We start from the raw sequence: 57671 nt of genomic DNA, 5'->3' as shown, positions 1-57671 counted from the left end.
GTACTTGCTGTTGCAATTACTGTGGAGTTGGGCCTATGGTTGCTGGGGACACCTTGAGTCAGCCTTGAATCCGCGCCGGGAATTGCTTAGGTGTTTTCCTAGTACAGATGTCGCGACAGCAGTCGCCGATATCGTCCACAACTTGAGGAGAAGCAATGGAAGTTAAGAAATCGAGGGTTATCGCGGCATTGGTAACCGTGATGACAATGTTGATCGGAGCGTTGCTCGTTCCGAACGTGGCGAATGCTGCTCCTGGGCAATATCGGGGCGTAACCGTCAACGAGATTGCTGTTCAACCACCTTACGGTGACGGTACGAATCAGACCAGCCACCCGGCTCCGCTGGCTGTATACCCTGATGGCGGAACACTGTCGGCTGATTCTCAGGTCGTTTACTGCTTCAATATGAACCGTACTATCCCCACGGAGGGCGATGCGAACCCCGACGGCACTAACCTGCTGTACGATAAAAGGTACGGTAATCTCGCTGGTTACGCCGATAATGCACGGGACGGCGCAGAGCAGGGCGTACTAGACGCAGTTTATAATGGTTATCCAACCAACGCATCTGGATTGCAGGAAGCTCTTGAGTTGACCGACAATGAAATGCGATACGCAACCCAGCTAGCAGTGTGGTATTGGACCGACTCTGACAACGGAAAATACCTCTATGACGCGACCTCGAACTTCTCTGGAATCGACGAGGCGTTTAAGATTCTCACTGGACAGCAGCCCGCGCCGGCAGGGGTCACTCTCGAATCTGTCGATTCAACTGTTGCGACTCTAGAAATTTACGAGGAGTCTACTGGGCGAGCGGATATGAATTACCAGGACCTTCTCGGTATTTCATTTGTTAACCCAGAGGATGGAACCCCCGTCGAGCTCCCCGAGGTTCCAGTCGTTACGACCACCCCTGTCACGACCACCGAGCAGACTACCGTCGATGTCACCACTCCTGTCGTAACAACCACGGAGACGGCTCCGGTTGTAACAGTAACCGTCACCGAAACTCCAACTACCACGGTAACCGACACCGAAGTTATTGAAACTCGTGTAACTGAGACCACCACCTCGACTCTCCCTGCTGAGACCGAGACCGTAGTTACCACCGCTCCAGTCGTAACCGTGACCGAGACTTCCGAGGTCACCCCAGTTACCGAAACCACCATCATCGATGGCGGAACCGTGACCGAGTCCACCACCCTTCCAGAGGTTACCGAGACCACTGAGGTTGACGGCGGCACCACCGTAGTGACCACTACCCGTGAGCCAGTAGTGGAGACCACTGAGGTTGACGGCGGCACCACCGTGGTTACCACCACCCGTGAGCCAGTAGTGGAGACCACTGAGGTTGATGGCGGCACCACCGTAGTGACCACTACCCGTGAGCCTGTTATCGAGACCGAGTGGGAGAACCCAACCACCACGGTTACCGAGACTGCTGAAACCGTTACTGTCACCGAAACCCCAGGTATCGTGACCGAAACCGTGACCCCAGAGCCAGTTACCACCACCGTTACCACCGCTCCTGAGCAGGTAACCGAGGTTGTTCCAGCTCCTTGGATTGGCACCAATGCACACGACAAGGACGGCGGCAAGGACGACAAGGTCCTCGACGCTGATGGCGGCACTGTTGTTGACACTGTTATCTACGTAGGCCTGACTCCTGGCAAGGAGTACACCATGAAGGGCGAGCTCGTAGACAAGGATGCAGAGGGCGCAAGCACCGGCATCACCGCCGAGAAGACCTTCACCCCTGAGAAGGCTGAAGGCTCCGTCAAGCTTGAGTTCAAGGTTCCTGCAGAGCACGAGGGTAAGACCCTGGTTGTGTTTGAAGAACTGAGCCTGGACGGCGAAGTTGTTGCTGAGCACAAGAACCTGGACTCCGTGAACCAGACCATTGTTGTTGGCGAGAACACCCCGCTGATCAAGACCAACGCGAAGGACAAAGCAGACAACGACCGCTTCATGGATGCCGAAGGTGGCACTGTGGTTGACACCGTCGACTACGTTGGTCTCAAGTCCGGCGACAGCTACACCATGAAGGGTGAGCTGATGGACGTTCAGACCGGCGAAGGCACTGGCATCACAGCAGACAAGGAATTTACCGCAGACAAGTCCAAGGGCTCCGTTGATCTAGAGTTCACGGTTCCTGCGGGTTACGAGGGCAAGACCCTGGTTGTATTCGAGCGCCTCTACGATGCAAACGGCGAGCTCGTCGCTGAGCACGTTGATCGCGAGGACATCAAGCAGACCGTACTTGTTAAGAAGACTGGCACCTGCGAGGACAAGGGCGATGAGTCCGAGGATTGCGTTCCAGCTCCTACTTGCGACACTGACGGCTCCAGCGATGGTTCCTCCAACTGTGGCGTGATCGGTAGCTCCGTTTCACCATGGTGGCTGCTGGTTCCAGTTGCACTGCTTGGCCTGATCGGCGTCGGTGGCCTCGGCTCCTCTGACGGTTCTTCCGACGGCAGCTCCGATGCTGATAACGGTGCTGGCAACGGCAACGAGAACGGCAACGACAAGGGCGGCAACGCTGACAACGGCGAAGGCAACGGTACCGCTCCTGGTAACGATGCAAAGCCTGGCGACAACTCCAAGCCTGGACAGCCTGGCCAGCCTGGACAGCCTGGACAGCCTGGTGGCTCCAAGGACGCTCCTGCAGGCGATGCAGCGAAGTCCGAGGGCGCAACCCGCGGCCTCCTGGCTAACACCGGTGCAGATGTCTGGATGCTCGGCATCGCAGCGCTGCTGATGATCGCTGCTGGTGGCGCACTGATGATCCGCCGCCGCAACGAAGCATAAACCAATGCACTAGCTCACTGAGCTAAACCACTAAAGGGTGGCATCTCCGGGAAACCGGGGTTGCCACCCTTTAGCATTTGGGTGAAACGGGCGAGGTAATCGTCGTTAAGCGGTAGTCTCAAAAAGCTGATAGTTCGCCTCGCACGGGAACCTTTTTCGTGGTTACGTGTATTAAACAGTCAAAGCGAAAAGTTGTGGTTTACAAGGCACTCGTCACGGGAGAATCTCATGGGCAAATTTAAAGTCGGCGTCGCGGCGGTATTAAGCATGGTCATGCTTTCTGCATGTAGCACCGACGGTGGCGACGAAGGCGGCGAATCGGGTTCGCAGGTCTCGGATCAGCAAGGTGTGGGCAGTGGCAACGACGGCTCTGACTGGCGTGCGCTGGACATTATCCCCGAAAATGGGCTTCTGCGTCTCCCGCCGGCCAGTGAGATTCCGGTGCAGTTCCAATACATCTTCCAATCTGGTGACATCGCTAGCCAGATGGCGCTTCCGTTTGAGGGCGACGAGTCGATCAATCAAGGTCTTGGCCGAATCGATGTTGAACAGGCGACGATGGTGACTAGCTTCATGTCGCCAAACCAGGCGCAGATTGTGCAAGACACCGGCTTGGTTGTCGGACATTATTTCGTCGGTGCGAGCGAGCACAACCTAAGTGATCCGCAGCGGAAAGAAGCCAAGCACGCGTTGCTGCGTTTCAACACAGAGGAAGACGCGAAGAGCGTAGTCGAGCAGATCGCAGGAGAAATGGCGACCAACGGCGAGCAGCCGATTGCCCAGCTGCCTGTCCCGTGGGCGGAGACACCTGCCGAGAATCTGGGAGAGACACGGGCGTTCTCCGCTCAACCTGGACCAACCCGCATGGGCGTGCCGGATGATGTCAACGCGGGCCATCGAACGCACCGCACGTTGACACCAATCGGGGAGTACGTCTTCTGGACGGAGACGATAGCGCTGAGCGACGATCCTGCGTGGGCTGAGGGTTACGCGACCAAGGTCATCGAGAAGCAGCGCGCATTGGTGCCGGAGATCGAGTCGTTGAAGACAGAGGGTGGCGTTGGTATGTATGACGAGCTGCCCGACAAAGAATATGCGGCGTTGGAGCTCTACAACTCGCAGCCGCTAAGCCACGAATCGCAAAATGAGCCGCAAAACTTCTCGCCACGTGGTTATGCGATGAACTACGAAAACGCCAAGGCGGTGTATGAAGTCCTTCTAGACACCAAAACGGAGCACATCGTACAAGACGGTTCCGTGGTGTTTGCCTCCGCCGATGAGCAAGGGGCGCAGAAACTGCAGGATTTCTTCGTTGAGGAGTTGAAGGCGAAAGGTGGCACCGAGTACGACGAGCCACAGGGGATCGAGAACACGGTCTGCCTTGAATCCCAAGGCGTCGATGGCGACGAAAACACCTGCGTGATGCGCTATGGCAGTGCGGTGGTGATGACTAAGCAGGACAATTCGGTATACAGCGAAGTAAATAACATCAATCCGAAGAAGACTCTGTCCGAGTTGCTCGCGACAAGCTACGCAAGCTTTAGGCTTGCCGACGAGCTGGGGATCCCACTCAACAGCAACCGAGGCGACGCGCGCGAAATCTTTAAAGCGAACTTCGACGAAGATGAACACCCGCTGGAGAGCTGACGAAACTTCACGCGGTGGCCATGGTGCGACGGAATACTCGCTACGATAGAGCAATGATGTCTTTCGATTCCACGACGACGATTGTGACACGAGTTCCTTTGCCCGGTGTGGAAAACGAAGAGTTAGCTGCCCATGATTTGGGTGGCGGACACTTTGTTGTCGCGAGTGTCCCGTTTGTGGATACGACTTTGGCAGTAGGCGACATTGTGGAATGTGTGCGCGTTGGTGGTAAATACCACGTTAATCAGGTGATCGTGCGCGGTGGGGCGTCGACGGTGCGGATTCTTCCCCAAGAACCAGAAGACCTTGCGAGTACCTTGTTGGCTTTCGGGTGCCGCGTCGAAGTTGGCCCAGGCGGCATGCTGGCAGCCTCAATTGGGCCGGAATGCCCGCGCGAAGGAATCCAGGAATGGCTGGACTCACTTGAAGACGACGGGGTAATCCAAGTCGCACCTGGGTACACGGCGGGATCTGACTAAACCACTTAGACTGATCCCTATGACGGTCTTTATTAGCGCTGAACAGCTCGCAGATGAAATTCGCCACGGTAAGAAGCTCACTGTTTTGTCCACCAACTGGGAAGCACAAGAAGGCCTTGCTTGGCGCCGTTTCCAGTCGGAGCACGTGCCAACTGCACTGTTTTGTGACCCATCGGTATCGCTTGCGGGTATGCCGGGTTCCAAGCGCGGTCGCAACCCGATGCCTCCCATTGCACGCCTGCAGGAGGCGTTTCAGAAGTGGGGCATGCAGCACGATCGTCCGGTAGTTGTCTATGACTCCCGTTCCGGAGTATTCGCAGCTCGGGCGTGGTGGATCCTGCGCTGGGCTGGTGTCGAAGATGTCAAGATTCTCGACGGCGGCCTGCGTGAGTGGGAGCGAAAGGGCTTGCCGGTGCTCGGCGGTCCGGGAAATATCACCGTCTCCTCTGATGTCGAGGTGCAGCCTGATTCTTTGCCTACCGCGACGATGGACGAGGTTCGTGAATTCCATGGCCTGCTTGTAGACGCGCGCAACGAAAACCGCTGGGCTGGTCGTCGTGAAGTTCTTGACCTCAAGGCCGGACACATCCCAGGAGCTTTGAACGTGCCGGTGGATGAACTTTTCGACGAGAACAAGATGGTTGGCTCCGTCGACCTGATCCGTGACCGTCTCGCGCAGGTGGGCGTTACCCAAAACACTGATCCTGACTCCGCGATTGTTTACTCGGGTTCTGGCAACCACTCCGCGCTGTTGCTCGCAGCTATGGCACATGCTGGGCTTCCGATCATTTCTCACTACGTTGGCGGTTGGTCGCAGTGGAGCGCTAACCAAGAAAATCAGGTAGCCCGCGCCATCTAACCCATGCGGAGACGCTAAAGTCTTCAAGTGATGGCATACGTAGCAATTATTCTCGCAGTCCTCGCCTTGATCGGGGCGGGTGTTTTGTGGTACCTCGGCTCAAAAGCTGAGGCGCCGGCCAACGCAGGCTTAACGACGACCCCTGCGCCCGAAACAGAGCAGCCTCCGGTGGAAGAACCGGCCCTAGATGACACTCCGGAACTCATGCTGGAGCTGCCTCCGGAGGAAACGGTCGAAGAACCGGAGGAATTGGTCGTTGAAGAACCGTTCGAGCCAGTAGATGACTCGCCTGAACCTGCACCCGAGCTAGAGGCTGAGCCTGAGCCTGAGCCTGAGCCCGAGCTAGTGGCCGAACCCGAAGCGCAATCTGAGGCTGAGGCTGAACCTGCGCCGCTGATTGCTCCTGCACCTCGACCACACCGCAAGTCTGGCCTTCAACTGCCTGGATCAACCCGCCGCGAAAAGCGCGCTTGGGCGGAAGAAAACGGCTACGAGTTCGTTCGCACCGATGAATACCTGGTGGACGAGTGGTCGCGCGGTGCCGCCGCCACAGGTGCCGCGGCTCGCGACATCGTGTCGGGCTCAATCTATGGACACGAAATGCTGCTGATGGACCTTGGCGGAACCAACGTCATGGCCATGCGAACAGGAACTGTGAGCGACGTCGTCGTTGACATGCGTCGCACGGGCTTTTCTGCAGTTTCATCCGATGATCTGCTTGAGGTATTTACCATCGCCGGTTTCACGGTGTTTGCCACCGAGGTAGGCCCTGCAGATCGCATGATCGATGAGCGAGTGGTGACCGCGCTGCAAAACCTGCCCAAGGTTGTCTCTGCCGTGTGGTTTGAAAGCGACTGGGTACTGGCGCAGACTGAGCGTGGCAGCGTTCCAGCGGATTGGGACGACATGTTGGCACCTTTGGGTTTGCTTGCCGACGCAGCCCGCGTTCTACCTCCACAGACATGGCAGACGCTTGAATTCACTGAGCCCACACGTGAGATGGGCGAGCCAATTTCCCTTCCGGCCCCCGAAGTAGAGATCGAGGAAGAGGCGACGGGCGTGCAGGTTGTGCGTCCGGAAGAGCCACTGGAAATGCCGACTCGCATCACTGGTGCACTGCGGGGCGTGATGGATCATCATCAGATCGGCGGCGACGAGGTGGATGCCATCGCAGATGGTGCCGATGAGCCCGCGCCGAACGACGGCACACGTGTGACTCGCGAAAAGAAACCACCGTCCATCTTCGGCGACTAGGTTTCGACGACTAGGATATGACCCATGGCTAACACACAGGTAGACTCCGCTGCCCTCAAAGAACTGGCGGAACTGGTCAAGGAACTCGCAGTAGTACACGGCAAGGTCACTTTGTCCTCCGGCAAAGAGGCTGATTACTACGTTGACCTGCGCCGCGCGACCCTGCACCACCAAGCATCCCAGCTGATTGGCACCCTGCTGCGCCAGCTCACCGCTGATCTGGACTATGTCGCTGTCGGCGGTTTGACCTTGGGCGCGGACCCAGTTGCTACCGCCGTGATGCACGCTGCTGGCGAGCCGGTCGACGCCTTTGTCGTGCGCAAGGAAGCGAAAAAGCATGGCATGCAGCGTCGTGTTGAAGGCCCATCGATCGTCGGCAAGCGAGTGCTTGTTGTGGAAGACACCACCACCACCGGAAACTCCCCGCTCACCGCGGTGGAAGCGTGTCGCGCCGAGGGCGCCGAGGTTGTGGCAGTTGCTACTGTCGTTGATCGCGCGACCGGCGCTGACCAGGTGCTCACGGACGCAGGCCTGGAATACCGTTACTTGCTTGGTCTGGATGATCTTGGCCTTGCTTAGCGACGACGCCGATGCCAAAGGCCCTACCGAGTGGGGCGAAGGCCGGCACGGGGTTGGTCCGTGGGAGGGCGAGTGGCCAACTGATGAGAAGTACGACCGTGAGATGTTGGAGCATGGCGACACTCGAAACGTTGTTGATGCGTATCGCTACTGGACTCGCGAAGCGATCGTGGCAGACATCGACACCCGGCGGCATCCTTTTCATGTGGCGATTGAGAATTTTGAAAACGACGCCAACATTGGCACCGTCGTACGCACGGCCAATGCTTTTGCGGCGGACACCGTGCATATCGTGGGCAGGCGGCGCTGGAATCGCCGCGGCGCGATGGTGACGGATCGCTACCAGCACCTTGAACACCACGCCGACGTGGAAACACTTGTCGATTGGTGCGTCCAGCGTGACCTGCCGATCGTGGCGATAGACAATACCCCAGGGTCTATTCCGCTTGAAACCGCCGAGTTGCCAGAAAAATGTATGCTGTTGTTTGGACAAGAGGGCCCGGGTGTCACCGCGCAAGCTCGTGGGGCAGCGGTGATGACTTGCTCGATCGCTCAATTTGGTTCGACCCGCTCGATTAACGCCGGCGTTGCGGCTGGAATCGCAATGCATGCGTGGATTAGGCAACATGCTGACTTGAAACATTCGTGGCCCTAATTCGATATACACTTCAATGAAACTTTCGTGACACGAGGAGACACGTGCCAGAGACTTGGGCGCACCGCGCCGATCTTGCTGAAGCCGCCATCACTGAGCGGCATGCATCCCGTTTGTGGGGGATTCCGCGCACAAACATGGGCGTGGTGAGCTGGCCACCCACCACCAAGGAAAAACTCTTTGTCCGCTGGCACTACTGGTGGCAGGCACACTACTTGGACTGTCAGGTAGACGCTGCTTTGCGACGAGACACGAAAGCTCGCCGCAACCGTATCCAGGATACGATTCGTGGTGTCCAACTTCGCAACTTGGGCAAGCTGACGAAGAACCGGTACTACGACGATAAAGCGTGGATGACTCTGGCCATGAACCGCGCGGCCGAGCTGGATCGAGTCAAACGGGCGAAGCAGCTCGACGATCTCGAATTCAACCTCATCGCAGGCATCGACTCGCTCACTGGTGTTTTGCCATGGCGTCTTGGAGAGACCTTTTACAATGTGCCATCCAACGGCCCTTCTGCGATCATGATGGCGCGAACTGGCCGTCTCGATCAGGCTCGCGAGGTGGTCGACTGGATGTATGACAACCTCATCAACGACAAGGGCCTTGTCATGGACGGTGTGCGCATGCGCATGCACGGCCCCGAAATTGTGACCAAGGTGTACACCTATAATCAGGGCGTGCTTATGGGAGCCTCGCTGGAAATCGCATTAGCGCTGCGCGAGCGTGCAGGGCTTGCCGACGACGAGGCCATCGATTCCTATGATGATGCTTCCCGCGCCGACGAATCCATGCAGTACATCACGCATATTCGTTCGCTAGTGCAGGCGATTGCGCTGCACCTGGCGACTCCGCAGGGCGTGATCGAGGAAGTCGGCGACGGCGATGGTGGGCTGTTTAAGGGAATCCTTGTCCGGTATCTCGCTGATGTTGCGATGCGTCTTCCGGAAGATACTCCGGCCAATGTGGCGACGAAGAAGGTAGCCAAGCGCATCGTGCTTGCCAGCGCCGAGAGCGCATGGAGCCACCGTCTTGAGGTCGATGGTTTACCGATCTTCTCTTCTGATTGGACGGCGGACGCTCGCCTGCCGCATAACTACGGATTGGGGCCTTCGAGCGTTCCGGAGGCGATCGGAATCATCAGAATCGCCGAACGGGACTTATCTGTACAACTGTCGGGTTGGATGCTGCTAGAAGCAGCCGCGCGGCTTACTCTCGACGACTAAATTTCCACTTTCTCGGGTGGGGGTAAGGCAAGCGTTCATTTGTTTTGGGTTTTACACACGGGGGCAGCGCGAAACAGTTTTTGCGGGCATACTGGATGTTGTATTCAACCCGCGACAATGGAGGAAAAACGCTTATGCCTATCGCAACGCCTGAGGTTTACAACGCAATGCTCGACAAGGCAAAGGAAGGCGGCTACGCTTTCCCAGCCATCAACTGCACTTCGTCCGAGACCATTAACGCAGCTCTGAAGGGCTTCGCTGAGGCTGAGTCCGACGGCATCATCCAGTTCTCCACTGGTGGTGCAGAGTTCGGTTCCGGCTTGGCTGTGAAGAACAAGGTTGCTGGCGCGACCGCCTTGGCTGCTTTCGCTCACGAGGCTGCGAAGCACTACGGCATCAACGTTGCCCTGCACACCGACCACTGCCAAAAGGAAGTTCTGGACGAGTACGTCCGCCCACTGATCGCTATCTCCCAGGAGCGCGTCGACCGCGGCGAGCTTCCACTGTTCCAGTCCCACATGTGGGATGGCTCCGCTGTCCCAATCGATGAGAACCTTGAGATCGCTCAGGAACTCCTAGAGAAGGCACGCAACGCAAACATCATCCTCGAAATCGAGATCGGTGTTGTTGGTGGCGAGGAAGACGGCGTTGAGGCAAAGGCTGGAGCGAACCTCTACACCACCAAGGAAGACTTCGAGAAGACCATCGACGCAATCGGCACCGGCGAAAACGGCCGCTACCTGCTGGCTGCAACCTTCGGCAACGTCCACGGTGTGTACAAGCCGGGCAACGTGAAGCTGAAGCCAGAGATTCTGAAGATGGGCCAGGACGCAGCAATCGAGAAGCTCGGCCTTGCAGCTGACGCGCAGCCTTTCGACTTCGTATTCCACGGTGGTTCCGGCTCCGAGAAGGAAAAGATTGAGGAAGCGCTGACCTACGGCGTAATCAAGATGAACGTTGACACTGATACCCAGTACGCGTTCACCCGCCCAATCGTTTCCCACATGTTTGAGAACTACAACGGAGTTCTGAAGATTGACGGCGAAGTCGGCAACAAGAAGGTTTACGACCCACGTTCTTACATGAAGAAGGCAGAGCAGTCCATGTCTGAGCGCGTCATCGAGGCATGCCAGGACCTGCACTCTGTTGGCAAGTCCGTGTCTAAGTAAGACATTTTCTGACGCAGAGCTTGACGACGAGCCCCCGCCGACAGGTGGGGGCTCGTTTCCTTGACTATCCACTTTCCTTGTCTACCGATATACACTGCTTCTATGAACACTCGTAAGCGTGGCGCCCGCCGGATCAACGCCGTCGTGGCGACTGTGTGCGCCTTCTTCGTCACAAGCTTCGTCGCTGGCGTTCCCGGTGCGAACGCCCAAGAAGGGGAAGATGCCCCGAAGCCCGGCTGGAACATCCTTGGTGAAGAGTCCTTTCCCAAGATGAAGCCGCGCGCAGAGGCTAACATTACGACGGAGACGCTGAAAGCTGGTGATCGGACGTCGTATGGTTTTTCCTTCTACCCAGGTATGCCTTCGCCAGCAGACGACGAAGGCAACTGGACCGCACAGACGTGGACCACTCTGATCATGTGTGAGGACGAAGACGTGCCGTTTGATCGCCCGCCAACCGAGGCGGATGTCACGGTCCAAGGTGGTCAGGTTGGGCAGGTCAAGGTCATTCCTGGGCGAACACCGGGCTGTTGGGTCTTTTTGATGGGTGAGGCCTGGTCCTTGGAAGACGGAATGACCTTTAACAATCCACGTAACCGCTCGTTTAAGGATTTCGGATTTCCGTTTACTCCAGTTGCTTTCGACCCGCCCTCGAAGGTGAGCGTTTCGGTTCCTGCGACGGTTCAACCAGGGGCCAAATCCTTCGACGCAGAAGCATCCGTAGAAGTCGGACGCATCGTGGACCGTGGTATCGAAAGTACCGATAGTAGCGAAGGCAACTTCGTTGTGGAAGCCGAAAACGAAGATGGCCTATGTACTTATCAAACGCATGAAAAAGTTTGGCTTGAATCGCCCGGCTCAACTGGAGTCTGGGTCGCACGAGCTGACCTGACTAGTAAACAGGTTGAACCTTCTGCGACTTGGGCTGCAGAAGGCAAGACTTGGGAGGATCTCGGGCGGGCGCTCAAATCAACGATCACGGTGCACCGTGAAGACGGTACGACTGAGACGCGAGAGGCAACTCCTGAGCAGTTGATGCCGCGGCTTGAGAATCCATCTGGTGGCCACGTGCCGACTCAGCGCGTTCTTGTTGAGCATGTTTTGACGCCTACCAGCGCCTTTTCATCGGACCTCTGGATGGGGCCAAATGACATGGCGGAAGTGACCATTGTCTACACCAATCTCTGCTGGCCCGGTGCCAAACCCGGTGAGCCGTTGCTTAATACCGTAGAGGCCACGGAACCCGCGGTAACATTTGCTTCAACGGTTTCTCGTCCGGCAGAAATCGCGATGGCAAAGGCGAACATCAGTGTAGAGGTGAGTTAATGGCTAAGCAGCGAATGGGCACACTAGCCCGATTGGAAATAGTTGACCGTTCGTTGCAGTCGCGCCTCTCGCGGGTAAAGAAGCGCCTTTTCTCGATCTTCCAGGCAGCCCTCGCAGCCGGGTTAGCCTACTGGGTCGCCTCCCGGTTTGTCGGCCACGAGCTCCCATTTTTTGCACCCATCGCGGTGGTTATCATCCTTGGCCTTTCCGGCGGTGGCCGCATTAACCGAGCATTTGAGATGTCGCTGGGATGTGTCCTCGGGGTGCTCCTCGGCGATTTGCTTTTCGTGCGCCTTGGTTCAGGAGCCTGGCAAATAGCTATCGCAGTTGCCGGCAGTTTGCTGGTTGCATCGTTTTTCTCCAAATCCCAATTGGTCAGCAATCAAGTGGCAATCGGCTCGATCTTAATTGCGACAATCATGCCGCCAGGCGCGGAAACGACAGGTATCGATCGCACTGTCGATGCGATCATTGGCTCGGTCATCGCGCTTTCTGTGATCGCAGTGCTTCCCGCATCGCCACTGGTCTCGGGCCGGTACGAGATTTCAAACGTGCTCGGCCTGTCGTCGTCAGTGCTCGACGATGTTGCCAAAGGCTTGCGCACGAAGGATTCAGTGCTTATCGACGAAGCGATCCACGCGATCCAAGGATCGGATTCGCAGGTGGATGCGATGCTCGCTGCGACGAGGTCGGGTGCCGAGTCCACGAAGATTAGCCCACTACTGTGGGGTGCTCGTCGTTATGTCCGCAGCCTTGAGCGAGTGGTCGGGCCGGTAGATAGTGCGGTGCGCAACGTGCGGGTGTTGGCAAGGCGCGCGATGGTGCTGGTCCGAGACAATGACACGGTGAGCGAGCAACAGGTGGAGATCATCGACGATCTAGCCAAGATTTCGCTTGAGCTGTCGGAGATTTACGACGTAAAAACGGAGCTCAATCAAGCCCAGGAAATTCCGATCCTGGTGAATGAGCTCCGTGTGTTGGGGGCGAAAGCTTCCCTCGACGTCCTCGATGAGGACAGTGTTTTAAGTGCTTACGCCATTTTGGCGCAGAGTCGGTCCATCATCGTGGACCTGTTGGAGATCTGCGGAATGTCCCGTGAATCTGCCAACGCGGTACTTGCGCCAACCTCGGAAACTCCGGCGTTTCCGCCGGAGCTTCACGAGGAATAGCTAGTTTGCTTATCGACGATCGCGCAGGTCGCGGTCACCGTCGAGATCCTTGACGCCGTCGACGCCCTCGGTCTCGATGCGCTCCTTGGCAACATCTTCGGTGACGGTCTCGGTGTCACGGACGGTCTCCTTGTCCAGGGAGACCTTCTCTACTGGAACGGATTCCTTGGTAACGTTGACGCGCTCCTCGTGCAGGGTGACGGAAGCCTCGTCGTCGCCGAGGTTTGCGCCACGCAGGCGATCAGCCTCGTTGCCGGAGATTGGCTCGCGCTCGATGCGAACCTCTTCGCGCTCGACAGGAACCTCGACGGTCTCGGTGTCGTGGACAACGTGCTTGCGCAGGCGAACGTGGCCGGTTTCCTCGCGCTCCTTGTCAACGTTTAGACGCTCCTCGGAACGAACCAGGGTTGCGTCATCGCCGTCGCGAAGGTCGGTGCGGTCGCGGTCGAACTCGCGGTCGTTGTCGCGGATCTCGCCGTCACGCAGGTCGCCATCGCGCAAGTTGGTGCGGTCGCGGTCGAAGTCGCGGTCGTTGGCGCGTGGGTCTACGTCGTAGTGGGTGGTGTTCTCGACGCTGTCTACGCCGTAGTGGCGGTAGAAGGCTGCCTGGTCCTCCTGGGAAAGGTGGCCCTCGGTGCCCCAGTTTGGTGCGTCCTTGATGCGGTCCTTGTCAAACGCAAGGTGGAGCTCGCCGTCACGTAGGGAGTGGCCGCGCAGTGGGACGATAGAGCTAGACATGTTGAACAGGCCGTGGTTAACATCCACGAAGTCTGGCTGGCCAGATGCGTCGTTGACATAAACATCGCGGACGGAACCGAGCTTGTCTCCGTTGCGGTCGTAAGCGGTTGCACGTGCAAGGTCGTCGATCGAGTAGTTCTTATTCATGATGTAGCTCCTTCACTAAAGGTGACGATTTCTATATCTAACTTCTGCAGCGTCTTGCTCCTGCAGTCCCCGTTCTGTGGGGTGCGTTACCCAGAGTAAGAGCGCTTAAACCCATTAGCAACGACGCATGCCGAATTTGAGGTGCTGTCTGACGAAGTGCGAATTTTTCGCTACCATTGCGCGCTTGTGCAGGTGACGCCCCTGTGAGCTGGCCTTATGCGAAGACGACGATGGATCGTGCAGAATCTTCCAAGCGCGAAAAAGCCGTATGTGATGTATGTCACATACGGTGGTTCTTATGTAGCTGGGTTAGGATTTTGATCCCGTGATGTAGTTTGTGGGGAGCTCTTCGGAAGGTGCTTCCGCGTCCAGCGAGGGATTGATTACCGGAGCGTCAAAGGCGTCGGGGCCCAACGGTTGGTAAACCATTACATCGGGCGTTTCATTGAGACCGTAATAATCGATGAGTCCGTCGCGGATTTCGTCGGTAAGCTCGCCTTCATTGACGTACGGAGGAGCGTCCTTCATCTGTTCCTTGGTAAAAGCGACGTGGAGGTTGTCATCGATGAGTCGGTGGCCACGGAGCGGAACGATAGTGAAGAAGTTCTGGAAGATTCCGTAGTTGATCGTTGCGAAGTCTGGCTGATGCGAGCCCTTATTGATGAAGATTTCTTTGACAGTACCCAGAATGTCACCGCGTGAGTCGTATGCGGTGGAATCAATGAGGCCTTTAATGCGCTTCATGGTGTTGCTCATCCTAACCGGTGCAAACCCTGCTCAGCGAGTTCTGGCAGGACACTTCCATCTCTAAACATAAATGAAGAAAGACATTTCGATGAAATGGAACAGTTTGGGTGGTCTAAACCCATTCGAATCATAGTTCCTTTTACCCTGTCGTGGCCTGACAAAGGTTGGTTAGTCTGGTCGAACGGCCTGCATGTCACGCAAATGACGGTAGAAGGTCACGCGTTTGACCGGTCGGGGATGGTCAATTCCGTCGATCGTGATCTGAATATCTAGGCCCCCCGACTGCACAGCTCGTCCGGTCAACAAGTGTGAACCATCGACGCGGTTCGTCGGCACGGCTTTACCCCGCGTGCGCCACCGCAAGATCGGCATATCAAACCACGCTTGCATTTGACGAGGATCGTGTTGAGTAAGTTTGCCCTCGCTGATGCGAGGGGTCACCAGCGGAGCAGCGACGATTCCCGGAGCCTCGGTCATCGGAACTAGGCGTGCACCGAACTGACCAAAGAACCGCGCAGAATCACCTTGGTCGTCACGCAGGACCAAGACATCAGAATCGACAACGATCTCCCCGATGTACTCTTGCGCGTTGAGATGCGTCAGTGTCGCCGAGCCGGCCACTACCGTCGAGGTGTCCGTTCGGATCGTCGGGACTGGGCGGACTGAGCCATGAAGAGCGTTCTGCACGGCGTTATCTGCAGTGATTCCCCAATTGACCGAAGCAGGCGACGTAGGGTCGGTGGGAATATAGGCAACCTCCGCCCACATGTAGTCAGCGCGCATCATGCGCGTGAGTACAGCAGAGAGTGCGGCGTCGCTTCCGTGAACAATCACGCGGAGCGGTTGATTCGGAATTTGGGGCGCAAAACTGGGCGCGCCCAAATGCTCGACATCAGGCTGGGCTGCGATCTCATCCAAAGAAGGGGTGGGATCAACAGGCAATTCTTCAGCGGAGATCTGGTCTAGAAAGCGCAGTTCTTTTCTCGTCGGCACTGCACGGACTTTGTATTGCTCAACTGGGGCAGGAGAATCGTCGATAAGCGAGGAAAGAATTTCCGTGCCACAGGCAACATAGATGAACCGCATGTGGGGAAAGTCTACCCGGACGAGTACAATGACCCTGCGTATTGTTCACAAAAGGATCGGAAGTGATCGCATGGCAGCCATCGTTATCGTCGGCGCTCAATGGGGCGACGAGGGCAAGGGCAAAGCCACTGATATTCTCGGCGGGCAAGTTGACTTTGTGGTCAAGCCCAACGGCGGCAACAACGCTGGACACACCGTGGTTGTCGGCGGAGAGAAATACGAGCTCAAGCTGCTGCCTGCAGGCGTGCTGAGTGAAAACGCCACCCCGATTCTGGGCAACGGAGTAGTGATCAACCTGGAAGCCCTCTTCGAAGAGATCGATGGCCTTGAGGCACGCGGCGCTGACGCATCCCGCCTGCGAATTTCCGCCAACGCTCATCTAGTGGCTCCGTACCACCAGACCCTCGACCGCGTTCAGGAGCGTTTTTTGGGTAAGCGTGCGATCGGCACCACCGGCCGCGGCATCGGGCCTACCTATGCTGACAAAGTCGGTCGTGTGGGTATCCGCGTGCAAGACATTTTCGACGAGTCCATCCTGCGCCAGAAGATCGAGTCGGCGCTTGACGTGAAGAACCAGATGCTGGTCAAGATGTACAACCGCAAGGCCATCGATCCAGAAGAGATCGTGCAGTACTTCTTGGGCTACGCCGATCGCCTCAAGCCAATGGTGATCGATTCCGAGTACGTGTTGAACACCGCCCTCGACGAAGGCAAGCACGTCCTAATGGAGGGCGGCCAGGCAACCATGCTCGATGTTGATCACGGCACCTACCCGTTTGTCACTTCTTCGAACCCAACCGCCGGTGGTGCCTGCATCGGTGCGGGCATCGGACCAACCAAAATCACCGCGTCGCTGGGCATCATCAAGGCATACACCACTCGCGTTGGTGCAGGTCCTTTCCCTACCGAGCTGTTTGACAAGTGGGGCGAGTACCTCCAGGTCACCGGTGGTGAGGTCGGAGTGAACACCGGCCGCAAGCGCCGCTGTGGTTGGTACGACTCGGTGATTGCGCGTTACGCCTCCCGCGTCAACGGCTTTACCGATTACTTCCTTACCAAGCTCGACGTGCTGACCGGTATCGGCGAGATCCCCATCTGCGTGGCCTATGACGTGGACGGCGTGCGTTACGACGAAATGCCGCTCACCCAGACTGAATTCCACCATGCGGAGCCAATCTTCGAGACCATGCCAGCGTGGGACGAAGACATCACTGGCTGCCGCACCTTTGAGGAGCTCCCGCAGAAGGCGCAGGATTATGTTTTGCGTTTGGAAGAGCTCTCCGGCGCGCCAATGTCCTACATTGGTGTGGGACCAGGCCGCGATCAGACCATCGTGCGCAACGATGTCATGGAGCGCTAAAACACAGCCGCAATTGAAAGGATTGGGTCAGCACTAGATGAACTCCACTCGCCTCGGAACACCGATGACCGCCAACGCCACCAAGGTGTTGCTGCTGGGAAGCGGTGAAATCGGCAAGGAGCTGACCCTGTCTTTCCAGCGTTTGGGGCTGGAAGTCCACGCCGTGGACCGCTACTCCAACGCGCCAGCGCACCAAAGCGCCCACTTCTCCTATATCGCAGACGCGCGAGACCCACGCCAGATCAACGAGCTGATTGAGAAGATCCAGCCCGACTTCATCGTCCCTGAGATCGAGACGGTGGCCGCTGAATCGCTAGCGCGCGCCGAGGAAGAAGGCAGCGCAGTCGTTGTGCCGACCGCCCGCGCCTGCGAGCTTTCCCTGTCTCGCGAGGGTATTCGTCGCGTAGCAAGTGAAGAGCTTGGCTTGCCGACGACCGCCTACCGCTTCGCTTCCTCCGCCGCAGAAGTCGGCGCAGCCGGCGACGAATTGGGCTACCCATGTGTGGTCAAACCAGCTATGTCGACCTCGGGTCGGGGGCACACTTTGCTCAAAGGTCCCGAAGGGGTGGAGCAGGCGTGGCAGGAGGCATACCAGCCAGATTCGCCGAACCCACAGGTCACGGTGGAGCGCTTCGTTGATTTCGACTACGAGGTCACGATCCTAGCGGTGCGTTCCATCGACCCCGCAACAGGGGAGATGGCTACGTGGTTCTGCGAACCAATTGGTCGCAAACACTCGCATGGTCGTTTGGTGGAGTTCTGGCAGCCGGCACTGATGAGCGACGGCGCGATGGACAATGCCCGCTCGATGGCCGCGCGCATCACCAATGCCATGGGTGGGCTGGGTGTTTACGGTGTCGAGCTATTTGTCAGCGGTGATGAAGTCTATTTCTCCAGCGTGTCTCCGCGACCGCACGACACCGGTACCTTGACCACCTCGACGCAGCGCTTCTCCGAATTTGACCTACACGCCCGCGCGATTTTGGGTATGCCCATTGATGTCACGCTGGTAAGTCCGGGTGCATCGCGATTTGTGTACGCCTCGGATTTCACCGAGACCGTTTCGTTCGGCGGCATCGCGGAGGCTCTGGCGATCCCAGAGACGGATGTGCGCCTCTTCGGCAAGCCAAAGGCATACCCCGGTCGTCGCATGGGAATTGTCACCTGCACCGCGGACACCATCGCCGAAGCCCGTGCGCGGGCGGAAGAAGCGGCAGCGGCGATTACGGTGCAGGCTTGAGGATCAGCTGGGCCAGTTTTGCTGCCGAGAGGCGCATGTTTTGGTGGGGGACGCCGGTGTCGTCGAAAAGCTCTCCCTCTGGCATGAATCCGTACTTTTCGTAGTACTGCACAAGTGGCTGCTGGGCATCGAGAATCACATCGTCACCTGGGTGATTCTCAAAAACGTACCTGAGTGTATAGCGAAGCAATTTGTCTCCCAGACCCGTGCCACGGTAGTCGGGAGCCAAAACGAAACGGCCGATTTGCGTGATGTCTTCTCCCGGTACAACGCGGGTAGCGCCAATGACCTGTGAATGATCCTGGGAGGTCCGCCACGCCAAGATATGGCGGGTGTTCTTGTCCGCGTCGGCATCGTCGATCTCCTGGTACGGAGTTTTTTGCTCAGCGACGAACACATCGACGCGCAGCTTGTACAGGGAGTGCACCTCGAGTGGGGAGAGATCAATCAGGCGGAGGGAGGAAAACTGAATTGTCATAGCTTCGAGACTACTCATTGGTGCAAGGAAAACATGCAGGTGACACGGTACTGTGCACCTCGGCCATTGCCACTCCACAGGCTGTAGCGCAAGAAACCACAGTGCTCGAGCAAGCCTCGTCCACCCTGTTCCCTCATTCATCTGAAAATAGGGAACAGGGCTTCTTCTGGTTTGCCCTTTCGGCCCTGCCATTCATGCCAGTGCTGTTCCTGCAGAGTTGGATGAACCAACACCTTTCCTCCTAGAAGGATCAGCTCTCCGCTGCAGTGTTGGAGTGGGAAAGCATGTCATCCCACTCCACAATCTTCTTCCGTTCACGTCCTTCGGCCTGGCCAAGGGCGCGTTCTGCTGAGTCAAGTTGGTACCAGCCGTCCCAAGTGGTGATAGGGATCTGGCGTCCTTCCAAAAAGTCCAGGATGTCCTGCGGGTCCCGCTTGGACGCTTGGGTAAGCTTTCCGGCCTTGTAGTCGTCGATAAGCATGGCGGTGGTGTCTTTCGCGTCACTCTTGGTGTTGCCGATGAGTCCCACAGGGCCACGCTTGATCCAGCCGGTGGCGTAGAGCCCTGGGACGATGTCGCCGTCTGCAGCAGTGAGGACATGGCCGTCGTCGTTCGGGATGACCGATTTTACAGGGTCAAACGGCACACCTTCGACGGCCTCGGGGCGGTAGCCTACCGCGCGGTATACAGCCTCAACTGGCCAGGTAGTGAACTTGCCGGTGCGGCGAACGCCCCCGTTGCCGTCTAGCTCGGTGCGCTCGGTCTTAAAGCCAACAACCTTGCCGTCTTCGCCGAGGATTTCTACTGGAGCTTCGAAGAAGTGGATGTAGATCTTGTGTGGTGCGTCTTGCGGCTCGCGCATCGCATAGCCTTCGAGAACCTGGCAGACGAGGTCCACGGCCTTGGTGCTTCGTCGCGCGTTAACGGAGGCTTCGTCGTAGTCGATGTCTTCTGGGTCGACGATGACCTCGATGGTGTCGGAAAGATCGAGTTCTTTGAGCTCCTGCGGGGTGAACTTTGCTTGAGCTGGCCCGCGACGACCAAAGATATGAACTTCTTTGGCTGCATTGCTGGATAGGTTTTGGTAGACGTTGTCTGGGATTTCGGTGACGTGTAGCTCGTCGGCGGTTTTCGCTAGGATGCGTGCGATGTCCAACGCGACGTTACCCACGCCGACAACAGCAACTTTCTCTGCGGTGAGGTCCCAGTCGCGTGTGAAGTTCGGGTTGCCGTCGTAGAAACCAACAAACTCTCCGGCGCCGAAGTGACCTTCCAGCTCGTGTCCTGGGATCGGGAGATACTTGTCGGCGGTGGCACCGGTGGCGAAGATGATGGCGTCGTAATAATCACGCAGTTCGTCGACAGTGATGTCCTTGCCGATGTCCACGTTGCCAATCAAGCGAATCTCTGGCTTGTCCAAAACATTGTGCAAGCTTTTGATGATGCCCTTGATACGTGGGTGGTCGGGGGCAACGCCATAACGAATCAGGCCGAACGGAGCAGGCATACGTTCAAACAGGTCGATGGAAACCTCGACACCCGACTTAACTAGCAGGTCGGATGCGTAAATGCCGGCTGGTCCGGAGCCTACAACGGCAACGCGAAGCGGAGTGTTCATGAACATCCCTCAATTTGGTGTTATCTAAGTTGAATTGCTGCATCCTAGTGTATCTGTTTCCCCAGTTCTAGCGGAAAGCGGGCCAGTGCGATACCACTAGAAATTTGCCAATAATGCGAACTTGCAACATGGAATATGTGATTTAGGGCTAGAATGATCACGAAGTGCCGCGTGCGCCACACTTTTCGACGAAAAGTTGACCAAACTACCAGTACGGCGCAGTGCGGACCATCCCAGTACTCTGCGAAGTACACGGTAATTAGAGGACTTTATAACGAAAGGGCAGGCCGATGGCAGACCAGCGATCAGCACTGATCACAGCAGTAAACCGCAATTTTGATGGCGTTGACCTTGTCGCACTGGCGAATAATCTCGGACTTCGCGTCGTCTCTCTCGACGATCACGAATCCGCTTTGGGCGCTATCTACTCCGCGAACATTCTCTCTGGTGGCCCAGCGCTGGTCATTGGTACCGGTAATAACACCTTCGACGCTGAAGTGGCCGCAGCTCTTGGCGTCCCTTTGCTTATTCTGACCGATGGTGTTGGCCGTCACGGTGAGCTGGGCGAGCGCTCTGCAAAGCGAGTTGACGCGGCTGTTGCTGGCACAGTCACTGCTGATGACCTGGCAGATTCCGCGCGTATCGCAGGCATGCTCAAGGTTGACGCTAAGCCGGTCATTTCTGCCCCGGTATTTGAGGCACAGCTGCTGGAACGTGCGAAGACCGTTGGGGCACACATCGTTCTTCCCGAGGGCGAAGACGACCGCATCCTCCTCGCGGCAGGCCAGCTCCTGAAACAGGAGATTGCAAAGCTGACCATCTTGGGCGAGCCCGAAGAACTGAAGCGTCGCGCGGGTGAGCTAGGCGTTGACCTATCCGACGCTAACCTGCTCAACCACCTGACCTCCCCGCTGCTTGAAGAGTTCGCTAACGACTTCGTCGAAATCCGCAAGAAGAAGGGCGTCACCCTCGAAGAAGCGCGCGAAACGATGAAGGACATTTCCTACTTCGCAACGATGATGGTGCACAAGGGGCTTGCCGACGGCATGGTCTCCGGCGCAGCGAACACCACGGCCCACACCATCCGACCTGCACTGCAGATCATCCGCACTACCCCAGATACCTCGGTTGTCTCTTCCATCTTCCTGATGGTGATGCGCGGCCGCCTGTGGGCATTCGGCGACTGTGCAGTCAACCCGAACCCGACCGCAGACCAGCTCGGTGAGATCGCAGTTGTCTCTGCAAAGACCGCAGCGCAGTTTGGTATCGATCCAAAGGTTGCGATGCTGTCTTACTCCACAGGCACCTCCGGTGCAGGCCCAGACGTTGAACGCGCAATCCAGGCGCTGGAGAAGGCCCGCGAGCTCGACCCATCCCTCGCCGTGGACGGTCCGCTGCAGTTCGACGCTGCCTGCGACCCAGGCGTGGCAAAGAAGAAGATGCCAGAGTCCCCAGTTGCTGGTCAGGCAAATGTCTTCGTCTTCCCAGATCTTGAAGCAGGCAACATCGGCTACAAGACTGCACAGCGCACCGGCGGTGCCCTCGCAGTTGGCCCCATCCTGCAGGGCCTGAACAAGCCGGTCAATGACCTGTCCCGTGGCGCGACCGTTCCAGACATCGTGAACACCGTTGCAATCACCGCAATCCAGGCAGGAGGCGCCAAGTAATGACATACGCACTGGTTATCAACTCGGGCTCTTCGTCGATCAAGTTCCAGATCGTCGACCCCAACTCAGCTGCGTCGGATGATCCCTTCGTCTCCGGCTTGGTAGAGCAGATTGGCGAGCCAAATGGCCGCATCACCATCAAGCACGCAGGTGAGAAGCACGCCACGCAGCTGCCGATCGCAAACCACAAGGTCGGCCTTGAGACCTCCATGGCGATGCTCAATGAGCTTGGATGTGGCCCAACTCAGGTAGAGATCACCGCTGTAGGCCACCGCGTGGTGCACGGCGGCATGGTGTTCTCCGTGCCTGAATTGATTAACGACCAGGTCGTTGAGATGATCCGCGACTTGATCCCGCTGGCGCCTCTGCACAACCCTGCGAACATCGACGGCATCGAGGTCGCTCGTGAAATCCTGCCGAACATTCCGCACGTTGCAGTCTTCGATACCGGCTTCTTCCGCGATCTCCCACCAGCGGCGGCGCTTTATGCGATCAACGCTGAGGTAGCAGCGAAGAACCAGATTCGTCGCTACGGTTTCCACGGCACCTCGCACGAGTTTATTGCGGGACAAGTTCCTGCGATGTTGGACCGCCCTGCTTCCACCGTGAACCAGATCGTCCTTCACTTGGGCAACGGCGCTTCTGCATCCGCGATCAAGAACGGACACCCGATCGACACCTCGATGGGCATGACCCCGCTCGCGGGCTTGGTCATGGGTACGCGCTCTGGCGATATCGACCCGGGCATCATTTTCCACTTGGCGCGCAACGGCGGCATGAGCATCGACGAAATCGACAACCTGCTCAACCGCCAGTCGGGCGTCAAGGGCATTGCGGGTGTCAACGACTTCCGCGACCTGCACCGCATGATCTCCGAGGAAAACGAGAACGCGTGGCTGGCGTACAACGTCTATATTCACCAGTTGCGTCGCCTCATCGGCGCTTACATGATCGCGCTTGGTCGAGTGGATGCAATCACCTTCACCGCGGGTGTGGGTGAAAATGACGCTGCTACCCGCGCTGATGCGCTGGCAGGTCTGGCGCACTACGGAATCAAGATCGACAAGGAACGCAACGAGCTCCGTTCCGGCGAGCCACGTCAGATCTCCACGGATGACTCCACCGTTCGCGTCTTCGTGGTCCCCACCAACGAGGAACTCGCGATCGCGCAGAAGGCGACTGCACTGGCTGCCAAGCTGGGCTAATCTCTGGAGCTAGCCACACACAACTTGTCCTGCGGACCAGACAGAAGTCCGCAGGCAAAGGACATCGAAGGCCCCCTGCTACTGAACTGCTCCCCACTAGTTGGACTGAGAAATCAGTTTCCGACTAGTGGGGAGTTTTTCTTTTGAGAGCACGAAGTTCGTTGAGTCAGGCACAGCGGGAGCAGCTCGTTGAGTTATTTGAACAAGGGCTGGGCTATACGGCAGCAGCTCATCGTTTAGGGGTTAACCCCTATCCGGTGAAGAGGCTTGCCCGACGGTTCAAGCTTCATGGCAAGCTATGTCTTGTGGAGAAGCCAACGAAGCAGCAATATTCCTTTGAGGTAAAGAAAGACATCGTTGATCGGTTCAATGCTGGCGAGTCCAAGATGGAACTCGCCAGGGATTTTGGTTTATCTTCGGATCAACTTGTCTCTGGTTGGGTGCGTGCCTGGCGTGCCGGCGGTGATGAAGCTTTGCGGCCGAAACCGAAAGGGCGCCCGAAAGGCAGTTCACCTGCGAAACCGTTCACTGAGGAAGATCGGTTGCGTCGCGAGGTAGAGAAATTGCGGGCGGAAAACGCGTATTTAAAAAAATTGCGGGACGTGAGGAACCAACGACGAGGCTAAAAGCTGAGGTCATCGTCATCCTCAAGTCAACTCACCGCCTGGACGATCTGCTGGGTGCGGCAGGGCTTGCCCGGTCAACGTTTTTCTATCACCAACAACGCCTCACCATGGGCGATAAGCACGCCCAGCTCAAGCAAGCAATCATCGAGGTCTTCGAGCGTATGAACCGTCGTTATGGTTACCGGCGGGTGCACGCCCAGCTGCGCCGGGCAGGATGGGTCGTTAACCATAAGCTGGTCTATAAGCTCATGGACCAGCTCGGGTTGAAGTCAAAGGTCCGAGTGAAATAGAAGTACAACTCGTACAAAGGCACTGTCAGCCACATTGCGAAGAATGTGCTGGATCGACACTTCACACCTGATAGGCCCAACACGGTGTGGGTCAGTGACATCACGGAATTTCGCGTTGCTGGCACCAAGGCTTATTTGTCGCCGATCATGGATCTATATGACCGGTCAATCCTGTCGTACAGCGTATCTACCTCACCAAATACAGCCTTGACATCACAGTCTCTGCGTGACGCCATCGCACAACAATCACCAGGGCAAGGACTGCTTGTACATACAGATCAAGGGGTCCAGTACCAGCATTCCAGCTGGCGCGGGCTGATCACAAGCATCGGTGGAGTGCAGTCAATGTCAAGGAAAGGCAACTGCTATGACAATGCGGTGATGGAAAACTTCTTCGGGCACTTAAAGACTGAGATGTACCACGGTGAATCATTTACCAGCTTGCAGGAGTTCTACAAGGCAATCGATGACTACATCTACTGGTACAACCATGAACGCATACAGAAACGACTCAAGGGTCTGACTCCGATGCATTATCGGAACCAGACCCTTGAACCCCTAACCGCCTAGAATTAAACCAGTCCAACTTTCAGGGGCCAGTTCATACACAGGAGCAGGGGGCCTTCGTGCTGCGTCGCGCAGCACCAAAGCGTTAGAACCAGGTCGAGGGGCGCACTTTATTGGCCATGTCCACCAGCGCATAACGGTGCCGTGGATAAGGCGACAAGCGTGCCTGATCGCGCAAGGTGTTGGATAGTCCCAATCGTAGGCCGTGCTGCGTGAAGTCGTATTCGAAAAGCTGATTCGGTGAGGCCGCCGAGTCCACGCCAGCATCGCGCAAGAAAGTCAGACCGGCGTTGAGTACAGCGATCTTCATCTGCAAGAAGCGTGGCTCATTGGTCGGAATTTCCTCCAGACGGCGAGCAGCACGGCGAATCCGCGATTCTGTGAGGGTGTCCGAAATCAGGTCCAGGATCGTCGTCAACTGCGCCATGCGGTGGTGGCGGGATGACTGCGGCACTTTGTCCAAGGCGGCGACCGCAAGTTCCACCTGGCGTTCCGCCATCAGCTGGCGTGCAAGACCAAATGCCGACGACACCGTCGTTGGGTTGGTTAGCCACACCAAAGAGTACAAGCGCATGGCATTAAAGCGCAGGTCAGAAGGTGTGGTGGTGATGTGGGTCCAGTCGGCTGTGAGGTCTTCGAATACTTCAGGGTCCAGCATGCCCAAGTGCGCCGTGATGCTAGAGGTGGCGCGGGCAGTGGCGTCGTCGAGAAGCTCTTCGTGAGCCATGCCCTGCTCCTGCAGGATTAACTCGTCCACAGCTGCGATGGCGAGCTTCGGCGCTGCCTCGCCGGGCAGCACCTCCAGCACGCGGACGAAATGCAGCTGGGCTGGTTCGAGCTGATTGAGCAGCAGCTCGGTGATGCCGGAGTACCAGTTGAACCGCCAGTTTTGCGCAAGACGTTCCTCCAGTGATTGCAGCCAGTTGCGCGCCTGGTTGGTCAGCCCCAGCTCGAGCATCGCACGCACCACCGCGAACGGAATCTCGTCGGACTCCTCGTATTCCGGGGTGCGCATGGCTTGGCGCAGCGACTCCAGCGTTTCCTGGGGCTCTGCGTAGGAGGAACCGCTCAGCATCGGAGCGGCAACATCATCACGATCGATCAGCGGTGTGGGTACGGCAGAAACGACTTCCTGTGGCGTGATCTCCACGGTGCGGTTGATGCCGTCGAGCAGCTGGTCAGTGCGAAACACCAGGTGTTTGGTGCCAAAAGTTGTACGTTGCGGCGAGAACAGCGAGTGCTGCGCTGGGTAATTCTTGCCGTCACGCAGCGCGATCACCTCGCGCAGCACGCCGAAGAGCTGCGGCTCAAGCTCGCTTATCGACGAAAAACGGCGCTTCGGATCGGGATGGCAGCACCGCTGCAGCAGCCTGTAGAACGACAAGAACCTGCGGAAGGTCGGCTCGACGGTCGGTGAAGGCAGCCCCTGACGGTAGATCCCATTTTGCTTGGGCAGGGGGACAGTAAGCGCGGCGAGCGTGCGGCCAATCGTGTAGATATCGCTGGCGATCGATGGGCCTTCCGTTGCCACCTCCGGTGCTTGGAAACCCTTGGTGCCGTAGATGAAACCGAAAGCACCAATACCGGAGACGGCGCCCAGATCGATCAGTTTCACCTGGTCTTCGGTGACGATGATGTTGTCGGGCTTGAGGTCGTTGTAGACAACGCCACGGGAGTGGAGATAGTCCAGCGCGGGCAGCACTTCGAGGATGTAGGCGATGGCGATGTCTAGGGGAAGTAGGTGATTCTCCTGGTTGTTGCGCTGTTTGCGCAGACTCGGCCCGCCGACGAACTCCATGACGATAAACCCACCGGGGACGCGGATGTCGTCGATAAAGTTGAAAATCTTCACGATTCCCGGGTGCGTAATGTCTGCGAGAAACTCGCGCTCGGCGATCGCGGCAGCCGTCTCGTCGGCGGATTTCTCGGCTTGCATTCCCTTGAGCACCACGAGGCGCTCGGACACGAAGTGGTCCTCGGCAAGGTAGATCCAGCCCATACCGCCGTGTGCGACAACGCCGAGGATCTCGTACTGGCCGGCGACCATGTCTCCTGGTTTTAGCTGTGGTGGCGAAATCTTCTTCTCACGAATCGCCTCCGAGGGGTCTTTTAGCGCGTTCTCCGGCTTCGTGGGTGGCACCCACGGTAGCTCGACCATGCCGTCGGCCACTGCACGGTTGGTTCGTTTGGTGCCGTGGCGCTCGCGAAAGGTGTTAATCGCTAGACGACGAGCCCGCTCCGATGTGTCTTCCTGTGGCGAAGTCGCACGGGAATCACGCAGGTGGTCGAGGTCCTTCAGCAGATCGCCAAGGCCACCTAAATCGGAGTAGGCACTATCTTCTTCCTCTTCATCGTCGGCAAAGGGGTCAAAGGCGACGGCTTCGGTGCCGGTGTCGGCATCATCATCGTCGGCGAAGGGATCAAAGGCGACAGCCTCGGTGCCCCTGTCTTGAGGATCAAGGGTGCTGGTCATCGGGGAGCGCCTCCTCTTCTTCGCGGTAGTGCAATAGCGGTGGGCCGGCAGCGGACAAGTAATCACCGAACCACTTGTTGTACATCTCGATCCACGTGCCATCTTTTCGAATGCGCTCCATGGTGGAGTTCACTTGGCGGACCAACCCCTCGTTGCCCTTTTTCACTCCCACGGCATAGAACTGGTTTGCCAGTGGCAGGGACACAATATCGGTGGAGGGGTCTTGGGCAGCCATTCCAGAAAGGATGGTGTCGTCGGCAAGTACTGCGTCGGCTTGGAACTGCTGCACTGCCATGAGGCAATCTGCCCAGCGGTTTGTGATCAGAAGGTAGGAATCCGGCGCTTGGACGCGGGCCATGTCGACGGCGGTGGAACCGTCGGCGACGCAGATGGTGCCTTTGCCGATGGTGGAGATATCGACGATGTTGGAGCCGCGTGGGACCAACATGCGCATGTTGGACGACAAATACGGCGTGGAAAAGTCGACTACGTCTTGACGCGGTGGCGTGACGGTCATGGTGCGGATGACTAGGTCCACGCGCCCCTCTTGGAGGGACTTCGCGCGGTCGGATGAATCCACAAACCGGAAGTCCACTTTGGCGCCGGTGCCCAACATGTCGTGGGCGATCTCGCGGGCGAGTTCGACCTCAAAGCCGGTAAGCTCGCCGGTCACGGGGTCGCGAAAGCTCAGCAGGTACTGGGATTGGTCAACGCCGACGACGAGGCGGTCGCGGCGTACGATCCGTGGGACGCGCTCTTGCGGGGTGGCGTCGTCAGGTCTTAACGATCCCAGGATCTCGCGGTCGCTCGCGGGCTCGGGCGCGACCTTATTCGCCGGCTCAATGTGGGAACCCGACGGCAGCGGCTGCCCAGCGAAATTCAGCGGCAACGGTTCGGGCAGCGGCACGTAATCGGGGCGCGGGCTGCAGCCGGTCACTAGGAGGACGGAGGCGAGGAGGGCCACGGTGATCGTCGATAAGCGTCGCATTACAGATACTCCTGCAATCGTGGACGGATGCCCAACCATACGGACATGATCGAGAGCAGCGACAGGAACATCACCGACGCGGACACCAGGTGCGTGGCGGAGAGTCCATCATTGATGTATTCGCGCATCGTGCTGCGGGACTGCAAGATGAGCTTTTCCAGGGTGGCGTCCAGGCGCTTGTATGCCATTGCAGAGGTCGGGCGCCCGTTCGCATCCACATTGACGGCGGTAGACAGGCGCACGGCTTCGTCGTAGTTGCCGTCTTCGATGGCGATGTTGAGTTTTTGGTGAGCCTGGTTCCAATCGTCCAAGCTCGTGCGGGCAGCCTGGATCAGTTCTTGGTTATCTTCGTTCTCGGCGGCATCGAGCGCCCAGGAAACTTCGTAGAAAGTGGTGTCGAAAGAGTGGGTCGAGGCGACGGACTCGCGACGAACCAGCGCTAGGGTTTCGTCGGTGCGCGACTCCTGCGCAAGGATCCTGCTGGTGGTGAGCTCGTCCCATGGCCCAGATGCGTCCTCGAAGCCACGTGTGCCGGCGGACCAGGTTGCGAAGTTCGAGGCCAGCACCCACAGCACCGCCACGCCCATCAGTGCAGTGGCTGCGAGGAATCCGCGGTTGAACCGGCGACGGGTCAGGCGCCACAGCCACACTTGGGAGAGCATGAGGAACACAATCGCGGCGACCAAGCCCGAGATCGGCACAAGTTGTGGCAGTGAGAGGCGCTTCTGCTCGGTGGAGACCTGTTCACGAGTGATCTCAAACAGGCGGGAGGCCCGGGGCAGCAGGTCGTCGCGCATTACGGCGGAGGCGTCAGACATATAAGTCGCGCCGACCGGGTTGCCCATGCGGTTATTCGTTCGCGCGGTTTCCACCATGCCGGTGTACAGGGGAATCTGGCGCTGAATCTCGGTGACTAGCTCCTGGATCTCATGCATTTCCTCCGGGTCTGAATACACCGCATTGCCGACGACCATGTTCGCCGCCACCACCGCTCGGTCGATCGAGGCATGGTATTCGCGCCGGGCGGAGGCGGATTCGCTGCCGCCTTCGACGAAACCACTGGTTGCGACCGTTTCCGCCTGCGACAGGCTGGTGTAGAGGATGTGGGTGGAGTTGCTCATCGGCTCAGTCGCGGTGAGTAGTGCGTCGAGGCTGTCCTGGCGGTTGGCGGATGACTGGCTCATGGCGTAGCCCGCGGCGAAGATTGCCATGGTCAGGAGCACTCCAACGGCGACGAGTCGGCCCGGCGTAGTGCCGACGAACGACCACGTTCGCTTGAGCCAATTGATTGGAACGCTAAAGGAATCGGCCAGACGGGTGCGCCAGGTCTTTTCCTCGGGGTGTTCTTCGATGCGGTCGAGCCAGGCGTCTTCGACGTTTCCCTCGCGGAAATTGACGTGGTCGGGGACATCGGCAGCGTCCTCAAGCTGTGCCGAGCTTGACCCACCAGGAACGGTGCCGGGCATGGCGGGGCCCCGCGTGTTGTCCTGAGTGGTTCGCGTCATATTTTAACCTTAACGTGAAGCCGATAGTGATTACCAGAGCGGGGCATCCCGACCTACTTGTTCTAAGGCTACTCTGGGATGCATGATTGGTGACGGCAACGGATGGCTTGATGGTCCCAATGGTGCCCGCCTTTGGGGTAAGTACGGTGCTGCGGGCGTGTTTCTGCTGGCAGGATCACGTGTTCTCTTGCAGCACCGAGCTGAATGGACGGCCAACGGTGGTACCTGGGCGCTACCGGGCGGGGCGCGCGATAGCCATGAAACTGTGGAAGAGGCCGCGCTGCGCGAGGCGGTCGAAGAATGCTCGATCGATACCGATCGCGTCCACGTGTTCCACTCACTTGTCACGGCAGGCCCGTTTGAGTCTGGCTGGAGCTACACAACCGTGCTTGCCCGGACGGTTGACGGGGAACCTATCCCGACCGAAGCGGACGAGGAATCCTTGGAGCTCCGTTGGGTTGAACTGGAAAATATTAGAGAATTACCGTTGTTACCTGCATTTGAACGCTCACTTGAAACAATTCTGTGGCACTGTAGTAACCATGATTGAACTTAGTGGCCTGACAAAGCAATACGGTCAGGTTCGGGCAGTCGATGACCTCACCTTCAATGTTGAACCTGGTGTGGTGACCGGCTTCCTGGGCCCAAACGGCGCAGGCAAATCCACAACGATGCGGATGATCCTGGGCTTAGACAAACCAACCTCCGGCACCGCCACCATCAACGGCGAGGCGTACCGCAAGATGCGGAACCCGATGAACAAGGTGGGTGCGCTGCTCGACGCGAAGGCGACTCATCCGAATCGTTCCGCACGCGCGCACCTGCAGTGGATGGCACAGGCGTCCGGCATTGATAAGCACCGTGTTGACGAAGTCTTGGCACTGGTCGGCCTCACCGATGTAGCCAACAAGAAGGCCGGCGGGTTCTCGCTCGGTATGGGACAGCGCCTAGGTCTCGCCGGCGCCATGCTCGGCGACCCCGAGATCTTGCTTCTCGACGAGCCCGTCAACGGCCTCGACCCTGAAGGTATCCGTTGGGTGCGTAGCCTGCTCAAGTCGCTTGCCGACGAGGGTCGCACCATCTTGGTTTCCTCGCACCTGCTGAGCGAAATGGCGCTGACTGCCGACCACCTCGTCGTCATCGGCCGGGGCAAGTTGGTAGCGGATACCTCGGTACACGAGTTTATTAAGCAGCACTCCACAGTGACCACCGTTGTGCGTACCGATCACTTCGAAGAGTTCAAGAGCGCGCTGACCGCCGAGGGGATTTCGTTTAACCAGGCCCTCGACGCCGACGGCCGCCCAACGCTGGAGATCCCGGAGCGTCCCTCCGATGAGATTGGCGCGCTGGCGTACTCCACCGGCGTTATGCTCTCCGAGCTTGCGGAACGCCAGGCATCGCTTGAGGAAGCTTTCCTCCAGACCACAGAAGACGACGTGCAGTACCACGGCACGGGACATCAGAAAGGGGCAGCTGAGTAATGGTTGTTCGTAACATGCTTGCCGAATGGACCAAATTACGCTCCACCGCTTCCTTCTGGTGGACCTCCGCGTTGATCCTGGTCTTCACCATCGGTTGGACGATTCTGTTCGCATCCCTGGACTCTGCCGATGCACCGAGCTACGACCCAATGCTTGTCACATCCAGCTACTCCACCTTCTCCTTGGCTGTGGTGATGATCCAGGCGATTATGATCGTGACCACGGAGTACCGTTTCAAGGTGTCGGGCACCAACTACCAAGTCACCCCGCAGCGCTGGGAAGTGGCGGTAGCCAAGCTGCTGCTTTACGTCATCATCTCGGTGGTGCTGAGCTTTGTCACCTTGGTTATCGCTTACGTCGCCGGTGACCTGATCGCGGCAAACCCGATCGACTGGACCGAAAACGAGTTTGTCAAGCGCAGCCTGTGGGTTCTCCCGCTGTGTACTGCAGCTGTTGTCGTGTTCTGTCAGGGCATTAGCTGGCTGATCCGTCAGACCGCTGGCGCTGTGTCGCTGGTTCTTGTCTGGTGGCTCATCCTTGAAGGCATGCTGGCTATGATCCCGAAGGTCGGCGACAAGATTTTCAAGTACGCGCCGTTTAACAACTTCAACCAATTCCTCAACGACACCCCGAACCCTGATTGGGGTATCTGGACTTCGTTCGGAATCTTCGCCGCGTTTGCTTTTGGTTTCTGGATCATCGGCGTGATTGTCCTAGAACTCCGCGACGCTTAAACTGAGCTCTACATCCTGCAAAGCCACTCTCTCCGGGGAGTGGCTTTTTACATTTCCAAAAGCGAGTAAACACTGATCAACAGGGCCGGCACAATGAAGTAGCCCAGCGCCATTGCACCAAACGTCAACCACACGCTGCGCTCCGCGATACGCCCTGACATGCGTGCCAAACGGTAAATCAGCCGTCGCATCGGACCGATTAATGCGACAACCAGCGCACCAAACACGTTGAATGCCACGTGGACGATAGCCGCTTGGAAAGCAACCGTTGGATAGTCGCCCGGGGTAGCAAACGCGGTGATCACCGCTAGCATCGTCGTTCCCACGTTGGCCCCCAAGATCACTGCCATATAACCGCGGAGATCCGCGAGCTTGGCGGTGGCAAAAGGAAGAGTCGCAGAGACTACTGCCGACGACGCCTGGATCAACACCGTAAGCAGCATGCCCGCACCGAATCCAAAGGCGGCCGAGCCGCTAGAGGTGTGGCCAAGGAGTTTCCAGGCAAGGGGCGTGAGGAGGTGTTTGAGCTGGTCGTCGATAAGCCGAATGCTGGCAACCAGAACCACGATGCCAGCTACGATCGACCACATGCCATGGAAGGGCACCAGGCGGGCGAGTTCGATAAATGTTTCCACGCGCAGAGGCTCGCCGGGCAGGTCAATGTGCGGGGCAAGATGCCGCATCGGGCCGAAGAAATACTCGATCGGGAAGATCAACAACACAAATACGGTGTTGAACCACAAATGCAGCGCGGCGGTGGAGTGAGCGGTGCGGAAGTCCTGCTTGTCGTGCAGGTAAGAAAACGAGACGATCATCGGCGTGACGGTGGTGCCAATGTTGGCGCCCAAAATGATCGGGATGGCAGCGTCGAGTTCGAGGATGCCTGTGGCCACACTAGCGACGACGAGTGCAGTGACCGTTGAGGAAGACTGCACTGCCGCGGTGGCTAAGAGGCCGACCATGAGCGCGATGAGGGGATTGCGGGCGAGGTCTACCAGAGTTTCAACGCGGTGGAGGCTGATCTCGTTGACTCCGCCAGCGATGAGGTACACGCTGAACACCAGCGCGAGCACCGCCACGACAATGACAGCGATGCGTGCCGCTTTGCCCGCGGCGGATAGAGCGATCCGATCGGCGTCGTGTTCCAGCGGGAACACCGTAGAAACTGTGCCCGGTGCGGCCAAAAGGAGTCCCTTTCGCAGTTGGAAGCTATTGCAGTGCGGAGGTCAACTTCATTACGTTGTCGACGTAGCGTCGTGTCCAAGGGCGCTCGTTCCACTTAGTCAGAGTGAGCTCCTTGGAAACACTGAGATAATTATTCGCCAATTCATGCAGTTCGTCCAATAAGGTGCCTTCGGTGACAAACAGGGTGTTCTCGTAATTCAGTTGGAAAGAGCGCATGTCCATGTTGGATGACCCGAACACTGCAACTTGGTCGTGGGCTCCGGGATCGGTGATGGCAAACTTGGTGTGCAGAATATACGGTGCGGGGAACTCCCAGATGCGCACACCGGCCTGGAGCAGTTGCTGGTAGTAGGCAGACTGTGCATGCGTGACCATGAACTGATCGGCCTTTTCATTGACCAAAAGATCCACGCGGACTCCACGCAAACAAGCCGTGGTGATGGCATTGAGTAGCGACTCGTCAGGCACAAAGTAGGGCGAGCAGATAATCACGCGTTCATCGGCGTGATAGAGCATCGAGTTGAACAGGCGCAGCGACGGCTCCGTGATGTAGCCCGGGCCGGAGGGAATCAGCTGGAGGACGTTGAGGTCGGGGGAGGAGGGGTCGTCGTTAAGCGGGGGATTGATGTCGAGAGTTTCGCCCGATTCGGTGTACCAGTCGATGGCAAACATAGTCTCTAGTGAGGCGACGATCGGTCCTGTGACCTCGACTAAGGCATCGATCCACTGACGGCCGGCGCGGACGTGGTTGGCCATAAGGTAGGAGCGATCGATGATGTTGTAGGAGCCCATGAAGGCGGTGCGGCCGTCGATGATAATGGCTTTGCGGTGATTGCGCAGGTCGGGGCGGCGGAACCGGCCGCGCCACGGAATCAGCGGCATCATGAGGTACCAGTCGACGCCGATCTCGGTGAGGCGACGGCGGAACTTGTAGCGGTTGGGGTACTTCCAAGACCCAATGTGGTCGAACATCAGGCGAACTTTCACACCACGCTGGACCGCGCGCTCCAGAGCCTCGTAGAACTTTGCAGACGTGTCGTCCCAGGCCTGGATATAGACCTCGACGGAGACGTATTCTTCCGCTTCGTCGACCGCGTCGGCCAGCCGTTGCATAGTTTTCTCATAGTCGGTCCACAGAGCTTTGACGTGGCCTTGCAACGCGGGGTGTCCCGTGAGTGTGCGATTGAGGCTGATTAAGCCCTCGACGTCGGCGGTATACGAGTGGCCTGCGGGGATGTCGGGGACGTGGCGCTGGACATCTTCGATCATCACCTGCGCTTCCTGCTGGATGCGGTGCCTGCGGCGGTTGACCAGCGCCGACCCAAGAATTAAGTACAGAGGAACGCCCAGAAACGGCACGAAGATGATCAGTAACAGCCAAGCGTTGGCCGTGCCCGGTTTGCGCCCCTCTGGCACCACACCAATGGCCACCACTTTGACCACGAACTCAACGAGTACGCCCAGCCATTGCCACCACGCGAGCTCGGGGAAGAGAAAGCCTGACACCTACCGAACCTCGTCGAGGCTCACATCGTGCAGGTCGTAGTCCGCGATCACCGGCGCGTGGTCGGATGCTCCCTTGCCGTCGCGCTCAGCCACATCGACCCACGACTTTACTAATCGACGAGCCAGTGGGTCTGTAACCAACTGAAAATCGATCAACATGCCTTCGTTCTTCTGAAAACGCATGCCCTTGTAATCCCAGTAGGAATAGGGTTCGTCGTGGGTGACCTGGCTGAGGCCGGATTCCAGCAGCATGTCAAAGGCGGCTCGCTCAGGCTCTGTCACGTGCGTTTTGCCCTCGAAAGCGCGAATATCCCAAACGTTGTCGTCGCGCGGCGCGATGTTGTAGTCGCCCGCAAACACCTGCGGTGCAGCCGGATTGATCTCGTCTTGCAGCGCATAGAGGAACTTCAGTTTGTAGTCGTAGTGCGGGTCGCCGATTTCTCGGCCGTTGGGCACGTACAAACTCCACACGTCCACGCCGCCGCAGGTAGCGCCGACCGCGCGGGCCTCGATTTTCTGCGGCTCCAGCGGGTCTTTGTGAAAACCGGGCTGGCGTTGGAACTGCGTGCGCACGTTCTCCAGCCCCACGCGCGAGGCGATGGCCACGCCGTTCCACTGGTGGAAGCCCACGTGTGCGACCTCGTAGCCTGCGGCTTGGAATACGAAATACGGGAACTTGTCGTCGGCAGTCTTGGTTTCCTGCATGGCAAGGACGTCGATGTCGTTGCGCTCTAAGGCAGCGACAATCCGCTCAGCGCGCGTGCGTACCGAGTTCACGTTCCACGTTGCAATCCGCATGCCAGCTAGCCTAGTTGACCTCCACGAAAGGTGGCATACCGGTGGCGGTGATGTTCCATGAATCCGAGCTTGTTGTACAGTCCCAGCCCAGCGCGGTTGGTCGAGATCACCTGTAGGTATGCGCTGTCCGCGCCTTCCTCGCAGCCCCAGTGCAGCATCTGAACGCCCAGCTCAGTGCCCAAGCCTTGACGACGAAACTCTGGTGCCACTTCCACCGCCGAGTAACCCAGCCAGCGGGTTCCGTCCTCAGACTCGGTGAGCGTGCCACGGGTGATGGCAACGGTGGCGCGGTCGTCATTGAGCAGCCTGCCAAAGCCCAGCTCGCCATCGATCTTGGCCGATAACTCACGCAGAGCGGCGACAGGTAACTCTTGGCCACGGAAGTGGTACATAGCCAGCCAGTCGGCATCGGGCTCGTTGTCGATGCGAAAAGTAAGCCGACCAGTGGGGCTCGGAATACCGGTGAGCTCGCGCGTCATGACGACGATTTCAGGAGACAATTCCCAACCGGGTTCTGCCAGTACGTGCTTCTCGGCGGAGGCACCGATGCGCTCGGGGATGAGCAATTGCACGGGCATGTTGCGGTCGCTGTAGAACTCGTTCAGCTCTTTGAGCGGCAGCGGCTCGAATCCGACGGAACGCCCGAGCGGGGCCGCGGAGTTGGAACGCTCTGCGATCTCCTCGCCGGCGCGGGCGAGCCAGCCGCCAAACCACTGGGACTCGCGGCCCGGAAAAGCCTTGGCGGTGGCGACTTCCACGGCGCGGATATCTGAGTTGCGAATCATCCGCGGGGAAAGCCGCTTGATTACGTGCAGCTCTTCCGGGGTGATTTCCACAGTGGGCAGGAATGACGGGTAGCCGCCGACCTCTTGCGGGCGGATCACCAACGGGTCGATGGACTCGACGTGGCCGATGACATCGGAAAACTGATCGCCAATCTTGCGGCGGACAACAACGCGGTCGCCGACGCCGACCTCGTCGGAACGGAAAATCCTGGACATTAGTGTCCGAACGGGTCCTCGTCGACGCCCGGCATCCATGTCAGACCCGCTTCGGTCCATCCATTGGCCTTAACGGCCTTTTTCGCCTGACGCTTGAAGCGGCCGGTGAGCACGTCAAGGTAGGTAAAGCCATCGAGGTGACCGACCTCATGCTGCAGGCAGCGCGCGAAGAACCCGGTGCCTTCGACGGTAACCTCTTCGCCGTTTTCGTCCAGGCCGGTGACGCGGGCCCAATCGGCACGGGCGGTGGGGAAGCCCTCGCCGGGAACGGAGAGGCAGCCTTCGTCGTCGGAGCCGTCGTCCGCAGGCATTGTCTTCGGGATTTCGCTAGTTTCTAGGATGGGATTGATCACGGTACCGCGACGCATCTCGCCCTCGTCTGGGCAGTTGTACACGAAGATGCGCTTAGGCACACCGATCTGGTTGGCAGCGAGGCCGACACCGTTGGCCACATCCATGGTCTCGTGCATGTCGGCGATAAGTTCTTGCAAATCTGCGATCGGCTCGGTGACTTCCTGCGTTGGGGTGTGCAGGACTGGGTCGCCGTGGATCACAATTGGGCGAATGGTCATGGCATACAGTTTAAGCATGCTGTCCGACATCGACCTCACCCTCCTCGACTTCGAGGCCCGCGCGCCACGTTCCATCGGCGCAAAAGAGGAGGCTATCCGCAGTGAGCTCGGCCTTTCGCCGGTGCGTTACTACCAACGCCTCAACATGCTTATCGACGACCCCACCGCCCTGGCCGCCCGGCCCCAGTTAGTGCGTCGGCTGCAGCGTGTCCGAGACCAGGACGATAAATCAGCACGCTAGAGTAACGCGTGTGACTAACGTGAATTCTGATACTCAAGAAACTGGAGCCGCAGGCTCTTCCTCCGCAGCCGGCGCGGGCTCCTTCCCGTACCGCGGCCTTGCCATGATCCTCATCGCCGTCGCAGTCCTTTTCGGCCTGTGGGGCCTCTATACCCTGACTCAGGGCAACAACAACCCTGCCGCGACTGTCGCCACCCCAGACATGACGCAGAACAACACCGCCCCTGCCCAGCCTGGTCAGTCTGGCCAGACCTCGGGTCAGCCTGGTCAGCCTGGTCAGCCTGGTCAGCCTGTTACACAGCCGGCCGGGCAACCATCCGGGCAGGCCTCGGATGAGACTGGTCGAGCACCAGGTGCAACCAACGCACCTGCGCCCGGTCAGCCGAGCGGCCAGGCTGGGGCGGGGGAGTCGTCGACAAGCAAAAAGATCAACGTATATAACAACTCCACTGTCCCTAACCTTGCGGCGGACGTGTCGGACAAGCTGCGCGGCGAGGGCATGGACATCGGCGAGGTAGGCAACCTCCCCGAAGAATCCATGATCGTTCCCGAGACCACCGTCTATTTTGATCCACAGGCGGAAGGCGCTGAGCAGCGCGCACGCGAATTAGCTGACCGAATTGGTGGCGTCGCGCAAGAAAATGTTGATACCCTACCTGCTGAAGCAACGCGCGATGGTGCCCTCACCCTCGTCATGACAGGACAGGTAAACCTCTAGTGGATCCATACCGGGAATTTGCCCGCTCGCCCGAGCCCACACTGGGCATCGAATGGGAAATTGGCCTCATCGACCCCGAAACGCGCGACCTTGTGCCACGCGCCGTGGAAGTCATCGAGGAGGTGGAAGCGCGCAACCCCGGCCTGCACCTAGAGCGCGAGTTCCTCCAGAACACCATCGAGCTGGTCACCCCGGTTTGCCACACGGTTCCAGAGGCAGTCGCGTACCTCACCGAGACCCTGGGCAAGATCCGCTCAGTCGCCGATGAGAAAGGCCTTCGCTTGTGGGCCAGCGGCGGTCACCCGTTTTCCGACTTCCGCGAGCAGGCCGTCTCCGCAAAGATGACCTATGCGGAGATCATCAACCGCACCCAATACTGGGGACAGCAAATGCTGCTCTGGGGAGTTCACGTTCACGTTGGCGTGCGGCATGAGGACCGCGTCTGGCCGATCATCAACGCCCTGATGACCAAGTACGCCCACCTTTTGGCGCTGTCGGCATCATCACCCGGCTGGGACGGCCTAGACACCGGCTACGCCTCCAACCGCACCATGCTCTACCAGCAGCTGCCCACCGCAGGCATGCCGTACGAGTTTCGCTCATGGGCCGAATGGGTCCAATTCATGACAGACCAGCGCACCTCCGGCGTCATCAACCACACCGGCTCCATGCACTTCGACATCCGCCCCGCCGCAAAATGGGGCACCATCGAAGTCCGCATCTCCGACGCCACCTCCAACCTGCGCGAACTCGCCGGCATCGTCGCTCTGACTCACTGCCTCGTGGTGTACTACGACCAGCTTATCGACGAAGGCGCTGACCTACCCATCCTGCAGCCCTGGCACAACGCCGAGAACAAATGGCGTGGTGCCCGCTACGGACTCGAGGCGCTGGTGATCACCTCGCGCGACACCGACGAACGTTGGGTCACCGAGGAGCTTGTCGATCTGGTCGATGAGTTGCAGCCCGTTGCGCAGCAGCTGGGATGTGCTGCCGAACTTGCGATTGTCCTGGAAATCCTCGAGCGCGGGGCCGGCTACCACCGCCAACGTCGCGTTTACGAGGTCACCGGTGACTGGAAGGCCGTCGTTGACGCCACGTGCGACGAGATGGAGTCCATGACCTGGCCGTAGGTGGCCGGTTTTGGCGGACATTTCGGCAAATCCCGAATTGCACATGCCGAACGCCCTGGATGGTTTACGCGGTCGTCGCGAAGCATCTAGGGCGTTCGGGTTCTGCCGTTAGGGAAGTGGCTCGGGGTCATGCCGCGCGGGCCACTATTGAGCGCACAGTGGCAGCAAAACTGGCAGAATGACGATGCAAATCCGCAGGCGACACCCGCAACACCCGGTAGCCTAAGTTTTGCAGCCACTTTTCACGCTTGCGCTCGGCCACGATCACCGAATCAGTTGACTTTCCGAAGGTGGCCCCGTCGTATTTCGATTCGCCATCGACCTCAATGATGAGGAAACCCGCTACGCAAAGATCGACGCGGGTACGCGAACCGACGTGCTTCTGCACCTCAAGGTCACCGATGCCTGCCTCGATCAGCAATGCACGCGCGAAACTCTCGTACGGCGATTCCGACTTGGCCACCGCGTGAGCGATGCACCGCCGCGCAACCGCAACTCCTTTGACCCGGCCAAGGAGATTGAGCTGAGTGGTCAACGTTTGTTTGGTGAATCCGGTGGCGAGCAGCCAATCGGCGGCCACCAGCCCTTCGGCGAACCCGTGGTAGCGAGCGATGTCCAAGAACGCCCTCACGCGATGCACCGCACGGGCTCCGTTGATGATAGTGATGTCGTCGCTGGTCAGCGCCGCATAGCGGTAACGCGTGCCGGCCGCCTGGTTCTTCAGTGGCGGAACGTGGCCTGACGGAAGGGCGAATTCCGCGACCTCGTCGGTCAGTGGCACCACCCACATGCCATGCAATCTAGCGGCGGTCCTCCCGATAGCGACGGCTTCGTGACGGTCCCGGCCCTTTGCCACGATGTCGATCCAGTGTTGCAGGTGACGCGGGGCTTGCTCAAACACGTCGGAGTCGATGGCGTAATTGGGCGAGAGCCGCTTTAGCTTGCCAGAGTGCAGTTGTCGCAGCGTGCGTGTGTCGGTGTTGGACAGGTGGTGCAACGGGGCGAGGGATTGCAGCAGGAATTCAGGTGTCATAACCTATTGGACTGCAAAATCTGCCGAAAGGTTGCATGGGGAGGCCGACTTTTTACCAGATCCCGAATTGCACATGCCGAACGCCCTGGATGGCACACGCGGTCGTCGCGAAGCATCCAGGGCGTTCGGGTTCTGCCGTTAGGAAAATGGCAGCGCAGCTACTTCGCGCGACGGGGACGGTGGTCGGCAGGGGCGTCATTGCGCGACATATTCTTCTTCTGGCCGTACAGCGCTTCACGACGAGACACGCGGCCGAGGCGCTGCGCGGTAACCGGGTTGGTCATGAGGGCGAAGATCACCAGGAGCACGAGCATGCCCAGGTCACCCTTTTCAGCCACACCGAACTGCGGCGAGCCGGTGACGCGGATGATCGAGCCGACCACAACCAACACAAGCCCAGTGGTCTGCGGTTTTGTGATGGCGTGGACGCGACTCATGGTGTCGCGAAAGCGGATCACACCGACGGCGGCCGAAAACACCAAGAACGCACCCAGGATGATGAGTATCAAGGAGACGATGTCAGCGAAAAGTGCATAGGTCATGTTAGGAACCATCCCTCTTGCGGAAGCGGGCGACAGACAGCGTGGAGATGAAGCCGAGCAACGCAATGACGATCATGACATTGACCACGGTGGTGTCCAGCGTCCAACAGATGTAGGTAGCCAGGGCGCATTGGAGCATGGCGGTAATGCCATCCATGCCAAGGATTCGGTCCAATGAATCGGGGCCGATGATGATGCGCCAGGTCATGATCAGAAAGCCGGCGGTGAGCAGAAGCGCCGCGACGAGAAGGAACGCGTTGTACAGAGTGGGGTCCATGGCTAGCTCCTCTTCTCGAAGATGTTGATCATGCGTTTCTCTAGGTCGAGGACGTTTTGAATTTCGCGGTCGATGTCGGCCTGCGTGGTCGCGTCCAGCACGTGGATGGTCCAGGTGCGATTTGCAATGTCGATGTCAGACACCGAGCCGCCCGGTTGCAGGTTGTAGGCGCAGGTGGCCAGGTACAACACGAGCTCGTTGGCCACACGCATCGGCACCTGGAGGATCGCTGTCTTTGGCGGTGCCTGGGGGCGCAGCGCGAGCCAGGCCACCTTGGCGGAGGCGTGCGCGAGGTCCCAGAACCAGCGGAACACAAAGGCGATCAGGGCGCCCCAGTTGATGTGCAGGTTGGAAATAGGCATGGCCGGCAGCGGCAGCGCCAGCACGACGAAGAAGCCCACGGCGAGCCCGCCGAACAGGTTGGCCCAGGAGAATTCGCCCATCAAGAGGGTCCACATGACGGTGATCCAGATGACGAAGCTGATCCGGAGGCGGTTTCGGATTCCATTAACCATTATTGGTCCACCTCCTCTTTCTTCGGTGCCGGCGCGGGGATCTGGGAGGTGGTCAGTCCCGGGTTCGGGGTGGATGTCTCGGGCATCGGTTCGGGGAGTTCGTGTTTGCGACGATCGATGGCATCAGCACCGTCATCGAGGCGTGTTTGGTTAGTGTGGCGAGTGGGGTTGTCGGCGCGGTCGCCAAGTACGGCGGTGCGATAGATCGTGACATCCTGGGCGGATTCGGCAGCGCGCCCGGTGATACCAGAGATCGGTCCGGCAAGCACGGTGATCGACAGCGACGCTGCCACAAGCGTTGCTGTGGAGGCGACCATTCCGAATGGCAGTTTGCCCACGTCGGCACGCTCTTCGAGGGTGACCACGTCGGTGACGTCGGCAAGCGGGGAGGGGTGTGCGATGGCCATTCCGCCCTCGGGTGCGTCGTTGCGGTCGCGCCAGAAGCCCTTGGACCACACCAAAACCATGACATACAGCGTGAGCAGCGACGTCACCACAGCGCCCGCGATCAGGACCCACGACATCCAGGAGCCCTCGTTCGCGCCAGCTTCAAGCAGCAGAATCTTGCCCAGGAAGCCGGAGAACGGCGGGATGCCACCCAGGTTGATTGCCGGGATGAAGTACAGCACCGCAATCACCGGCGCGGAGTACACCAGCGAGCCCAAGCGCCTTAACGACGACGTACCCGCCTGGCGTTCGATCAGCCCGACAACGAGGAACAGCGAGGTTTGGACCAGAATGTGGTGGATCGCGTAGAAGATGGCGCCGGAGAGGCCCTGGGCGGACCCGAGCGCAATACCGAAGATCATGTAACCGATGTGGCTAACCAGCGTAAACGACAACAAACGTTTGATGTCGTTTTGAGCCAGTGCGCCGAGGATGCCGACGATCATCGTCGCCAATGCAACCCACATAAGGAGGCCGTCAAGCCCACCGTCTGTGAAAACGGTGGAGCGCATGCGGATGATCGAGTACACGCCGACCTTGGTGAGCAGGCCGGCAAACACGGCGGTGACCAGCGACGGGGCGGTGGGGTAGGAGTCGGGGAGCCAGGCGTCGAGCGGGAAGATCGCCGCCTTGATGCCGAATGCCACCAGAAGTGTGCCGAAGATCGCCAGACGGGTGCCCTGGGGGATATCCTCCATGCGGATTCCCACCTGCGCCATGTTGACGGTGCCCACAGCGGCGTAGACTCCGGCGAGACCAAACAGGAAGATCATGGAGGACACCATCGACACCATCACGTAGCCGATGCCGGCTCGGACACGATCGGGCGAGGCGCCCAGTGTCAGAAGCACGTAGGACGCGACCAGAAAGACCTCGAAGCCGACGTACAGGTTGAACAGGTCGCCCGCGAGGAAGGACAGATTCACGCCCATGGTCAGCAGAAGGTAGGTCGGCATGAACACCGCGACGGGTTCTTCCTCGGTGCCGTCGCGCACGCCCTGCGAGATTGCGTACCACATGACGCAGAACAGCACGATCGCGGAGACGAACAGCATGACGGTGGAGAGACGATCGGCAACCAGTGTGATGCCGACCGGGGCATCCCAACCACCAAGTTGCACGGTTTGGATGCCTTCGAAATCCGCGACCAGGATCATCGATGCAGAAATGATGGCCAGCACGATCAGAGTCAGGCTCGCGATGAAGCGCTGCACCTGTGGGTGCTTGCCCACTAACAGCGCAAGCGCCGCAGCAGCAGCTGGGAGCAGCACCGGAAGCGGAATCAGGTACGGCATGTATGGCAGGAGGAACCCCACGTAGGAGGCAGCGACATTAATCATCGTGCGCCTCCGTGACTGGTTCTTCGAACGACTTCGGGCCAAAGCTGTCGCCCTCGGCGGTGAGGCGGCCGGTCGCTGGGTCGTCGGACGCATCGTGATCCGGAGCAGCTGAAGCCGTCGCCGGGCGGGCGGCGATTGCTGCATCCTCGATATCGTCCTCGATGATATCCGCGGTGCGATAGCGGTATTGGCGGTAGGCCAGCGCGAGGATAAACGCCGTCATCGCCATGGAAATGACAATCGCGGTGAGGATCATTGCTTGGGCCAGCGGGTCGGAAATCTCGTCGCCGTGCAGCTCAGAATCACGGAATAGGATCGGTGGCGACCCGGCCGCGCCGCCCGCCTGCAGCAGGAGCAGGTTGGCACCGTTGCCAATGAGCAAGATGCCCAGCAGCATGCGCGTCATCACTCGATCGAGCATCAGGTATGTGCCTGCCGCGATCAGCGAACCGGACGCGATGAGGAGGAACAGGTTGGCTTCCATCTACTTCTCCTCGCTTGTCGACGACTCATTGGCGCTCGCTGCGGCCAGCTGCTTCTTTTGGATTTCTTGCTGCCTGCGGCGGAATTCCGCCTTGCGTTTGAGCGATCTGGCTCGGTCGCGGGCACGTTGCTTACGCAGTGCTTCCTCGGCATCTAGCTGCGCGCCCATCGAGGTGAGGATGTGCATGATCAGTCCGACGACGATGAGGTAGACACCAAGGTCGAACAGCAGGGCGCTCGGGATGGCGACTTCGCCGATGAGCGGCACGACGATCGTCGCAAAGTCCGATGTCAATGGTGGTGCACCGAGGAACATTGGCCAGATTGCGGCGATGGATGAGACGACGAGACCCGTGCCCAGGATCTTCGCTGGGTCGATGGGCAATGCCTCTTCGAGTTCTTCGCGGCCACCGGCGAGGTAGCGCAGCGTGAAGGCGAGCGCTGCGACGAGGCCACCAGCGAAGCCACCCCCAGGGGCGTTGTGGCCCGAGAAGAAGAAGTAGATCGACAGCACCATCATGGATGGGAACAGGATGCGGGTGACCACGTCGACCATGATGGAACGGTTCTGTGCCTTCTCGGAGTCCACATCGGCGGCCAGCCAGCGGCGCGAGGTGGTGGAGAGGGTGGGTCGTCGTGAAGCTCGGGTGAAGGACTTCGTGCGGTAGATCAGGCTGGCGACACCCGTTGCTGCGATAACCAGGACAGAGATTTCGCCGAAAGTATCCCAGGCTCGAAGATCGACGAGCAAGACGTTGACGGTGTTGGCGCCGTGTCCTATTTCGTAGGCCAGGTCCGGCATGAAGTCGGAGATTGGGCGCTCTTGGCGGGAACTGATGGCAAACATCGCGACAACCGTCACCGACAGGCCCACGGCGATCGACAGCCAGGCGCGCAGGCGGTTGTCTTGGTCGGGGCGAGGGTCGATTTGCGTCGGCATCTTACGCAGCACCAGCATGAACACGACCATGACGATAGTCTCCACGAGCACCTGGGTCAGCGCTAGATCTGGCGCACCGTGCAGCGCGAAGATGAATGCGATGCCGTAGCCGGTCATGCCCACCGCGATTACTCCGGAGAGACGGTTATTCATCTGAGTTGCCGCGTATGCCATGACGACGATGATGATCGCCGCGATGGCCTGCCACGGGGTGTCCCACAGGATCATGCGGATGTCGTTACGCTCGCCGACGATCAGAGCTGCCAGAGGGAGCACGATTAAGATCCCGAAAATGACACCCAAGTTGTAGGTCAGCGAGCCGCGCTGGGTCGATGCCGTCAGCTTCAGCGAGATATTAGACAGGTAGCGCAAGGTGTTGTCGTAGACGGCGTCGGCGCTGCCCAAGGCTGGGCGCTCGTCGTAGAAATAGCGCAGGAGCTTGCGCTGCCAGAACAGGAGGCAACCCGCCACGATGATGACCAGAGTGAGGACCAACGGGACGGTGATGCCGTGCCAAAGCGCGAGGTGGGGACTAGTTTCGCTGAGGTAGCGTGCGTCCAAATGGGTGTTGATCGCACTGTCCAGCCAGCCAGGGAACGGGCCAAATGCAACGCTGAAGAATGACAGCACCGCAGGGGCGAGCCACAGTGTAGGCCCGATGGGATGCATTTTCTCCACGGCTTCCGAGGTGCCTTTGCCTTCTTTGATGGCGAAGGCTCCCCAGAGGAAGTACAGGGCGTAGGTCAGGGTCAGGATGGAGCCTAGGACCACGCCGACCAGCAGCAGCTGGCCAGGCATTCCGACGAGGAGCTTCTCGCCGATCACGGCCTGGAGCGCAGCTTCCTTTGCCACAAAGCCCCAAAGTGGAGGAATGCCGGCCATCGATGCAGCTGAGATGACTGCTAGAACGGCAATGAACGGCTGCTTCTTGCCTAGTCCTGAGAGCTCGCGGATGTTGCGGGTGCCGGTGGTGTGGTCGATCGCGCCGACGATCATGAACAGCGCCGCCTTGAACAGGGAGTGGCTAAACGTCAGGGCGAGACCGGCTTGGAGCGCCTCGCGGGATCCGATGCCCATGATTGCGATGATGAAGCCGAGCTGGGATACCGTGCCGTACGCCAGGATCAGCTTGAGATCCTTTTGTTTCAGCGCCATCCAGCCGCCCAGCAACATTGTGAAGAGGCCGAATGGAATCACAACGAGGTGCCAGGACGTAATCGCGTTGAAGTCCGGTGCTAGGCGTGCGACCAGATAAATACCGGCCTTGACCATCGCTGCGGAGTGCAGGTAGGCCGAGACCGGGGTGGGGGCCGCCATCGCGCCGGGCAGCCAGAAGTGCAGCGGTGCAATCGCGGACTTGGACAATGCGCCCGCCAGGATCAGGATGATCGCCGCGGTGGCATAAGGGGTGGAGACGACCTCGGTGTAGGTGGCGATTTCCGATAGGCGCCAGATACCCGTTTGGCGTCCAAACAAGATGATGCCCACCAACATGGCAAGGCCGCCCAGGGTGGTGACCATCAGTGCCTGGCCTGCGGCGCGTCGCGACGACGCACGTTCGCCGTAGTATCCCACCAAAAGGAACGACAACACCGAAGTGATTTCCCAGAACACGTACATGAGTAGGAAGTTGTCAGAGATGACTAGGCCGTACATGGCGGTGGCAAAGCCGACCATTTGGGCGCCGAACAGTGAGAGTCTGCGCGGGTTGGAGTCGAAATAGCCCCAACAGTAAAACAGCACCAGCGCACCGACGCCCAAGATGATCAAGCTGAATAGGCCTGCGAGCGGGTCAAGGCGCAGATCCAGATTCAGGTGCGCTGACGGCATCCACTCAAAGGCAGCGAGTATTTCTCCGCCGTGGGCGAAGGCTCCGGAGGTGAACAGGCTGACCATCCAGATGAACCCGGCCGCTGGAACTAATGCCAGTAGTCCGAACGCAGCGCGGCCGAGCACCCGGATCAACACGGGTGCCACGGCCGTGGCGATAGTCAGGGCAAGAAGCAGTGTAAGCACGTATCTGCAGCTCCCCATGTGCATAGGCGGACAAGAATTGTGAAGCCGTACTCGCCGAACGCCTATGCGTGCCGCCCCTCAGCGTGGACTACCAGAGTGAACAACTGAGGCACTATGAAAAACACCCAAATTTAAGCCGGCGTCGATTCGGCGCGGCCAACGTTGAACACTCTACCTAGATTTGTGGGGTGGCGCTAAGTGGACTGTATATATTGTTCCGCTGCGCAGGGTGGCAGTGAATTTTATCCGTAGATGCGCTGCGCTGCGGAGGAAAGAGCTGCTGCGATGGAGGTTTCGCTGGTTGGTCCGAAGCCGACCGCCCAAGCGGTGTGCAGATGATTGACCTGGTGGCTGATTTTGACGATGGTGACAGTTGCCTCGAACAGTTCGATCTGGTGGAACTTGAGGATTTCAACGTGGCGGCCTTCGTCGGCAAGCATGTGGCTGATGGCGCTCGTTGGTCCGGAAGCCAGAATCTCGCGAGTGAAGGTGACTGGTGCCTCGGTTTTGGAGGTAGCGGTGATTTCTGCGGAGAAACGGGTGGAGTAGAGGTTGTGCTGCTCGGAGGAGAGGAACTTGATGTCCAAGGTTGGTGCTGGGCAATAGGTTGCGGTGAACAAGTTCCAGTTCATGCCGCGTGATTCTTCGCGTAGTTCCTTTGGCAGGCGACGGTCTGTGCCGAAGCGCTCCTGCAGTGCGTCTCGAGTTTCGTGGAGGGTGTGCTCGGTGGACTGGATCTGCTGGATTGGGGAAATGGTTGTAGTGCGCATGAAAAACCTTCTTGTGAGTACGTGTGTGGTGGAGGACCGACTCCCGAGGTTCTGGGTTATTAACGACTACTATCCCGTGCGCGGGGAGTGGCCCTAATGCGCGTCGGGGTTCGTAGCCTTGGCTACTCGTACTACAAGAAGAAACTTTGTTGTCATGAGCGCTAGGTTAGCAAGGGGAATTGTGACGTGCAACACTTGGGTTTCGCTTGGCGACGAGATGCAGGTCACAGGCGTGTTTTCCTGGAGGGTGAAGTTTTCGCAGGTAGGCTGACTTCTATGCAAAGTGAGGGCGGATTGTTCGGCATCGCCAGCCGTGTGGCGGCTGAGTTGCCTGGCGCGGAATTGACCCACCCTTTTGGCCCGGAATGGGATGTGTGGAAAGTCTCGGGGAAAGTCTTTTGCTTGCTCACTGATTTGCGTGGCGACGACATTGTCACCGTGAAGTCCGATCCCGTGGAGGCGCGCGCCCTGCAAGAGGAATTTGCCGCGATTTCTCCGGGCTATCACATGAACAAGAAGCACTGGATTACGTTGCGCGACGGGGTGCCCGAGGATGTAGTGGCTGAACTGCTGCGTGAATCCTACCGGTTGGTGGTGGCGGGCCTGCCGCGGCGGTTAAGGCGGTGGATCCGGAGAATTTCGGGTTGTTGTAGCGGCTGTTTTCGGTCGAGGAGGGGTGTCCTAGCGCAAACTGCGAAATTCACCGTCCAGAAGCAGACTTCGGGCAAGTTTCGTCTAGCGCTCTTCCAAGACCCGGGCCCTAAAACAGCTGTGTCTTTCAATCCCGCAAGTGTCGGCCGCGAAGCCTAGTCATGCGAGAAAGACCCTGGGTGCACAGACTCCGCCGATCGACAGGCTTCCTTTTTACTGATCTTTTCCGTAACGCTGGAGGAAGAGCGCCTCGGCCACTGCAATGTGCTCGATCTCGGATGGGTCGACGGATTCGTCGGGGGAGTGGATGGTGCACTGAGGTTCCTCAACGCCGAACAGGGCAATCTCGGCATCCGGGTATGCCTCTTGCAGTGCGGAAGTCAGCGGAATGGAACCGCCCGAACCCACGGTGGCAAGCGAGGTGGCCCCGTACGCCTCGACCAAGCATTCGCCAAGTAGTTTGACGGCTGGCTTCGAAGCGTCGGTGGCAAACGGTGGGTTGATATCGTCGGCGTCGACGGTCACCTTTACACCCCACGGCGCGTGGGATTCGATGTGCGCGACTAGCAAAGACGCAACTTCCTCGGAGTTCATTCCTGGAGGCACGCGCAGGTTCAGTAAGGCGGTCGCAGTCGCAGGTACAGCGTTGATCGCCTCTGCCACTGGAGTCGAGGTAAATCCGATGAAGTTCACCGCGGGGCGGGACCAGACCATGTCGGCTGGCTCGTCGTCGATAGTGCCCATCAGCTGCACGCCTTCGAGCACGCCGGCGTCGGTGCGGAAGGCGGCGCGCTCGTAAGGCTCGCCGTCCCAGGTGCCCAGGCAATCGACGCCGTCGATGGTGGTGCGGCCGTGCTCGTCGCGAAGCGAATCCATGATGCGAACCAAAGCGGCAACAGCGTCAGGCGCGGCACCGCCGAATTGGCCGGAGTGCACCCCAGCCTCCAGCGTGTCCACCGTGACGGAGACGCGGGCGCCGCCACGCAGCATCGTCGTTAGTGTGGGAACTCCCACCGCTGCGTTTCCGGAGTCGGCGATGAGGATGGCGTCGGCTTCGAACAGCTCGGGGCGAGTCTTGATCAGGTGATCCAGGCCTTCGCCGCCCATTTCTTCGGAGCCTTCGACAAGGACGATGAGGCCACAGTCGGTGCCGTCGTACTCTTCCAGCAGGCGCAGGACCTCAAGGTGCATGACTAAATTGCCCTTGCAGTCCGCGGTTCCGCGACCGTACCAGCGGCCGTCGCGCTCGGTCAGGGTGAACGGGTCGTCGGTCCACAGAGCGGGATCGCCGGCGGGAACAACGTCGTAGTGGGAATACAGCAGCACCACCGGCGCATGTCCCACGGGAGCCTTGCGGCCGATGATCGTTCGAGTGCCGTCGATGGTGTCGATCGCCTCAACGTCGAGTCCCGCATCAGAGAGCTTGTCGACGACCCAATCCGCGGCGGCCTGGTGCTCGTCGACAAGCTCGGGCACGGAGTGGACGGAGTTGAAGGAGACAATCTCGGCTAAGTCGGTGAAGATTCTTTCGCGTTGAGGTTTCATACCAACCAATTCTTGCACTCAATTGCAACGAGTGCTAGAAAAGGAGTTAGCACTTGAACGATCAGAGTGCTAAAAACTGATCACCGAGTGGGATGAGGCTGAATTTACACTCACCAGCCGTGCCGTCGCGGGCGCCTACTTGGACCCAGACGAAGAGTGTCGTCGCTTTCTACAAATTCACGAGGAGCAACAAACTCACTATGGCAAAAATGATCGCATTCGATGAAGAGGCACGTCGTAGCCTAGAAAACGGTCTGAACCAGCTTGCAGATGCAGTCAAGGTTACCTTGGGCCCTAAGGGACGCAACGTTGTCCTAGAAAAGGCATGGGGCGCACCGACCATCACCAACGATGGTGTTTCCATCGCAAAGGAAATCGACCTCGAGGATCCTTACGAGAAGATCGGCGCAGAGCTGGTCAAGGAAGTTGCGAAGAAGACCGACGATGTCGCAGGTGACGGCACCACGACCGCTACCGTTTTGGCACAGGCGCTTGTTCGTGAAGGCCTGCGCAACGTTGCAGCTGGCTCCAACCCAATGGGCATCAAGCGCGGTATCGAAGCTGCGGTAGAGAAGGTCTCCGCTGACCTGCTCGCATCCGCGAAGGAAATCGAGACCCAGGAAGAGGTCGCTTCCACCGCAGGTATTTCCGCTGCTGACCCAGAGATCGGCAAGAAGATCGCTGAGGCGATGTACACCGTCGGCGGCGGCCAGGTAAACAAGGACTCCGTCATCACCGTTGAAGAGTCCAACACCTTCGGCGTTGACCTTGAGGTCACCGAGGGTATGCGCTTTGACAAGGGCTACATCTCCGCTTACTTCGCTACCGACATGGAGCGCGGCGAGGCCGTCCTGGAAGACCCATACATCCTCCTGGTATCTTCCAAGATCTCCAACGTGAAGGACCTTGTTCCTGTTCTGGAGAAGGTCATGCAGACCGGCAAGCCACTGCTGATCATCGCGGAAGACGTTGAGGGCGAGGCTTTGTCCACCCTGGTTGTCAACAAGATCCGTGGCACCTTCAAGTCCGTTGCTGTGAAGGCCCCTGGCTTTGGCGATCGTCGCAAGGCGATGCTGCAGGACATGGCAATCCTCACCGGCGGCCAGGTAATCGCCGAAGAGGTCGGCCTTTCCCTAGAGACCGCTGACCTGCCGCTGCTGGGTCAGGCACGCAAGGTCGTTGTGACCAAGGATGACACCATCATCGTCGATGGCGCTGGTTCCAAGGAGCAGATCGAGGGTCGCGTCAAGCAGATCCGCGCTGAGATCGAGCAGTCCGACTCCGACTACGACCGCGAGAAGCTGCAGGAGCGCCTGGCTAAGCTTGCTGGCGGCGTTGCAGTTCTCAAGGTTGGCGCAGCTACCGAGGTTGAGCTGAAGGAGCGCAAGCACCGCATCGAGGACGCTGTTCGTAACGCAAAGGCGGCTGTTGACGAGGGTATCCTCGCAGGTGGCGGCGTTGCACTTCTGCAGGCAGCGAAGTCGCTTAACGACGACCTCGGCCTTGAGGGCGACGAAGCAACCGGTGTGAAGATCGTCCGTGAGGCACTGTCTGCGCCTTTGAAGCAGATCGCGCTGAACGCCGGTCTGGAGCCAGGTGTTGTCGCTGACAAGGTTCAGAACCTCCCTGACGGCCAGGGTCTCAACGCTGCAACCGGCGAGTACGTCGATATGATGGCTGCTGGCATCAACGATCCTGCGAAGGTTACTCGCTCTGCTCTGCAGAACGCGGCGTCCATCGCGGCTCTGTTCCTGACCACCGAGGCTGTTGTGGCTGATAAGCCAGAGCCTGCTGGTCCAGCAATGCCCGACGCAGACGCAATGGGCGGCATGATGTAAACGCATCAACTTTCACGCCTTATATATAAGGCGTGAAAATAAACCGGTACACCTCCATTTTTGGAGGGGTACCGGTTTTTGCTTTACGACGACTCCGCCTGCGGTTCTACTGGTTTCCCATGCGCGCGGTCACAATGTAGCCCCACGTTGGGTGCTCGGAAATGCCCACGCCACCCATGGTGTGGCCCGTGTAGATCATTGGGAGGTAGTGTGGCTGCGACTCGATCCACTGCTGCACGGCAGTCTCGCCGGCGTTCGGGCCTGCAGCGAGGATCTCGCCGTAGTTGTTGTAGTAGTAGTTCGAAGTCTCGTGCTGCATGGTGTTGCGAGCAGCCTGCTGCTGGGACCATGCGCGGGATTCGTTAGCGATGCGCTGATCCCACTTCAATGGCGCTGAGCCGGCCTGCTGGCGGGTCTGGTTGATCTGGTCAAAGACAGCGCGCTCCATGGCCTCGATAGAGCCGTCTACGGGTGCTGGCTCTACTGGGTTGTCTGGGTTGCCCGGATTCGGTGCAGGAGTTGGGTTTCCTGGGTTTGGAGCAGGATTGCCTGGGTTTGGTGCTGGGTTACCAGGGCAGCCTCCGCCAGGGTTGCCTGGATTGGGAACTGGATTGCCTGGGTTTCCAGGGTTGCCAGGGCAGCCTCCACCAGGATTGCCAGGGTTCGGAGCCGGGTTGCCGGGGGCAGGGGTTGGCTCGAAGCCACATGCGATGCGGACGCGCTCGATGATGCTGCCAAAGAACTGTGGGATACGGGTGAAGAAGTTGCCGTCTTCGTCTTCGGTCTCGTCGGCGACTGGTGCGTCATCGTACTGAGTGTCGGCGAGGGACTCTTCGAAGGTCTCGCCGTTGATGACGTCGTCGTAAAGAGCGTCAAATTCTTCTTCTGTGAGGGTGAATGGAACCGGGTCTGCCAGTTCTGCGGTGCCGTATGCATCTTGCGCCTGGGCGGCTGGGGAGGCAATCAAGGTCATTGACAGGGTTGCAGCAGCCAGGATTGCGGGAAGCGTCCGTGAAGTCATGGAAGTGGCCTTTCGTGAAGGTGTCGAAGCGACGTGGGGGATCTGCAACGGTTGGTATCGAGGAGATCGCATTGAAACCGTTACTCAGGAGTATCCAAAACGTAACGAAAAATAAGCTGACGCTTAGCTTCCTCTTAGGTAACTGTATTCTGTGAAGGCCTTGTGAGGCGTAAAGCTAATATGTTTCCGCAGGTAGTTAACGGGAATACGGTTTCCGTGTGTGGCATTTTGACGCGGGGGATTAGGCCGGGAAACTATGAGTCCCTGTCAACAATTTCCCCTCGAGTGTCGGGCTGCGGGAATCTATAACCCGCCGGACGTGTCGCTGCCGTTATTTTCACTTCCCATAAGGTAATGAAAATCGAGCCGACCTCGAGCGCGTGAAAGTTGTGTTGACATACCGCAATGAAATTGCCTTACGCCTGCAAGGGGGTTTAAGGGGATTCATTCGACGGCTTTTATATCGCATAAAAGTGCTGTGGCGAGCGTGAATGAAAGGTATCCATGGGAAGGGTGAGGGGTCAAGTGAAGGGGAATGTACTGGCCCCCATCGATCGGCCACACCCGGAAGTGGGTAATTGTCGAACCTGATTTCAATTATTTTAACGCTGAGAATGCGTCAATTCCGCAATTTTCTCCAAATCGTCACCCAGCAATAACGCGTTACAGGGGCGGGGGTAAAAAGTATTGCGCAATGGGGGAATCATTGCCAAAAGTGCAGCTTGTTACCTTTCTGTGATTTTATTAACGGGTGTACTTAGAAAAATTCAGCTGCCGAGTGGCGTGAAAGTCGATGTGAAAAAACTGTGCGCGCAGGACTTGCAATGCTTGGATTCTGTGTCAAGATACTAGGTGTGACGCCCACTGAGGGTGTCTGCAACTGTAAATCACTTCCGGGTGAACCACCCGGAAAATTCGATTGGAGATCCTCATGGACCAGATCATCACTCACCTCGACAACTTCGTTACCACCTGGGAGGGCTGGAATGACGTCATCACCGGCGGCCTCGCACTCTCCGCGGCAGGCGGCCTTGTCAACGTTCTGAAGAACACCTTCTACTTCGTCGACAGCGTTGGCCTGTTCCTCAGCTCCGTAGCATAAGCTGACTGCACTTAACCCTCTTTCACACCATACTTTCCTAAAGGAGTAAATATGTCTTCCATCACCGCACTCACCGGTATGTTCTCTTTCCTTGCGATCTTCGACTACTTCGAAGGCGCTGGCCTCTTCCAGATCGCTGAAGGCCTTTCCGACCTGCTCGGCCTGATCGCATAAGATCAACCAAGGCTTTTACTGCTAACTAAGCAGTAACTTCAAAAACCCCACCCATTGCGGTGGGGTTTTTGCTTTGCCTAGGTAATTGCACCTAAATCCAGCACTTTTCACCCCGCAACAAACCGTTACTGCCGGTATGATCGTTGCCATGGCTGATTTCAAGGACGACGAACTCCCAATGATCGATCTCACGGAGACCGAGGGCTTTACCGTCGATGACTCCGATGACGACGATCCCGTCCTGCTCAACGCTGACGGCACCCCAATCCAAACCTGGCGCGAAAACTACCCTTACGACGAGCGTATGACTCGCAAGGATTACGAGCACGAGAAGCGACAGCTCCAGATTGAGCTTCTGAAATGGCAGAACTGGACCAAAGAGACTGGCCAGCGCCACATTATTATCTTTGAAGGTCGCGACGCAGCCGGCAAGGGCGGCACCATCAAGCGCTTCAACGAACACCTCAACCCACGTGGTGCGCGCACCGTCGCATTGGAAAAGCCATCGCCCCGTGAGTCCACTTCGTGGTACTTCCAGCGCTACATCGAGCACTTCCCGGCGGCCGGCGAGATCGTCTTCTTTGACCGCTCCTGGTACAACCGCTCCGGCGTTGAACGCGTTATGGGCTTTTGTACCGAGGCGCAGCACGCAGAGTTCCTCCGCGAAGTCCCCATGCTTGAGAACATGATCCTTGGTTCCGGTATCTCCTTGACCAAGTTCTGGTTCTCCGTTACCCGCAAGGAACAGCGCACCCGCTTCGCCATTCGCCAGGTTGACCCAGTGCGTCAATGGAAGCTTTCGCCAATGGACCTTGCTTCCCTGGATAAGTGGGACGACTACACCCGCGCCAAGGAAGAGCAGTTCCGCTACACCGATACCGACGAGTCCCCTTGGGTCACCATCAAGTCGAACGACAAGAAGCGTGCACGTCTCAATGCAATGCGCTACATCTTGAGCAAGTTCGAATACACCAACAAGGACCACGAAATCGTCGGCACGCCAGATCCATTGATCGTCAAGCGTGGTCGCGACCAGATTGGCGACTAGTGCCTTCTAACCTCGTGACAAGCCAGTCCTTCCACGAAGGCCTGGCTTGTTTGCTTACACTCAACCGCAACAGCAAACGCAACGCCCTCAACGTCGACCTCTCCGAGGAGCTTATCGACGAATTCCTGCGCCTCCAATCAACACCCGTCCGAGCGATCGTGCTCACCGGCGACGGACCAATCTTCAGCGCAGGGGCTGATCTGAAAGAGCGTGACTTCGCCGGTGAACTCTATCCAGCGCTGGAACGGCTCATGGGTACGATCCGCACCCTGTCCGTTCCCGTGATTGCCGCGGTCAATGGCCCCGCTATCGGTGCAGGCGCCATGCTCGCGATGGCTTGCGATTTCCGTGTTGTTGGCGAAACCGCGAGTTTTCGCACCCCGGTGACCGACATGGCCATCGGCGTCGACCAATCCACCGTGCGCAACCTCGAACTCCTCGTCGGTGGGGCTCGTGCCCGCGCCATGCTCATGCTGGGCCAAGAGCTTGATGCAGCGGGCGCCCTCGCATGTGGCTTTGCCCTGCAAACCGGGGGAGTAGAAGAAGCGCTCGCCCTAGCTGGGCTCCTGACACAGAAGGCGCCGCTTACCGTGAAGCAGCTCAAGATGGACTTCGCGCACGTGGCGGGGGAGCCATTCACCGAAGCTGAATGCGATAAGGCCCGGCTAGCTGCCTGGAATTCCGAGGATTTCCAAGAAGTCCGTCGCGCGCGTGAAGAGAAACGGCCTCCAAAGTTCTTAGGCGAATAAAAGTATGCAGTTTGATTGATTTTGTTGAGGGGTAAACATTTCATATCATGTGTAAATGCGTAAAATTTACTCGACATTTCTTGCATGCGCGGTCACTACGACTCTCGCTGCGCCCGGAATTGCACAAGAACGACCACTTGGCAGTAGCGATGGCTTAAGCGATGCGTTCCGTTCATCGGTCGCTGCTTCTAGTCAGGCACCGGGATCGTCGGCAATTGCACTCGATGGTCTGCTCAGCTCCCTGGGGCTAGTCGGCTCCAGCGACTTTGATATTCCGGAGATGGCGCTCGAACTCGACGACAACTTCCCATATCCAATCGATGAGACCATCACCGAGGCCAAGCTTCTGAACCGCGAAGTTTCTCCAACAGGCAACGTTGCTGCGAACGCGGAACGACGCCTCGAGCGCTGGACCGTGTCGTCTCCGTCGATGGGTCGAGACATCACCGTCGATGTACGACTTCCGGGTGGAGCCGATGCGCCGATCGTCGTTTTGCTTGATGGTGTTAGTGCGCCGATCAACTCTGGTTGGCTCTACGGTCCGGGCAAGGAAGAAATTGAAGAAGTCTTTGGCGATGAACACGCAACCTTGGTATTCCCAGTAGATGCCAACGGCACCTGGTATTCCGACTGGATTGAGGATGATCCGGTACTGGGCCGCCACAAGTGGGAGACCTTTATTGTCGAAGAGCTACTGCCGCTAGTCGAAGCGGAACCAGACACATTCTTCAACGGTCACCGCGCTATCGGTGGTCTGTCGATGGGCGCTTCCGGCGCGGTCCACCTAGCAAACTCTCACCCAGAGTTGTTCGACGCGACTTTCGGTTTCTCTGGTTGCTACTCCACTAGTTCCCGCGTTGGCGAACAGATTGTTCGCCTAGTTACCGAGACTCGCGGTGGCACGGTAGAAAACATGTGGGGCCCGGTTGGCTCCGAAGAATGGGATCGCCATGATGTGTCCGCGCACCCAGAGGGTCTGCGCGACATGGCTGTCTACCTGTCTGCTGCTGATGGTGGCATTGATGAGCTTCCTTCCGAAGAGGATCGTTCCAATGACAGCCTAATTATCGGCGCAGCATTGGAGAACGGCGTATACACCTGTACTCGTGAGCTGGATCGTGCGATGCGGGCTGAAGGCATGGACCACCACGTAGTGAACTACAAGGGCGACGGAGTGCATGACTGGCGCAACTTTGAGGAAGAGCTAGCGCCTGCTTGGGAGCATATTCGCCCATCGTTGTACTAGTCTTGCGCGCGGGGTTGCAGATATAAGTGAAACTGGGTTATGGTGGGGGCGAAGCTAATAAACCCAGGGAGGTACTCAATGAGTGCTGCAACGCTCACGGCTAACGGGCTCGTGATCAACGAGCGCACCGTGGAAAAAGCGCGAGAAACACAAATCCCCCAATCTGCCACATTGTCCATCAAGAACATTGAAGGACAAGAGGTGGCTGTTCCGGAAGAAGTACAGGAAATGCTCCTGAAGACTCTGGAATCCATAGCGCAAAAGGGCGAGATCACGATCTCTCGCATGCCCGAGGAACTCACCAGTACAACTGCTGCGGACTTTCTTGGCGTCTCTAGGCCCACGCTGATGAAATGGGCCAAAGAGGGGCGCATCGAATCGCACAAGGTGAAAACCCATACGCGGTTCAACCGAGACGATGTGCTTGAGCTAAAGAAGCAAAGGGCTAACGAACGTCGTCGCGCCGTTGCAGAATTGCGTGAATTCAACGCTGAGCATGAGGATCTGTTCGACGACTAAGAGTGAAACCAGAGTGGCCGTTCCCCGATCGGGGAACGGCCACTTTATTTTGTATATTCAAGTACTATTCGGATGTGACTCAAAGGGTGATTGTTGACTCGAACGTACTGGCCAGCCGAGTGCGCCTTGACTGGTTATTTC

The 57671-nt window shown here is 58.4% G+C and carries 53 protein-coding genes and 1 pseudogene (1 of these 54 only partly in view); 31 read left to right on the top strand and 23 right to left on the bottom strand.

The window, feature by feature from the left end:
* Nucleotides 1-155 precede the first annotated feature (155 nt).
* The 11 genes from QP027_RS10030 to QP027_RS09980 all read left to right on the top strand — a co-directional run bounded on the left by QP027_RS10030 (nucleotide 156) and on the right by QP027_RS09980 (nucleotide 13170).
* Nucleotides 156-2807, top strand: a complete 2652-nt coding sequence (locus QP027_RS10030) for a VaFE repeat-containing surface-anchored protein (RefSeq protein ID WP_284824520.1) — start codon at nucleotides 156-158, stop codon at nucleotides 2805-2807.
* A gap of 228 nt (nucleotides 2808-3035) precedes the next feature.
* Entirely contained in the window at nucleotides 3036-4454 is a 1419-nt protein-coding gene (locus QP027_RS10025) for a DUF7373 family lipoprotein (protein WP_284824519.1), read from the top strand.
* Between the two features lie 53 nt (nucleotides 4455-4507).
* A complete protein-coding gene (locus QP027_RS10020) occupies nucleotides 4508-4933 on the top strand; it encodes a DUF4265 domain-containing protein (protein WP_284824516.1) in 426 nt (141 codons plus the stop codon).
* Between the two features lie 19 nt (nucleotides 4934-4952).
* Entirely contained in the window at nucleotides 4953-5792 is an 840-nt protein-coding gene (locus tag QP027_RS10015) for a sulfurtransferase (protein ID WP_284824514.1), read from the top strand.
* A 30-nt stretch (nucleotides 5793-5822) separates the two neighbouring features.
* Complete coding sequence (locus QP027_RS10010; protein ID WP_284824513.1) at nucleotides 5823-7046, top strand: type III secretion system chaperone family protein; 1224 nt, start codon at nucleotides 5823-5825, stop codon at nucleotides 7044-7046.
* 24 nt (nucleotides 7047-7070) lie between these two features.
* On the top strand, nucleotides 7071-7625 hold the full coding sequence (gene pyrE / locus QP027_RS10005; protein ID WP_284824511.1) for an orotate phosphoribosyltransferase: 555 nt from the start codon (nucleotides 7071-7073) through the stop codon (nucleotides 7623-7625).
* Entirely contained in the window at nucleotides 7606-8280 is a 675-nt protein-coding gene (locus QP027_RS10000; RefSeq protein WP_284827015.1) for a TrmH family RNA methyltransferase, read from the top strand. Before pyrE ends, QP027_RS10000 begins: the two co-directional genes overlap by 20 nt.
* Nucleotides 8281-8324: 44 nt before the next feature.
* A complete protein-coding gene (locus QP027_RS09995) occupies nucleotides 8325-9506 on the top strand; it encodes a glycoside hydrolase family 76 protein (RefSeq protein WP_284824510.1) in 1182 nt (393 codons plus the stop codon).
* Nucleotides 9507-9640: 134 nt separating this feature from the next.
* Nucleotides 9641-10675 carry a class II fructose-bisphosphate aldolase gene (fbaA, locus tag QP027_RS09990; protein ID WP_284824508.1) on the top strand — a complete coding sequence of 345 codons (1035 nt, stop codon included), beginning with the start codon at nucleotides 9641-9643 and terminating at the stop codon, nucleotides 10673-10675.
* Nucleotides 10676-10777: 102 nt separating this feature from the next.
* Nucleotides 10778-12001, top strand: a complete 1224-nt coding sequence (locus QP027_RS09985) for a hypothetical protein (protein WP_284824507.1) — start codon at nucleotides 10778-10780, stop codon at nucleotides 11999-12001.
* Nucleotides 12001-13170, top strand: a complete 1170-nt coding sequence (locus QP027_RS09980; protein ID WP_284824506.1) for an FUSC family protein — start codon at nucleotides 12001-12003, stop codon at nucleotides 13168-13170. The genes QP027_RS09985 and QP027_RS09980 overlap by 1 nt, the downstream gene beginning before the upstream one ends.
* A gap of 9 nt (nucleotides 13171-13179) precedes the next feature.
* Here QP027_RS09980 and QP027_RS09975 read toward each other — a convergent pair whose 3' ends face one another.
* The 3 genes from QP027_RS09975 to QP027_RS09965 all read right to left on the bottom strand — a co-directional run bounded on the left by QP027_RS09975 (nucleotide 13180) and on the right by QP027_RS09965 (nucleotide 15888).
* On the bottom strand, nucleotides 13180-14055 hold the full coding sequence (locus QP027_RS09975) for a PRC and DUF2382 domain-containing protein (protein WP_284824504.1): 876 nt from the start codon (nucleotides 14053-14055) through the stop codon (nucleotides 13180-13182).
* 309 nt (nucleotides 14056-14364) lie between these two features.
* On the bottom strand, nucleotides 14365-14799 hold the full coding sequence (locus QP027_RS09970) for a PRC-barrel domain-containing protein (RefSeq protein ID WP_284824502.1): 435 nt from the start codon (nucleotides 14797-14799) through the stop codon (nucleotides 14365-14367).
* A 171-nt stretch (nucleotides 14800-14970) separates the two neighbouring features.
* Nucleotides 14971-15888 carry a hypothetical protein gene (locus QP027_RS09965; protein WP_284824500.1) on the bottom strand — a complete coding sequence of 306 codons (918 nt, stop codon included), beginning with the start codon at nucleotides 15886-15888 and terminating at the stop codon, nucleotides 14971-14973.
* Nucleotides 15889-15958: 70 nt separating this feature from the next.
* Between QP027_RS09965 and QP027_RS09960 the strand changes: the two genes are divergently transcribed.
* Both QP027_RS09960 and purT read left to right on the top strand, forming a co-directional pair.
* Nucleotides 15959-17248, top strand: coding sequence for an adenylosuccinate synthase (locus QP027_RS09960; RefSeq protein WP_284824499.1), 1290 nt, complete (start codon nucleotides 15959-15961; stop codon nucleotides 17246-17248).
* A gap of 37 nt (nucleotides 17249-17285) precedes the next feature.
* On the top strand, nucleotides 17286-18488 hold the full coding sequence (gene purT / locus QP027_RS09955) for a formate-dependent phosphoribosylglycinamide formyltransferase (RefSeq protein ID WP_284824497.1): 1203 nt from the start codon (nucleotides 17286-17288) through the stop codon (nucleotides 18486-18488).
* On the opposite strand, the gene QP027_RS09950 is transcribed toward purT, so the two are convergent.
* Together QP027_RS09950 and QP027_RS09945 are read right to left on the bottom strand one after the other, a co-directional pair.
* Nucleotides 18472-18966, bottom strand: coding sequence for a GNAT family N-acetyltransferase (locus QP027_RS09950; RefSeq protein WP_284824495.1), 495 nt, complete (start codon nucleotides 18964-18966; stop codon nucleotides 18472-18474). The genes purT and QP027_RS09950 overlap by 17 nt on opposite strands.
* 250 nt (nucleotides 18967-19216) lie before the next feature.
* On the bottom strand, nucleotides 19217-20584 hold the full coding sequence (locus QP027_RS09945; protein ID WP_284824493.1) for an FAD-dependent oxidoreductase: 1368 nt from the start codon (nucleotides 20582-20584) through the stop codon (nucleotides 19217-19219).
* 290 nt (nucleotides 20585-20874) lie between these two features.
* On the opposite strand from QP027_RS09945, the gene pta reads away from it, so the two are divergent.
* The 3 genes and pseudogenes from pta (at nucleotide 20875) to QP027_RS09930 (ending at nucleotide 24942) form a co-directional block, all read left to right on the top strand.
* The gene (pta, locus tag QP027_RS09940) at nucleotides 20875-22251 is read left to right on the top strand and encodes a phosphate acetyltransferase (RefSeq protein WP_284824491.1); all 1377 of its coding nucleotides are present in this window, start codon (nucleotides 20875-20877) and stop codon (nucleotides 22249-22251) included.
* Nucleotides 22251-23456, top strand: a complete 1206-nt coding sequence (locus tag QP027_RS09935) for an acetate kinase (protein ID WP_284824490.1) — start codon at nucleotides 22251-22253, stop codon at nucleotides 23454-23456. The genes pta and QP027_RS09935 overlap by 1 nt, the downstream gene beginning before the upstream one ends.
* 143 nt (nucleotides 23457-23599) lie before the next feature.
* Nucleotides 23600-24942 (top strand): annotated as a pseudogene (locus QP027_RS09930) (IS3 family transposase).
* 82 nt (nucleotides 24943-25024) lie between these two features.
* Here the strand turns inward: QP027_RS09930 and QP027_RS09925 are convergent.
* From QP027_RS09925 to QP027_RS09915, 3 genes are read right to left on the bottom strand one after another with little or no spacing between them, the layout of a single operon-like run.
* Nucleotides 25025-27412: a serine/threonine protein kinase gene (locus QP027_RS09925; protein WP_284824488.1), complete on the bottom strand. Its 2388-nt coding sequence runs from the start codon at nucleotides 27410-27412 to the stop codon at nucleotides 25025-25027.
* Complete coding sequence (locus QP027_RS09920; protein WP_284824486.1) at nucleotides 27396-28400, bottom strand: glutamate ABC transporter substrate-binding protein; 1005 nt, start codon at nucleotides 28398-28400, stop codon at nucleotides 27396-27398. Before QP027_RS09920 ends, QP027_RS09925 begins: the two co-directional genes overlap by 17 nt.
* A complete protein-coding gene (locus QP027_RS09915) occupies nucleotides 28400-29905 on the bottom strand; it encodes a GlnX family signal transduction membrane protein (protein ID WP_284824484.1) in 1506 nt (501 codons plus the stop codon). The genes QP027_RS09920 and QP027_RS09915 overlap by 1 nt, the downstream gene beginning before the upstream one ends.
* 82 nt (nucleotides 29906-29987) lie before the next feature.
* Here QP027_RS09915 and QP027_RS09910 point away from each other — a divergent pair, with 82 nt between their 5' ends.
* The 3 genes from QP027_RS09910 to QP027_RS09900 are packed head-to-tail and all read left to right on the top strand — an operon-like array spanning nucleotide 29988 to nucleotide 32120.
* Entirely contained in the window at nucleotides 29988-30455 is a 468-nt protein-coding gene (locus tag QP027_RS09910; RefSeq protein ID WP_284824483.1) for an NUDIX domain-containing protein, read from the top strand.
* Nucleotides 30448-31386: an ABC transporter ATP-binding protein gene (locus QP027_RS09905; protein WP_284824481.1), complete on the top strand. Its 939-nt coding sequence runs from the start codon at nucleotides 30448-30450 to the stop codon at nucleotides 31384-31386. The genes QP027_RS09910 and QP027_RS09905 overlap by 8 nt, the downstream gene beginning before the upstream one ends.
* Entirely contained in the window at nucleotides 31386-32120 is a 735-nt protein-coding gene (locus QP027_RS09900; RefSeq protein ID WP_284824479.1) for an ABC transporter permease, read from the top strand. The genes QP027_RS09905 and QP027_RS09900 overlap by 1 nt, the downstream gene beginning before the upstream one ends.
* Nucleotides 32121-32167: 47 nt before the next feature.
* Here the strand turns inward: QP027_RS09900 and QP027_RS09895 are convergent, their stop codons facing one another.
* The 5 genes from QP027_RS09895 to QP027_RS09875 are packed head-to-tail and all read right to left on the bottom strand — an operon-like array spanning nucleotide 32168 to nucleotide 37182.
* Entirely contained in the window at nucleotides 32168-33277 is a 1110-nt protein-coding gene (locus QP027_RS09895) for a Na/Pi symporter (RefSeq protein ID WP_284824477.1), read from the bottom strand.
* 52 nt (nucleotides 33278-33329) lie between these two features.
* Complete coding sequence (gene cls, locus QP027_RS09890; protein WP_284824475.1) at nucleotides 33330-34811, bottom strand: cardiolipin synthase; 1482 nt, start codon at nucleotides 34809-34811, stop codon at nucleotides 33330-33332.
* Complete coding sequence (locus QP027_RS09885; RefSeq protein ID WP_284824473.1) at nucleotides 34812-35609, bottom strand: exodeoxyribonuclease III; 798 nt, start codon at nucleotides 35607-35609, stop codon at nucleotides 34812-34814.
* Nucleotides 35610-35614: 5 nt separating this feature from the next.
* Nucleotides 35615-36610 (bottom strand): N-acetylglutamate synthase, CG3035 family, encoded by a 996-nt coding sequence (locus tag QP027_RS09880; protein ID WP_284824471.1) that lies wholly within the window; start codon nucleotides 36608-36610, stop codon nucleotides 35615-35617.
* Nucleotides 36610-37182, bottom strand: a complete 573-nt coding sequence (locus QP027_RS09875) for a peptide deformylase (protein WP_284824469.1) — start codon at nucleotides 37180-37182, stop codon at nucleotides 36610-36612. Before QP027_RS09875 ends, QP027_RS09880 begins: the two co-directional genes overlap by 1 nt.
* On the opposite strand from QP027_RS09875, the gene QP027_RS09870 reads away from it, so the two are divergent.
* Genes QP027_RS09870 through QP027_RS09860 form a run of 3 tightly spaced genes read left to right on the top strand, consistent with a single transcriptional unit; the run spans nucleotide 37181 to nucleotide 39274 of the window.
* Nucleotides 37181-37423: a DUF3263 domain-containing protein gene (locus QP027_RS09870; RefSeq protein ID WP_284824467.1), complete on the top strand. Its 243-nt coding sequence runs from the start codon at nucleotides 37181-37183 to the stop codon at nucleotides 37421-37423. The genes QP027_RS09875 and QP027_RS09870 overlap by 2 nt on opposite strands.
* A gap of 10 nt (nucleotides 37424-37433) precedes the next feature.
* On the top strand, nucleotides 37434-38141 hold the full coding sequence (locus QP027_RS09865) for a LytR C-terminal domain-containing protein (protein ID WP_284824465.1): 708 nt from the start codon (nucleotides 37434-37436) through the stop codon (nucleotides 38139-38141).
* Entirely contained in the window at nucleotides 38141-39274 is a 1134-nt protein-coding gene (locus QP027_RS09860) for a glutamate--cysteine ligase (protein ID WP_284824463.1), read from the top strand. The genes QP027_RS09865 and QP027_RS09860 overlap by 1 nt, the downstream gene beginning before the upstream one ends.
* A 127-nt stretch (nucleotides 39275-39401) precedes the next feature.
* Here QP027_RS09860 and QP027_RS09855 read toward each other — a convergent pair whose 3' ends face one another.
* The 8 genes from QP027_RS09855 to QP027_RS09820 all read right to left on the bottom strand — a co-directional run bounded on the left by QP027_RS09855 (nucleotide 39402) and on the right by QP027_RS09820 (nucleotide 47637).
* A complete protein-coding gene (locus QP027_RS09855; protein WP_284824462.1) occupies nucleotides 39402-40307 on the bottom strand; it encodes a PDDEXK family nuclease in 906 nt (301 codons plus the stop codon).
* A 158-nt stretch (nucleotides 40308-40465) separates the two neighbouring features.
* Entirely contained in the window at nucleotides 40466-40849 is a 384-nt protein-coding gene (gene mnhG / locus QP027_RS09850) for a monovalent cation/H(+) antiporter subunit G (protein WP_284824461.1), read from the bottom strand.
* 1 nt (nucleotide 40850) lies between these two features.
* Nucleotides 40851-41126, bottom strand: coding sequence for a monovalent cation/H+ antiporter complex subunit F (locus QP027_RS09845; RefSeq protein WP_284824459.1), 276 nt, complete (start codon nucleotides 41124-41126; stop codon nucleotides 40851-40853).
* Between the two features lie 2 nt (nucleotides 41127-41128).
* Nucleotides 41129-41641, bottom strand: a complete 513-nt coding sequence (locus QP027_RS09840) for a Na+/H+ antiporter subunit E (protein WP_284824458.1) — start codon at nucleotides 41639-41641, stop codon at nucleotides 41129-41131.
* Nucleotides 41641-43428, bottom strand: a complete 1788-nt coding sequence (locus tag QP027_RS09835; protein ID WP_284824456.1) for a Na+/H+ antiporter subunit D — start codon at nucleotides 43426-43428, stop codon at nucleotides 41641-41643. Before QP027_RS09835 ends, QP027_RS09840 begins: the two co-directional genes overlap by 1 nt.
* A complete protein-coding gene (locus QP027_RS09830) occupies nucleotides 43421-43912 on the bottom strand; it encodes a Na(+)/H(+) antiporter subunit C (protein ID WP_284824454.1) in 492 nt (163 codons plus the stop codon). The genes QP027_RS09835 and QP027_RS09830 overlap by 8 nt, the downstream gene beginning before the upstream one ends.
* Nucleotides 43913-46867 carry a Na+/H+ antiporter subunit A gene (locus tag QP027_RS09825; protein WP_284824453.1) on the bottom strand — a complete coding sequence of 985 codons (2955 nt, stop codon included), beginning with the start codon at nucleotides 46865-46867 and terminating at the stop codon, nucleotides 43913-43915.
* 242 nt (nucleotides 46868-47109) lie between these two features.
* The gene (locus QP027_RS09820) at nucleotides 47110-47637 is read right to left on the bottom strand and encodes an acetyl-CoA acetyltransferase (protein WP_284824451.1); all 528 of its coding nucleotides are present in this window, start codon (nucleotides 47635-47637) and stop codon (nucleotides 47110-47112) included.
* 276 nt (nucleotides 47638-47913) lie between these two features.
* On the opposite strand from QP027_RS09820, the gene QP027_RS09815 reads away from it, so the two are divergent.
* Nucleotides 47914-48447 carry an MmcQ/YjbR family DNA-binding protein gene (locus QP027_RS09815; protein ID WP_284824448.1) on the top strand — a complete coding sequence of 178 codons (534 nt, stop codon included), beginning with the start codon at nucleotides 47914-47916 and terminating at the stop codon, nucleotides 48445-48447.
* Nucleotides 48448-48501: 54 nt separating this feature from the next.
* On the opposite strand, the gene QP027_RS09810 is transcribed toward QP027_RS09815, so the two are convergent.
* Nucleotides 48502-49833, bottom strand: a complete 1332-nt coding sequence (locus tag QP027_RS09810) for a dipeptidase (RefSeq protein ID WP_284824446.1) — start codon at nucleotides 49831-49833, stop codon at nucleotides 48502-48504.
* Between the two features lie 200 nt (nucleotides 49834-50033).
* Between QP027_RS09810 and groL the strand changes: the two genes are divergently transcribed.
* A complete protein-coding gene (groL, locus tag QP027_RS09805) occupies nucleotides 50034-51671 on the top strand; it encodes a chaperonin GroEL (protein WP_284824445.1) in 1638 nt (545 codons plus the stop codon).
* 106 nt (nucleotides 51672-51777) lie between these two features.
* Here groL and QP027_RS09800 read toward each other — a convergent pair whose 3' ends face one another.
* Nucleotides 51778-52692, bottom strand: coding sequence for a CAP domain-containing protein (locus tag QP027_RS09800; RefSeq protein WP_284824443.1), 915 nt, complete (start codon nucleotides 52690-52692; stop codon nucleotides 51778-51780).
* A 931-nt stretch (nucleotides 52693-53623) separates the two neighbouring features.
* Between QP027_RS09800 and QP027_RS09795 the strand changes: the two genes are divergently transcribed.
* The 7 genes from QP027_RS09795 to QP027_RS09765 all read left to right on the top strand — a co-directional run.
* The gene (locus tag QP027_RS09795) at nucleotides 53624-53794 is read left to right on the top strand and encodes a hypothetical protein (RefSeq protein ID WP_284824442.1); all 171 of its coding nucleotides are present in this window, start codon (nucleotides 53624-53626) and stop codon (nucleotides 53792-53794) included.
* A 51-nt stretch (nucleotides 53795-53845) separates the two neighbouring features.
* Nucleotides 53846-53968, top strand: a complete 123-nt coding sequence (locus QP027_RS09790) for a hypothetical protein (protein ID WP_284824441.1) — start codon at nucleotides 53846-53848, stop codon at nucleotides 53966-53968.
* A 148-nt stretch (nucleotides 53969-54116) separates the two neighbouring features.
* Nucleotides 54117-55016, top strand: a complete 900-nt coding sequence (ppk2, locus tag QP027_RS09785; RefSeq protein ID WP_284824439.1) for a polyphosphate kinase 2 — start codon at nucleotides 54117-54119, stop codon at nucleotides 55014-55016.
* Nucleotides 55016-55765, top strand: coding sequence for an enoyl-CoA hydratase-related protein (locus QP027_RS09780; RefSeq protein WP_284824437.1), 750 nt, complete (start codon nucleotides 55016-55018; stop codon nucleotides 55763-55765). The genes ppk2 and QP027_RS09780 overlap by 1 nt, the downstream gene beginning before the upstream one ends.
* Nucleotides 55766-55820: 55 nt before the next feature.
* A complete protein-coding gene (locus tag QP027_RS09775; protein ID WP_284824435.1) occupies nucleotides 55821-57011 on the top strand; it encodes an alpha/beta hydrolase in 1191 nt (396 codons plus the stop codon).
* A 78-nt stretch (nucleotides 57012-57089) separates the two neighbouring features.
* Nucleotides 57090-57530 (top strand): helix-turn-helix domain-containing protein, encoded by a 441-nt coding sequence (locus tag QP027_RS09770; protein WP_284824434.1) that lies wholly within the window; start codon nucleotides 57090-57092, stop codon nucleotides 57528-57530.
* 74 nt (nucleotides 57531-57604) lie between these two features.
* Nucleotides 57605-57671 carry the 5' end (the start) of a PIN domain-containing protein gene (locus QP027_RS09765; RefSeq protein WP_284824432.1) on the top strand. It continues 509 nt past the right edge of the window, so 67 of the gene's 576 nt are visible here — the first part of the coding sequence; it begins with the start codon at nucleotides 57605-57607; its stop codon lies beyond the right edge, outside the window.

Source organism: Corynebacterium breve, assembly GCF_030252165.1.
GTDB classification, from domain to species: Bacteria; Actinomycetota; Actinomycetes; order Mycobacteriales; family Mycobacteriaceae; genus Corynebacterium; species Corynebacterium breve.
Note: the sequence above shows the minus strand (reverse complement) of the source record. Positions and strands in the feature narration are given on the sequence as shown.

Coding starts and splice junctions, on each gene's coding strand:
- QP027_RS10030 (WP_284824520.1), top strand. CDS start 156: ATGGAAGTTAAGAAATCGAGGGTTATCGCGGCATTGGTAACCGTGATG.
- QP027_RS10025 (WP_284824519.1), top strand. CDS start 3,036: ATGGGCAAATTTAAAGTCGGCGTCGCGGCGGTATTAAGCATGGTCATG.
- QP027_RS10020 (WP_284824516.1), top strand. CDS start 4,508: ATGATGTCTTTCGATTCCACGACGACGATTGTGACACGAGTTCCTTTG.
- QP027_RS10015 (WP_284824514.1), top strand. CDS start 4,953: ATGACGGTCTTTATTAGCGCTGAACAGCTCGCAGATGAAATTCGCCAC.
- QP027_RS10010 (WP_284824513.1), top strand. CDS start 5,823: ATGGCATACGTAGCAATTATTCTCGCAGTCCTCGCCTTGATCGGGGCG.
- pyrE (WP_284824511.1), top strand. CDS start 7,071: ATGGCTAACACACAGGTAGACTCCGCTGCCCTCAAAGAACTGGCGGAA.
- QP027_RS10000 (WP_284827015.1), top strand. CDS start 7,606: ATGATCTTGGCCTTGCTTAGCGACGACGCCGATGCCAAAGGCCCTACC.
- fbaA (WP_284824508.1), top strand. CDS start 9,641: ATGCCTATCGCAACGCCTGAGGTTTACAACGCAATGCTCGACAAGGCA.
- QP027_RS09985 (WP_284824507.1), top strand. CDS start 10,778: ATGAACACTCGTAAGCGTGGCGCCCGCCGGATCAACGCCGTCGTGGCG.
- QP027_RS09980 (WP_284824506.1), top strand. CDS start 12,001: ATGGCTAAGCAGCGAATGGGCACACTAGCCCGATTGGAAATAGTTGAC.
- QP027_RS09975 (WP_284824504.1), bottom strand. CDS start 14,055: ATGAATAAGAACTACTCGATCGACGACCTTGCACGTGCAACCGCTTAC.
- QP027_RS09970 (WP_284824502.1), bottom strand. CDS start 14,799: ATGAAGCGCATTAAAGGCCTCATTGATTCCACCGCATACGACTCACGC.
- QP027_RS09965 (WP_284824500.1), bottom strand. CDS start 15,888: ATGCGGTTCATCTATGTTGCCTGTGGCACGGAAATTCTTTCCTCGCTT.
- QP027_RS09960 (WP_284824499.1), top strand. CDS start 15,959: ATGGCAGCCATCGTTATCGTCGGCGCTCAATGGGGCGACGAGGGCAAG.
- purT (WP_284824497.1), top strand. CDS start 17,286: ATGAACTCCACTCGCCTCGGAACACCGATGACCGCCAACGCCACCAAG.
- QP027_RS09950 (WP_284824495.1), bottom strand. CDS start 18,966: ATGACAATTCAGTTTTCCTCCCTCCGCCTGATTGATCTCTCCCCACTC.
- QP027_RS09945 (WP_284824493.1), bottom strand. CDS start 20,584: ATGAACACTCCGCTTCGCGTTGCCGTTGTAGGCTCCGGACCAGCCGGC.
- pta (WP_284824491.1), top strand. CDS start 20,875: ATGGCAGACCAGCGATCAGCACTGATCACAGCAGTAAACCGCAATTTT.
- QP027_RS09935 (WP_284824490.1), top strand. CDS start 22,251: ATGACATACGCACTGGTTATCAACTCGGGCTCTTCGTCGATCAAGTTC.
- QP027_RS09925 (WP_284824488.1), bottom strand. CDS start 27,412: ATGACCAGCACCCTTGATCCTCAAGACAGGGGCACCGAGGCTGTCGCC.
- QP027_RS09920 (WP_284824486.1), bottom strand. CDS start 28,400: ATGCGACGCTTATCGACGATCACCGTGGCCCTCCTCGCCTCCGTCCTC.
- QP027_RS09915 (WP_284824484.1), bottom strand. CDS start 29,905: ATGACGCGAACCACTCAGGACAACACGCGGGGCCCCGCCATGCCCGGC.
- QP027_RS09910 (WP_284824483.1), top strand. CDS start 29,988: ATGATTGGTGACGGCAACGGATGGCTTGATGGTCCCAATGGTGCCCGC.
- QP027_RS09905 (WP_284824481.1), top strand. CDS start 30,448: ATGATTGAACTTAGTGGCCTGACAAAGCAATACGGTCAGGTTCGGGCA.
- QP027_RS09900 (WP_284824479.1), top strand. CDS start 31,386: ATGGTTGTTCGTAACATGCTTGCCGAATGGACCAAATTACGCTCCACC.
- QP027_RS09885 (WP_284824473.1), bottom strand. CDS start 35,609: ATGCGGATTGCAACGTGGAACGTGAACTCGGTACGCACGCGCGCTGAG.
- QP027_RS09880 (WP_284824471.1), bottom strand. CDS start 36,610: ATGTCCAGGATTTTCCGTTCCGACGAGGTCGGCGTCGGCGACCGCGTT.
- QP027_RS09870 (WP_284824467.1), top strand. CDS start 37,181: ATGGCATACAGTTTAAGCATGCTGTCCGACATCGACCTCACCCTCCTC.
- QP027_RS09875 (WP_284824469.1), bottom strand. CDS start 37,182: ATGACCATTCGCCCAATTGTGATCCACGGCGACCCAGTCCTGCACACC.
- QP027_RS09855 (WP_284824462.1), bottom strand. CDS start 40,307: ATGACACCTGAATTCCTGCTGCAATCCCTCGCCCCGTTGCACCACCTG.
- mnhG (WP_284824461.1), bottom strand. CDS start 40,849: ATGACCTATGCACTTTTCGCTGACATCGTCTCCTTGATACTCATCATC.
- QP027_RS09845 (WP_284824459.1), bottom strand. CDS start 41,126: ATGGACCCCACTCTGTACAACGCGTTCCTTCTCGTCGCGGCGCTTCTG.
- QP027_RS09840 (WP_284824458.1), bottom strand. CDS start 41,641: ATGGTTAATGGAATCCGAAACCGCCTCCGGATCAGCTTCGTCATCTGG.
- QP027_RS09835 (WP_284824456.1), bottom strand. CDS start 43,428: ATGATTAATGTCGCTGCCTCCTACGTGGGGTTCCTCCTGCCATACATG.
- QP027_RS09830 (WP_284824454.1), bottom strand. CDS start 43,912: ATGGAAGCCAACCTGTTCCTCCTCATCGCGTCCGGTTCGCTGATCGCG.
- QP027_RS09820 (WP_284824451.1), bottom strand. CDS start 47,637: ATGCGCACTACAACCATTTCCCCAATCCAGCAGATCCAGTCCACCGAG.
- QP027_RS09815 (WP_284824448.1), top strand. CDS start 47,914: ATGCAAAGTGAGGGCGGATTGTTCGGCATCGCCAGCCGTGTGGCGGCT.
- QP027_RS09810 (WP_284824446.1), bottom strand. CDS start 49,833: ATGAAACCTCAACGCGAAAGAATCTTCACCGACTTAGCCGAGATTGTC.
- groL (WP_284824445.1), top strand. CDS start 50,034: ATGGCAAAAATGATCGCATTCGATGAAGAGGCACGTCGTAGCCTAGAA.
- QP027_RS09800 (WP_284824443.1), bottom strand. CDS start 52,692: ATGACTTCACGGACGCTTCCCGCAATCCTGGCTGCTGCAACCCTGTCA.
- QP027_RS09795 (WP_284824442.1), top strand. CDS start 53,624: ATGGACCAGATCATCACTCACCTCGACAACTTCGTTACCACCTGGGAG.
- QP027_RS09790 (WP_284824441.1), top strand. CDS start 53,846: ATGTCTTCCATCACCGCACTCACCGGTATGTTCTCTTTCCTTGCGATC.
- ppk2 (WP_284824439.1), top strand. CDS start 54,117: ATGGCTGATTTCAAGGACGACGAACTCCCAATGATCGATCTCACGGAG.
- QP027_RS09775 (WP_284824435.1), top strand. CDS start 55,821: ATGCGTAAAATTTACTCGACATTTCTTGCATGCGCGGTCACTACGACT.
- QP027_RS09770 (WP_284824434.1), top strand. CDS start 57,090: ATGAGTGCTGCAACGCTCACGGCTAACGGGCTCGTGATCAACGAGCGC.